The organism is Pseudarthrobacter sp. TE9888 (genome assembly GCF_056279345.1).
The window spans coordinates 956,145-1,012,476 of sequence record NZ_JBWBRD010000002.1 but is presented as its reverse complement, the minus strand read 5'-3'; the positions used below and the strand labels follow the sequence as shown (position 1 = coordinate 1,012,476).

The following is a 56,332-nucleotide window of genomic DNA, read 5'->3' as shown; positions in this document are numbered from 1 at the left end:
GGGATCAGTGCCGGGCCCACCGGGGTGAACCCGTCGCCGCCCTTGGAGCGGAGGTTGGAGCCCTTGTCGGCGTAGCGGAGGTCGTACACGCCAAGATCGTTGCTGGCGGTGACGGCTGCAACGTGGCTCCAGGCGTCCCCGATCGAAACGCGGCGGGCGGCCTTGCCGATCACCAGGGCGATCTCGCCCTCGTAGCCAAGCAGTTCGCAGCCGGCGGGCCGCTCCACGGGGCTTCCGCCCAGGGCCAGCGAGCTGGAAGGCTTGAGGAAGTAGGACGGCTGCGCCGGGGTGCGGCCCCGCTGTGCCGCCCGGCTGGGGTAGTTGATGTGCACCGCGATCACCTTGCGTGCTGCCGCCAGGGTGTCGCCGTTGACCTGCTCCAAAGCCATCTCCTCATCAGGTACGAAATCGTATACGATCACTATCACCCATCCGGCGCGGGTCGTCAACCCCTTATTTTCCGGGCTTTTGGCGGCCGGCCCGACGGCACTTGTCGCCCGGATCACATCGAGCGTACAGTTGATGCCAAGCTTTAATTTTCGATTATCGAACCTTGTGTTCTCATATAGAACACGTTTAGCGATTGCCATCCACAACGAAGTGAGGAAAGCCCGTGCAGTTCCACCACCACGGATACGTATCCGGTGACCCGCGTGTCCAGCCGGCAGCCGGCGTCGGCCTTAACCGCCCCGAGGAACTTCCCGACGAAGTGGACGTCCTCATCGTGGGTACCGGCCCCGCCGGCATGCTCGCTGCGGCCCAGCTGTCCATGTTCCCCAACGTGACCACCCGCATCGTCGAGCGCCGCCCCGGCCGGCTCGCGATCGGGCAGGCAGACGGAATCCAGGCGCGCAGCGTGGAGACCTTCCAGGCCTTCGGCTTCGCGGAGCGGATCATCGCCGAGGCGTACCGCATCACCGAGATGGCCTTCTGGAAGCCGGATCCCGCCAACCATGCGAACATCATCCGGTCTGCCCGGGCCGTGGATGACGAGATGGGCATCAGCGAATTCCCGCACCTGATCGTCAACCAGGCCCGCGTGCTGGACTACTTCGCGGAGTACATGGCCAACGCTCCCACCCGGATGAAGCCTGACTACGGCTACGACTTCCAGGGCCTCACGGTGACCGGTGAGGGCGATTACCCGGTGACGGTGACGCTGCGGCACACCTCGGGCCCGAATGAAGGCCAGGACCGCGTTGTCCGCGCGAAGTACGTCGTGGGCGCGGACGGTGCGCGCAGCAAGGTGCGCCAGGCCATCGGCTGCACCCTCGCCGGCGACCAGGCCAACCATGCCTGGGGCGTCATGGACGTGCTCGCCGTCACCGACTTCCCGGACATCCGGACCAAGTGCGCCATCCAGGGTGCCGAAGGCAGCATCCTGCTGATCCCGCGCGAAGGCGGCCACCTCTTCCGCATGTACGTGGACCTGGGCGAAGTGGACCCGGCCAGCCAGCACTCGGTCCGTGAGACCACCATCGAGCAGATCATCGCCAAGGCCAACGCGATCCTCCACCCCTACACGCTGGACGTCCGGAACGTCGCATGGCACAGCGTGTACGAGGTGGGCCACCGGCTAACGGACCGGTTCGACGACGTCCTGCCGGGTGAGCGCGGCACGCGCACCCCGCGGGTGTTCATCACCGGCGACGCCTGCCACACCCACAGCGCCAAGGCCGGCCAGGGCATGAACGTGTCCATGCAGGACGGCTTCAACATCGCCTGGAAGCTGGGCCACGTGCTGGAGGGCCGCAGCCCCGAGAGCCTGCTCACCACGTACTCCGAGGAACGCCAGGTGGTGGCCAGGAACCTCATCGACTTCGACAAGGAATGGTCCACCATGATGGCCAAGAAGCCGGAGGAGTTCGAGCACCCCTCCGACCTCGAGGACTTCTACGTACAGACCGCGGAATTCCCTGCCGGGTTCATGACCCAGTACACGCCGTCCCTGATTGTGGGCAGCAGCGAGCACCAGGACCTGGCCGCAGGATTCCCCGTGGGCAAACGCTTCAAGTCCGCGCCCGTGGTCCGCGTGGGGGACACCAACCCGCTCCATCTGGGCCACCACGCCACCGCTGACGGCCGCTGGCGGATCTACGTCTTCGCCGACCCCGCGCTTCCCGGTACCAATTCGGCCACCGACAAGCTTGCCGCCTGGTTCACGGACTCCCCGGAGTCCCCGCTGGCCGCCACCCCTTCCGGCGCCGACCCGGATGCGTGGTTCGACCTGAAGGTCATCTACCAGCAGCCACACACCGCCGTCGACATCAAGGCCGTTCCCGCAGCCTTCAAGCCCCTGGTGGGCCCGTTCAAGCTCACCGACTACGAGAAGGTGTACGCCACCGATCCGAAGGCCGACATCTTCGACCTTCGCGGCGTGGACCGGTCCGGGGCGGTGGTGGTGGTCCGTCCGGACCAGTACGTGGCCAACGTGCTGCCGCTGACGGCAACCGCGGAACTCGGTGCGTTCTTCGCACCCCTGCTGACCGCCCGGCAGGCCCAAAAGGTGTAGGTGCCGCCCTCCCGGTCCCGCTCCGCCTGGCCCCGGCCCGGAGGCCGTGTACTACCATTGGCATGCAGCCCGCACGGCGAGTGCCCTTCTGTGCACGGCCTCCCTCCTTTCCCGGACCGGGGTCTCCTGCGGCCACCCGACACGGGTGCCCGGCCGGCCCGCTGCCGATCGGAGGAGGACTTCATTGGCCGAAGAAAACGCACGCCACCCAGGGGACCAGCAGCCGACGGCGATTGTTCAACGCAGCCAGCTGGGCGGGACCGAGCGGCGGCGCCCTGCCCCTGACGGGGAAAACCGCGCACCCGTCTCCAGCAGCGAACTAAGCAAGGCTCCCGGCGAGCTCGTCGAACAACCCAAGCCCAGGGTCAACTGGCGGGTGTTCATCATTTCATCGGCCATCATTTTGGCGTTCTCGGCTTGGGCGATGCTGGTGCCGGCGAACGCCCAATCCACCATGAAATCCGTGGTGGCCTGGATCGCAACCAACCTTGGCTGGTTCTATGTCCTCACCGTCACCGTCGTGATCGGATTCGTCCTGTGGGTGGCGCTGTCCAAGGAAGGGAAGGTCCGGCTGGGACCGGACCACTCCAGGCCCCAATACAAACTCTTCACCTGGGTGGCCATGCTGTTCGCGGCCGGAGTGGGCATCGACATGCTCTTTTACTCCGTCACCGGCCCCATCACCCAATACGTGAAGCCCCCGTCAGGCGAGGGGCAGACCGCGGCAGCAGCCCAGGACGCCGTGGTGTGGACCATGTTCCACTACGGTATCGCCGGCTGGGCAATGTACTCGCTCCTTGGCATGGCCATGGGGTATTTCGCCTACCGGTGGGGCATGCCGCTCTCCATCCGCGCAGCCCTGTACCCGCTCCTGGGAAAACGCGTCCGCGGGGGAGTGGGCGACACCATCGATGTCGTCACCCTGGTAGGCACCGTCTTCGGTGTGGCCACATCCATGGGCATCGGCGTTGTCCTGCTCAATGTCGGATTTTCCATCCTGTTCGGCCTGCCGGAGGGCCTGGCGCTGCAGATCGCCCTGGTGGTTGTCGCCGTCGTCCTCACCGTGGCGGCCTGCACCTCAGGGGTGGATAAAGGCATCCGCTGGATCTCCGAACTGAACATCTGGAGTGCCGCGGCCATGCTGCTGTACATCCTGGTGACGGGCCAGACGTCCTTCCTGCTCAACTCGATGGTGGAAAACATCGGCCGGTTCCTGTTCACCCTGCCCGACCGCACCCTGCAGACGTTCGCCTATGAGGACGGGGGCTCGCAATGGATGGCCAGCTGGACGCTCTTCTTCTGGGCGTTCTGGCTGGCATGGGGGCCGTTTGTGGGGCTGTTCCTGGCGCGCATTTCCCGTGGGCGGACCCTCCGGGAATTCGTGATTGCCGCCATCACCGCACCGGTGCTCTGCGACTTCCTGATCGTGAGCATCTTCGGCAACAGCGCCATGCATGAGGTCCTGGGCGGCAACACAGAGTTCGCCCGGCTCGCCATGGCCAGCCCGGAGGAGGGCTGGTATGCCCTCTTGAACATGTTCCCCGGAGCGGGCTTCCTGATCGGGCTGGGCACGCTGTCCGGCATGCTGTTCTACCTCACCAGCGCCAACTCCGGCGCCATGGTCATGTCCAACTTTTCGTCCACCATTCCCGACCCGGCACAGGACGGCGCCAAGTGGCTGCGCATTTTCTGGGCTGTCCTGACTGCGCTGCTGACCATCGCCATGCTGGTGGCCGGCGGCGTCACCACCATGGAGTATGCAACCCTGATCTTTGCCCTCCCGGTGACCGTCATCGCGTGGCTCGTGATGGCATCGTTCTCCAAGGCGCTGAGGATGGAGCGGGCCGAACGGGAAGGGCAGGTCCTTCGACGGCAGTCCACCGCTGCCCACGGCGGCCAGGTGCCCGACCGCACGTGGCGGCAGCGGCTGGCCGGCATGCGCGCCTACCCCTCCAGGAAGCAGGTGGCCCTCTTCATGGAGGAGACGGTGCAGCCGGCGCTCGCCGATGTAGTGAAGGAGTTCACCAAGCAGGGCTACCACGCCACCCTGGACCTGCTGCCAAATCCGCACACGGGTATTTCCAGCCATGCGTTGGTGGTCAGCATCCCCGGGCACCGGGACTTCCATTACCAGGTGCAGGCCGTTGAAGCGCCGGTGCCGATGTTTGGCGGCCGCATGTCCCGGCAGACGGATGTCTATTACCGGGTCGAGGTATTCGCCCAGACCGGCTCGGAAGGCTACGACCTGATGGGATTGTCCCACCAGCAGGTAATCGACGACGTCCTGGACCGGTATGAAGCGCATCTGGGCTTCCTCACATACTCAACCCAGCACGATTACGCGTCTGTGCTCACCCCGCCGATGTCCACGGCAAGCACGGCAGTGGTGGAACCCGACGGCGGCGCGCGCCGGGAGTAACGCCGCGTCTCCCGCTGTGGCGTCGCGGGATCGCGGGGTCAGGCGGTGGCGGCTGCGGCCCGGTAGTCGGCCGCGGCGTACACGCCGAGGATCCGCACCTCGGTGGTGAAGAAGTCCAGTTCCTCGAGGGCCAGCTTCAGCGGCAGGTCCTCGGGGTGGCCTTCGACGTCGGCCATGAACATGGTGGCGGCAAATTCGTTGCCCACCATGTAGCTTTCCAGCCGGGTCATGTTCACGCCGTTGGTGGCGAAACCACCCAGTGCCTTGTACAGGGCGGAGGGGACGTTGCGCACGCGGAACACAAAGCTGGTGACCGCGGGACCGGGAAGTTCGTCCTTTGCCGGAAGCGCCTTTTCGCGGGCCAGGACCACGAAGCGGGTGGTGTTGGAGGGGTCGTCCTCCACCCGCGAGGCCAGGACCTCCAGGCCGTAAATCTCTGCGGCCAGCGGGGGAGCCAGGGAGAGCTTGCGGGGATCGTTCCACTCCGCCACCTCCCTGGCCGAACCGGCGGTGTCGCCCGCGATAACGGGCTTGAGGCCGTGCTCGCGGATCAACTTCCGGCACTGGCCCAGCGCGTGGATGTGGCTGTGGACCTCCGAGGCGCCTTCAATGGTGCTGCCCGGGATGCCCAGCAGGTCGAAATGGATGGGCAGGAAGTACTCGCCCACGATCTGCAGGTTGGACTGCGGCAGCAGGATGTGGATATCCGCCACCCGCCCGGCGATCGAGTTCTCGATGGGGATCATGGCGAGCTCCGCCTCACCGCTAGCCACCAGCTCAAAGGCATCCTCGAAGCTGGCGCACGGCACGCTTTCCATGTCCGGGAACATTTGCTGACACGCGATGTTGGAGTTGGCGCCGGGCTCACCCTGGTACGCAATCTTGGAGGCCATGATCCGTATGGTTTCACGCCCCGGTGCCAGGTCCCAATCGCAGGCTCCCGATTACCGCGGCGTGACGCGCAGCCAGAGGTATTGCCGGGGGAGGAGGGTGACGCCGTCGTCCAGCTGCATGGCTGCTTCGGAGAGAAGGTCGACGGCGGCAGGGGAGACGCCGCCGAACGTTTCCGCCGGGAGGGTCTGGGCGGAGTCGCTGAAGTTGGCCAGGGCCAGGATGGTGGGACCGTCCTCCGTCGCGCCCGGCCGCTGGTAGCCGAGCACTGCGCGGTTGTTGGTGCCGAAATCGATCAGCCTGGTCCCCGCCAGTTCCGGTGTGCTGGTCCGGACCTCGATCATCCGCCGCAGCCCCGCATACACTGCTCCTTCCGGCGTGGACGGGTCTGTCCTGCGGGCGTACTGGTCCGCGGGGAAGTGCGGCCGGTGCACCCACCGGCTGTCCGCGTCGTGTCCCGGCTCCGATGCGTAGGCGTAGTCGTTGACCTGCCCCACTTCGTCGCCCAGGTACAGCAGCGGGACGCCGCCGGTACTGAAGGGCACCGAGTGGGCCAGAAGGATCCGTTCCACCGCCTCAGCCGGGTCAACCTCCATGCCGCACAGGGACGCCGTCGTGCCTGAAATCCGGCAGTCGCCGGTCTTGGGGTTGTCCTGGAAGGGGACGCCGCGGGCGAAGCTGCCGGGGAAACGGTTGACGTAGAAGGAGTTCAGGAAGCGGCGGTGGTCGAAGCCGTTGATGCCCAGTTCTGCCGCGTCCTCGTCCGCGAAGGTCCAGCCGATATCGTCATGGCTGCGGACGTAGTTCACCCACGCCGTGCCGTCCGGGATGTTGTGCCGCCGGTGCAGGGCCTGGGACAGGAGCGAGACATCCCGCGTGGCCAGGGATTCCCAGATGAGTGCCATTTGCAGCGGGTTGTAGGAGAGCTGGCATTCCTTGCGGTCGATGTAGAGCGCCACCTCGTCCGGGTGCACGATGGCCTCGGACTTGAACAGCAGGGCCGGCGCCGCCAGCCGGCACACCGCGTTGAACGCCCGCAGCAGCGTGTGCGCCTGCGGCAGGTTCTCGCAGGGGGTACCCAGCTGCTTCCAGATGAACGCCACCGCATCCATCCGCAGGATGTCCACGCCCTGGTTGGCAAGGAACAGCATCTCGGCAGCCATGGCCCGGAAGACCTCCGGGTTGGAGTAGTTCAGGTCCCACTGGTAGGTGTGGAACGTAGCCCAGACCCACCGGCCGTCCTCCATCCTGATAAAGGATCCGGGGTGGTTTTCCGGGAAGATCTCGCGGACATCCGCCTCGAAGGCGTCCGGCATGGTCCGGTCCGGGAAGATCCAGTAGTAGCCGCTGTACTCCGGATCGCCTGCGGCAGCCTTGCGGGCCCACTCGTGCTCGTCCGAAGTGTGGTTGAAGATGAAGTCCACCACCAGGCTGATGCCGTTGTCCCTTAGTTCCGCTGCCAGGGAGCGCAGCTGCTCCATGGTGCCCAGCTTTGGGTTGACCTCACGGTAGCTCGAAACCGCATAGCCGCCATCCGAGTGTGGTTCGGGCGCCAGGAACAACGGCATGAGGTGCAGGTAGGTCAGGCCCAGTTCCTTGAAATAGGGGATGCGGGCGCGAATCCCCTCCAGGCTTTCCGCGTACCGGTCCACGTAGCAGACGCCGCCGAGCATCCTGTTGGACTGGAACCAGTCCGGGTCCGCCTCCCGTTCGGCGTCCAGGGCCTTCAGCTCCTGCGGGCGTTCCTGCCAGGAAGCCGCGCTCTGCACCACCAGCGCGGACAGCTGCTCCAGCCAGTCCGTCCGGTCACCGTACAGGGAATGGAAGAGGCTGCGGAGCGTGGGAAAGTGCCCGGTGAAGCGGCGGTCGAAGTCCGGGTCGGGGAGCAGCCCCCGGCCACGCTCAGCCGCCAGCACTGCCAGGACATGCCGCCGGGCCTCTTCGTCCTCGTTGACGAATTCCTGCATGGCCACCTGCCCCTTCAAAACATCCCGCCGGAACATCCGGCGCGCTTGTACGGAAGTATTCCACGTCACACCCGGATACCCGGCCGCTGCCTCTAAGCTTTACGCACCGCACAAACCACGAATGATTGGACAGCCATGGCCCGCACCTACACCATCGATTCGATTCCCGGTGACGGCATCGGCGTGGATGTCACCGAGGTGGCCATGGGGTGCGTGGATGCCGTGGCCGGGCTGCATGGCTTCACCGTCAACTGGCGCGTCCGTGACTGGAACAGCGGCCTCTACGTCAGAACCGGCCGGATGATGCCCGTTGACGGCATCGAGCAGCTCGGGAGCGGGGACGGGATCTACCTGGGCGCGGTGGGCACCCCCGACGTCCCCGACGACGTGACGTTGTGGGGACTGCTGATTCCCATCCGCCGGGAGTTCGACCAGTACGTCAACCTCCGCCCCATGAAGCTGCTGCCCGGGGTCAAGGGAGCGATGCCGGGCCTCGAGGACCTCGACATCGTGGTGGTCCGGGAAAACGTTGAAGGCGAGTACTCGCAGATCGGCGGCCGTTTCGGTGCGGGGACGGACGCTGAATTCGCCGTTCAGGAGAGCGTCTTCACCAAAGCCGGCATCAGCAGGGTGGCCCGCTACGCGGCAGAGGCCGCCACGAACCGGGGCGGCATCCTGGTCTCGGCCACCAAATCCAACGGCATCATCCACACCATGCCGTTCTGGGACGAAGTGGTGGCCCGGACGGTGGAACAGTTCCCCGGCGTCACGGTGGACAAGGTGCTCATCGATGCGCTCGCGGCCCGGCTGGTCATGAAGCCCACCAGCGTACGGACCATCGTCGCATCCAACCTGTTCGGAGATATCCTGTCCGACCTCGTCGCCGGAGTGGCCGGTTCCATCGGCATCGCCCCGAGTGCCAACCTGAACCCCGAGCGCCGGCACCCCTCGATGTTCGAGCCCGTCCATGGCTCCGCCCCGGACATCGCCGGCAAGGGCATCGCCAACCCGGTCGGCGCGCTCTGGGCTGCGGCCATGATGCTGGACCATCTGGGCGAGGCGGAGGCCGCCCGGTCCCTGACCGGCGCTTTCGAATCGGCGCTGGCAGACGGCATCGCCACACCGGACCTGGGCGGCTCGGCCACCACGCTGGAATTCGCGCAGGAGGTGCGGGCCCGGCTGCGCTAGCCGCGCCTGGGCACGACGGCTAGAGCACGTTCCGGATGGCCTGCTCGAAACTGGTGACGTGCTCCAGGGCGAGCTTGCCGGCCCGGTCCGCGTCGCCGTCGGCCACTGCTTCCAGCAGCTCAACGTGCTCGGCAATGTGGGACGCGACGGATGGGACCTTTTCGAGCACCATGCACCAGATTCGCGTGGCCAGGTTGTCGTAGCGGATCAGGACGTCCTCGAGGTGCGCGTTGGCCGCGGCCCGGTAGATCAGCCGGTGGACCTTGATGTCGTACCGCATGAGGTCGTAGGGATCGTCGTCATCGCCCATGGTGGAGATCGCGGCCGCGGTTTCCCGGATTTCCGCCCGCAGCGCCGGCGTTGCCAGCTTCGCGGCGCGGCGTGCGGCCAGGGGTTCCAGAGATTCGCGCAGCTCCGAAACGTCAGCGAGTTCGGTGATGTCGACGATGGTGGCGAACGTTCCGCGGCGGGGGTAGGACACCACGAGGTGGTCACTTTCCAGCCGCTTGAGGGCTTCCCGGACCGGCGTCCGGCCGATCCCGAGTTCGGCGGCCAGCTTGCCGTCGTTGATCGCCTCGCCCGGCCGGATGTCCAGCATGATGAGTCGGTCCCGGAGGTGCCGGTAGGCCTGTTCGGAGAGTGAGAGGTCCCCGTCGCCGGCCAGGTGGTTCTCTAATGTGACGCTCATTTCGAGCCTTCCCAGGAGTGCTATTGACGTCCAAGTGATCTGGAACATACTATTACGACAGTTCTAATATATCAGTTACAGATCAGTTATGGGTCAGTAACTCCGAAGGGCTCAAAAGGAGAACAATGCAGGACGTACTGAACGCCTCGCTCGCCACGGTCGACGCCGACGTCGCCGCCGCTGTGGCACAGGAACTGCACCGCCAGCAGTCCACCCTGGAAATGATTGCGTCGGAGAATTTCGCTCCAACCTCCGTCATGGAGGCCCAGGGCTCGGTGCTCACCAACAAGTACGCCGAAGGCTACCCGGGCAAGCGCTACTACGGCGGCTGCGAGCACGTGGACGTCATCGAGCAGCTCGCGATCGACCGCGTGAAGGCACTCTTCGGCGCCGAGTTCGCCAACGTGCAGCCACACTCCGGCGCCCAGGCCAACGCCGCCGCCATGTTCGCCCTGCTGAACCCGGGCGACACCATCCTGGGGCTCTCCCTGGCGCACGGCGGACACCTTACGCACGGCATGAAGATCAACTTCTCCGGCAAGCTCTACAACGTGGTTCCCTACCACGTCCGCGAGGAAGACCTCCGGATCGATATGGCCGAGGTGGAAGCCCTGGCCCTGGAGCACAAGCCCAAGCTGATCGTGGCCGGCTGGTCCGCCTACTCCCGCCAACTGGACTTCGCCGAATTCCGCCGCATCGCCGACCTCGTGGGCGCCTACCTCATGGTGGACATGGCGCACTTCGCCGGACTCGTCGCCGCCGGACTGCACCCGAACCCCGTCCCGTACGCGGACGTGGTCACCACCACCACCCACAAGACCCTGGGCGGTCCGCGCGGCGGCGTCATCCTGGCCAAGGAGGAATACGCCAAGAAGATCAACAGCGCGGTGTTCCCGGGCCAGCAGGGTGGTCCGCTGGAGCACGTTGTGGCCGCCAAGGCCGTGGCGTTCAAGCTCGCTGCCGCCCCCGAATTCAAGGAACGCCAGGAGCGGGTGCTGCAGGGCGCCAAGCTGCTGGCCGAGCGACTCCTCCAGGGAGACGTCGCAGCCGCAGGCATTTCCGTGGTCAACGGCGGCACCGACGTCCACCTGGTCCTGGTGGACCTCCGCAACTCCGAACTGGACGGCCAGCAGGGTGAGGACGCACTCCACCAGATCGGCATCACGGTCAACCGCAACGCCGTCCCCTTCGACCCCCGCCCGCCGATGGTCTCCTCCGGCCTCCGGATCGGCACCCCCGCCCTGGCCGCCCGCGGCTTCGGCGCCGCCGAGTTCACCGAGGTTGCGGACATCATCGCCACGGCCCTGATTGCCTCCGCCGGCACGGGCACCCTCCCCGGGGACACCGCCGTCGAACTCCGGGAACGCGTGACGGCCCTGGCCGGCAAGTTCCCCCTCTACCCGCACCTCTCCGCCGACGCCAACCTGGCCGGCATCGAGGCAGACCTGATTGGAGCCGCCCAGTGAGCACCCAGCACCTTCCGGAGCACCCGGACTTCCTCTGGCGGAACCCGGAACCCAAGTCCTCCTATGACGCCGTGATCGTCGGCGGCGGCGGGCACGGCCTGGCCACCGCATACTTCCTGGCCAAGAACCACGGGATGACCAACATCGCCGTCCTCGAAAAGGGCTGGCTCGCCGGTGGCAACATGGCCCGCAACACCACCATCATCCGCTCCAACTACCTCTGGGACGAGAGCGCCGCCATCTACGAGCAGGCCCTCAAACTCTGGGAAATCCTGCCCGAGGAACTTGAGTACGACTTCCTCTTCAGCCAGCGCGGCGTCATGAACCTCGCCCACACCCTGGGCGACGTGCGCGAAAGCATGCGCCGCGTCGGTGCCAACAAGCTCAACGGCGTGGACGCCGAATGGCTGGACCCGCAGCAGGTCAAGGAACTCTGCCCCATCCTGAACATCCGCGACAACATCCGCTACCCCGTCATGGGCGCCACCTACCAGCCCCGCGCCGGCATCGCCAAGCACGACCACGTGGCCTGGGCCTTCGCCCGCAAGTGCGACGAAATGGGCGTTGACATCATCCAGAACTGCGAGGTGACCGGCTTCCTGAAGGACGGCGACCGCGTGGTGGGCGTCAAGACCAACCGCGGCACCATCAACACGGAGAAGGTGGGCCTCTGCGCCGCAGGCCACAGCTCCGTCCTGGCCGAAATGGCCGGATTCCAGCTCCCCATCCAGTCCCACCCCCTGCAGGCCCTGGTCTCCGAACTGCACGAGCCCGTCCACCCCACGGTGGTCATGTCCAACCACGTGCACGTCTACGTCTCCCAGGCGCACAAGGGCGAACTGGTCATGGGTGCCGGCGTGGACTCCTACAACGGCTACGGCCAGCGCGGCTCGTTCCACGTGATCGAGCAGCAGATGGCGGCCGCCGTCGAGCTCTTCCCGATCTTCGCCCGGGCCCACGTGCTCCGGACCTGGGGCGGCATCGTGGACACCACCCTGGACGCCTCACCCATCGTGGGCCTGACCCCCGTGGAGAACATGTTCGTGAACTGCGGCTGGGGCACTGGCGGGTTTAAGGGAACCCCTGCCGCGGGCATGACCTTCGCCCACACCATCGCCACCGGCGCCCCGCACCAGCTGAACAAACCGTTCTCGCTGGAACGCTTCGAAACCGGCGCCCTCATCGACGAACACGGCGCCGCCGCCGTGGCCCACTAGCCGCCGCCACCAGAAAAGGACTAACGCACATGCTGCTGATCCCATGCCCCAACTGCGGCCCGCGGGACGAAACCGAATTCCACTACGGGGGACAGGCCCACGTCCCGTACCCCGAGAACCCCAACGAGCTGAGCGACACGGAGTGGTCCCGCTACCTCTTCTACCGCGAGAACCCCAAAGGCATCTTCGCCGAGCGCTGGGTCCACAGCACCGGCTGCCGCCAGTGGTTCAACATGCTCCGCGACACCGTGAGCTACGACATCAAGGCTGTCTACCCGATGGGGTCGAAGCGGCCTGACCGCTCCCCGGACAGCGCACCCGAAACCGGGACTGCCAGCACCGGCCCTGACAGCACCACCACGGGAAGTGCCGCTCCCAGCACCTCCACCACGAGCATCCTCAGCACCACCGCCCCGGAAGGAGCGACCAAGTGACTTCCCAGAACGCCCGCCTGGCTAACGGCGGCCGCATCGACCGCACCATCTCCTGGCGCTTCACCGTGGACGGCGAGGAGTTCACCGGCCACCCCGGTGACACCCTGGCTTCCGCGCTGCTGGCCAACGGCCGCATCGCCGCCGGCAACTCCCTCTACGAGGACCGCCCCCGCGGCATCATGTCCGCCGGCGTGGAGGAGGCCAACGCCCTGGTCCGCGTGGAAGCCCGCTTCCCCGGCCATGTTGCCGAATCCATGCTCCCCGCCACCACCGTCTCCCTGGTGGACGGACTCCAGGCCACCCTGCTCAACGGCCTGGGCAAGCTGGACCCGGAGGACGACCGCGCCGAATACGACAAGAAGTACGTCCACACCGACGTCCTGGTCATCGGTGGCGGCCCCGCCGGGCTGGCCGCAGCCCGCGAGGCTGTCCGCACCGGCGCCAGGGTCATGCTCCTCGATGACCAGCCGGAACTCGGCGGCTCGCTGCTTTCCGGTTCCACCGCCCCCGGCCTCGCCGAGACCATCGAGGGAAAGCCTGCCCTCGAATGGGTGGCCGACGTCGAAGCCGAGCTGGTCTCCGGGGCGGAATCAACGGTCCTGAACCGCACCACCGCGTTCGGCGCCTACGACGCCAACTACGTCATCGCCGTCCAGAACCGCACCGACCACCTCAACAGCCCGGCAGCCGCAGGGGTGTCCCGCCAGCGGATTTGGCACATCCGTGCCAGCCAGGTGGTTGTCGCCCCGGGCGCCCACGAACGCCCCCTGGTGTTCGAGAACAACGACCGCCCCGGCATCATGCTGGCCTCCGCCGCGCGCAGCTACCTGAACCGCTACGGCGTGGCCGCCGGCAAGCACGTGGTCATCAGTACCACCAATGACAGCGCCTACGCTGTCGCCGCCGACCTCGCCGCCGCAGGCGTCAAGGTCGCAGCCGTGGTGGACGCCCGTCCGGCCCTGACCGCAGCGGCGACTGCCGCCGTCGAATCCGGGATCCGGGTGCTGATCGGCAGCGCGGTGGCCAACACCTCCGCCGGTGCCGACGGCCGGCTGGACGGCGTGACCGTCCGCAGCATTAACGACGACGGCGAGCTCACCTCCGGCGTCGAGCAGATCGCGGCAGACCTGCTGGCTGTGTCCGGCGGCTGGAGCCCGCTGGTCCACCTGCACTCCCAGCGCCAGGGCAAGCTGCGCTGGGACGAGGAGCTGGCAGCCTTCGTGCCCAGCACCGAGGTACCCGACCAGCAGACCATTGGCGCCGGCCGCGGCTCGTTCGCCACCGAAGACTGCGTCGCGGAGGGCATCTCCGCTGGCGCCAGGGCGGCCATCGCCACAGGCTTCGAATCCGCCGTCGAACCCTCCGTGTTCGGCGACCCGAAGGCCTCCGCCCCCACCCGCCAGCTGTGGCTGGTGCCGGGCGAGAACGGCACCCCGGATGACTGGCACCACCACTTCGTGGACTTCCAGCGCGACCAGTCCGTGGCGGACGTCCTCCGCTCCACGGGTGCCGGCATGCGCTCGGTGGAACACATCAAGCGGTACACCTCCATCAGCACGGCCAACGACCAGGGCAAGACCTCCGGCGTCAACGCCATCGGCGTCATCGCCGCGGCCCTGCGCACCGCCGGCGAAGCCTCCCGCGGCATCGGAGACATCGGCACCACCACCTACCGCGCCCCCTTCACCCCGGTGGCTTTCGCGGCCCTGGCCGGACGCCAGCGCGGGGAACTGTTCGACCCGGCCCGCGTTACGTCCATCCACCCCTGGCACGTGGCCAAGGGCGCGTTGTTCGAGGACGTTGGACAGTGGAAGCGGCCCTGGTACTACCCGCAGGCCGGGGAGGACATGGACGCTGCCGTGCTGCGCGAATGCGCCGCCGTCCGCGAATCCGTTGGCTTCATGGACGCCACCACCCTGGGCAAGATCGAAATCCGCGGCAAGGACGCGGGGGAGTTCCTGAACCGGATGTACACCAACGCGTTCAAGAAGCTCGCCCCGGGCTCGGCACGCTACGGCGTCATGTGCACCCCGGACGGCATGATCTTCGACGACGGCGTGACCCTCCGCGTCGACGACGACACCTACTTCATGACCACCACCACCGGCGGCGCCGCCAAGGTACTGGACTGGCTGGAGGAATGGCTGCAGACCGAGTGGCCGGAACTGGACGTGCAGTGCACCTCCGTGACGGAACAGTGGAGCACCATTGCCGTCGTCGGGCCCAAGTCCCGTGAGGTCATCGCCAAGGTGGCGCCCGAACTGGCTGCCAACGGCGGCCTGGACACGGAAGCCTTCCCGTTCATGACCTTCCGCGAAACCACCCTCGCCTCCGGCGTACGCGCCCGGATCTGCCGGATCTCGTTCTCCGGTGAACTTGCCTACGAGATCAACGTCCCGGCCTGGTACGGGCTGAACACCTGGGAATCCGTGGCCGCCGCCGGTGCCGAGTTCAACATCACCCCCTACGGCACCGAAACCATGCACGTGCTGCGTGCCGAAAAGGGCTACCCGATCGTCGGGCAGGACACCGACGGCACCGTCACCCCGCAGGACGCCGGCATGGAATGGATCGTTTCCAAGGCCAAGGACTTCATCGGCAAGCGCTCCTACACGCGGTCCGACGCCCAGCGTGAGGACCGCAAGCACTTGGTCAGCGTCCTTCCCGTGGACGGCACGCTGCGGTTGCCCGAAGGCACCCAGCTGGTGGAAAAGGGCCGGTCGACCAACCCCGCCTACGGCCCCGTGCCGATGGAAGGGTTCGTCACCTCCAGCTACCACAGCGCAGCGCTGGGCCGGTCGTTCGGCCTGGCCCTGATCAAGAACGGACGCAACCGCATCGGTGAAACGCTGGTGGCAGCCGCCGGCGACCAGCTGGTGGACGTGGTTGTCGCAGAAACAGTGCTTTTTGACTCTGAAGGGACCCGTAAAGATGGCTGAAACAGCAGCATCCCCGACCTCCGCCAAGACCAACGCCGAGAAGAACCTCGCCGCCCGCGTCAGCCCGGTCCGCCAGCTGGCGGACGACTTCGCGGCCGGCTCACTGGCCGGCACCGTTGAAATCTCCGAGGTGCCCTTCCTGACCATGGTGGGCCTCAGGGCCCTCGCGGGATCCGCCGCGGCGGAGCGCCTGGCCGGTGTCACCGGGGGCCTTCCCGCTGGCTCCGGTGCCGTGGCCGGCAACGGCGACGTATCCGTCCTGTGGCTCGGCCCGGCCGAGTTCCTGGTGGTTGCCCCCACCGAGGCGCACGAATCCCTGGGCGGGGACCTCATCCCCGCACTCCGGGACGCGCTGGGCGGCGACGCGGGCCAGGTGGTGGACCTGTCCGCCAACCGGACCACGTTCGAACTGACGGGCCCCCGGGCCCGCGCCGTCCTGGAAAAGGGCTGCTCGCTGGACCTGCACCCGCGGGTCTTCAAGGCCGGCACCGCCTTCTCCACGGAAATCGCGAACATTCCAGCCATCCTGTGGAAGACCGGTGACGAGTCCTTCCGGATCTTCCCCCGCGCTTCCTTCGCCGAGTTCCTGGGCCGGTGGCTGCTGGACGCCATGCGGGAGTACGCCTCGCCAGAGGTCCCCTAATGGCGCTCAGCGTCCTTGACCTCTTTTCCGTCGGCATCGGGCCCTCGTCGTCACACACGGTGGGCCCGATGCGGGCGGCAAAGCTGTTCGCGGACGGACTGAAGGGTGACGGCCAGCTGGCCGCCACCGCCCGCGTCCAGACCGAACTGTTCGGCTCCCTCGGCGCCACCGGCCGCGGCCACGGGTCGGACAAGGCAGTGGTCCTGGGGCTGAAGGGCCTGGACCCGGAAACCGTGGATACCACCACCGCCGACGACCAGGTGGCAGCCGCCGCGCTGGACGCCGAACTGCACATCGCCGGGGCGCACCGGGTGGACTTCAACTGGGAAGAGGACGTGGTGCTCCACCGGCGCAAGTCCCTTCCCGCGCACCCCAACGGCATGACCTTCCGGGCCCTGGACCACGCGGGCGCGGTGCTGAGCGAGCGGAGTTTCTACTCGATCGGCGGCGGCTTCGTGGTGGACGGCGACGCCGAGGGGGCGGACAAGGTGGTGCCGGATGACACCGTGCTGCCCTACCCGTTCTCCACGGCGGATGAACTCCTGGAGATCTGCAGCCGGGAAGGCATGTCCATCTCCGAGGTCATGCTGGCCAACGAACTCACCTGGCGCAGCGAAGCGGAGCTCCGCGAGCAGCTGCTGGGGCTGTGGGCCGTCATGCGCGAATGCGTGGAGAACGGCTGCAACGCCGAAGGGATCCTGCCCGGAGGCCTGAACGTCACCCGGCGCGCCCCCGCACTGTTCCGCACCCTGACGGCCTCGGCCGCCAGCGCCGAAGCCGCGGCAGCCTCGCCGTCGCCCGTCCAGGCACCGGCGGATCCGCTGCTGGCCATGGAATGGGTGAACCTCTTCGCGCTGGCCGTGAACGAGGAGAACGCCGCCGGCGGGCGGATCGTCACCGCTCCCACCAACGGGGCCGCGGGCATCGTGCCGGCCGTCCTGCACTACTACGTGAAGTTTGTTCCAGGGGCCGACGACGACGGTGTGGTCCGCTTCCTGCTGGCGGCGGCCGCCGTCGGAATCCTGTTCAAACTGAACGCCTCCATCTCCGGCGCCGAAGTGGGTTGCCAGGGGGAGGTGGGCTCCGCCTGCTCGATGGCTGCGGCCGGGCTTTGCGAGGTGCTTGGCGGAACGCCGGCGCAGGTGGAAAACGCCGCCGAGGTGGGCATCGAACACAACCTGGGCCTGACCTGCGACCCCGTGGGCGGCCTGGTGCAGATCCCGTGCATCGAGCGGAATGCGATCGCCAGCGTGAAGGCGATCAACGCGGCCCGGCTGGCCCTGCACGGGGACGGCAGCCACAAGGTCTCGCTGGACAAGGCGATCAAGACCATGCGTGACACCGGAGCCGACATGAAAACCAAGTACAAGGAAACCTCCCGAGGAGGCCTCGCCGTGAATGTGATCGAGTGCTGAACCATGACTGTTACTGAAACCCATATCCCCGCATCGAAAGCGCCCACCACCGTGGAACACGTCCTGACCCTGGACTGCCCGGAAGGGCCCGGGATTGTGCACGCCGTGTCCGGGTTCCTGCTGGAACACGGCTGCGACATCATCGACAACAAGCAGTTTGGTGAGCGCTCCGAAGGCCACTTCTTCATGCGCGTGCACTTTGTCTCCGAAGGTGACGATTCCACGCTGGAGGAGCTGCGGACCTCCTTCGCCCCCGTGGCGGAAAAGTTCGGCATGCGCTGGCAGCTGGAACGCCACAGGTCCAAGCGCAAGGTGCTGATCATGGTGTCCAAGTTCGGGCACTGCCTCAACGACCTGCTGTTCCGGGCCCGGATCGGAGAACTGCCGGTGGAAATCGTTGCGGTGGTATCCAACCACCGGGACCACGAGGCACTGGTGGAGTGGCACGGCATTCCGTTCCACCACATCCCGGTCACTGCCGACGCCAAGCCCGCAGCGGAAGCCGCGCTAATGGCGCTCGTGGACGGGCTCGACGTCGAACTGGTGGTGCTGGCCCGCTACATGCAGGTGCTCAGCGACGACCTGACCCGCAAGCTGGACGGCCGGGCCATCAACATCCACCACTCGTTCCTGCCCAGCTTCAAGGGTGCCAAGCCCTACCACCAGGCCTACGCCCGCGGCGTCAAGACCGTCGGCGCCACGGCCCACTACGTCAACGCAGAACTGGACGAGGGACCCATCATCTCCCAGCAGGTGGTGGACGTTGACCACACGTACGGGCCCGAGGACCTGGTGGCCGCCGGCCGCGACACAGAATGCAAGGCCCTCTCCAACGCGGTGAAGTGGCACTGCGAAGGCCGGGTCATCCTGCAGGGCAACCGCACCGTGGTGCTCCGGTAGCTGTTCTCAACTAAACACTGTCAGCGCGGCTGGCTGCCCTTAGGGCGGCCGGCCGCGCCTTTGTTTGCCTGGCACCTGCCCGGACCCAAGAGCATTGCCGCCTTCGACGCGACGGTCCGCAAAGTTATTTGAACGGTTCCTTGCCGCGGGGCGCCACCTAGTCGCGCCGCAGGAGAACCACCTGGTGCACTTCCTCCAGGGCGGCCGCGATCTCGTCCCGGCCCACACCGGCAAGGTACTGTATGACCAGCCCGTCCAAAGCGGCGAACAGCGTGCGGGCAATGACGCGGACATTATTCTGGACGCCGAAGGCCTCCAGGCCGGCGGACAGGGCGTCCACGTAGCTTTCATACAGCGCGGCCACCGGTCCTGCCAGCTCCGGCCGGCGCCGGGCCTCGAGGATCATCTCGTACTGGAACACCTGCAGCCCCGGATCTTCAAGCAGCAGCTCCAGCAGCGCCTCCGTGAACGTGCCGCCGTTTTCGGCTGCTTCCCGCAGCCGTGACGCGCCGATGGACTGCTCCGAGGACCAGAGGAGCGCTGCCTCGATCAGGGCGTCCCGGGTTCCGAAATGGTGGGCGACCAGGCTGTTGTTGACGCCCGCAGCCTCCGCGACTGCACGGAATGTCAGCCCCCGGAGGCCTTTCTGCGACACCACATCCACCACCCCCCGCAGCAGTGCTTCGCGGCCCTCGCCATATTTCGGCGTGGCGGTGCGGGCGGCGAAAGCGGTCATGGTTCCGATTCTAGCCAGCCGTCACCATGCAGGAAGCAGCTCTTGACTTAAAACTAAGCAATTGCTTAGATTGCTTCCACGCGGTGATGCCCGTCACAGGACCCCCGCCATTCCACACACCTCCCGCGGCGCGACCGTTTCCCCGCCGCCCCTTCCCCTCTGGAGTAGCCTTGGCCACCACCCCTGCTTTCAGCACCTCTTCCTCCCTTGACCCCGCCAAGAATGAGCCCTTCGAACTCGGCGAGGTCCAGTGGGTCCGCCGCTTCGGCGAAGGGGGCAGGCCCGCGCTCGCCTGCGGGTACTGGCACGTGAACCCCGCCGAGGCACCGGAGCCTTTCGACCTGGTGATGGAGGCCGACGAAACGATCCATATCATCGAGGGCCACCTGCGGATCGAGGTGGAGGGCGGCGTCAGCTATGACCTCACCGCCGGCGGTGCCGCCTCCTTTAATAAAGGTGCCCGTACCCGGTGGGCCGTCCTGGCTCCCACCGTCGAGTTCTTCGTCTATTCGTAGGAAGCTGCGCCATGAAACAGGACAACAGCGCCATGGAGCAGGACCTGGACGTCGTCATCGTGGGTGCAGGGTTTGCCGGCCTCACCGCCGCCCGCGAACTCTCCCGGCAGGGGCTGGCAGTCCGCATCGTCGAAGCCCGGGACCGCATCGGCGGCCGGACATGGCTGGACCGCCGGCTGGGGCGCGACCTGGAGATCGGCGGCACGTGGGTCCACTGGACCCAGCCGTACGTCTGGGCGGAGTTGAAGCGTTATGGCATCGGCACCGTCGCCAGCCCCGAGCCGCAGCGCGCATACTGGTGGGCCAACGGCGGCCGCCGGGAAGGTGACCCCGGAGCCTTGCTTGACATGATCGGCCGGCACAACGGCGAATTCACCAAGGAGTCCCGGGCCTACTTCCCGGAACCGTTCAGGCCGTTGGCCACGGATGCCTTCAAGGGCATAGACCACATCTCGGTGCAGGACCGGATCCGGGAACAGTTTCCCGCCGGCGACGCCCGGGACATCCTCGAATCCTTCTGGACCTTGAACTTCAACGGCCCCTTGGAGGACGCGGCACTGACCCAGGCCCTCCGCTGGGTGGCCCTGACCAACGGTGACTGGGCCGTCAACTTCGAAGCCTGCGCCACGTACAAGATCCAGGGCGGAACCGCCGCGCTCGCCGAGGCCATCCTTGGGGACTCCCGTGCCGCCGTCGACCTCGGTTTCGCCGTGGAAGGCATGACGGACGACGGCGGGAGCGTCACCCTGCGGAGCGCGGACGGCCGGGCCATCAGCGCCAGGGCCGCCATTGTCACGGTCCCCCTTCCCGTCCTGGGAACCATCGACTTCCAGCCGCCGCTGCCGCCGGCCAAGACGGAAGCCGCGAAGCGCGGACAGGTTTCCAGGGGCGTCAAGGTGTGGATCCGGCTGCGGGGTGAGCACGCGCCGTTCGTGGCGTTGGGCAAGGCGGACTGGCCGCTGAACTTCTTCCAAGCCGAGTACACGCTCGACGGCGACACGATCGTCGTCGGCTTCGGCCCCGACGCAACAAGAATTGACGCGTCAGACGCAGCGGCAGTCCAGGAGCCGCTGGCCCGGCTGGTCCCCGGCGTTGACGTGCTGGACGTGGCCACCCACGACTGGGTGGCGGACCCGCTGGCGGGGGAGACCTGGCCGATGCACCGGACGGGTTTCCTGCGCGACCACCTGGCCGCCATGCAGTCCGGGCACGGCAACCTGCTTTTTGCCGGCTCCGATATTGCCAACGGCTGGGGCGGCTTCATCGACGGTGCCATTGAGAGCGGCATGGAAGCGGCGCAGGCCGCCGCGTCGCTGCTTGGCCCCCGCTCCGCCGCCCGCCCGGCCGCCCAGGAACCAGTGCCGCAAAATCCTGCACTGCGCTGACAATCAACAACTCGTCGCTGGTGGACAAAGGGCTTCGGCGCCCCGCTGCCAAGCTGGATTCCACAGCAATTTTCCCGAACTCATGACCGTTAAGAAGGATCAAATGAGTATTTCGAATTCTGAGCCCCGGACCACTGACGCTCCGGCCAAGGAGCATTCAACGGCACTGCGCGCCGGCAGCATCGGCGTCCTGGGCATCCTCTTCTTCGTCCTGTCGGCGCAGGCACCCCTCACCGGGATCGTGGGCGCTTCGCCGCTGGCCGCAGCGCTCGGCAACGGTGCCGGCGCACCCGGCGCATACCTGATCGTGGGCATTGTCATCGTCATCTTCGCCGTCGGATTCGTAGCGATGAGCCGCAAAATCCAGGCCAACGGCGCTTTCTACGCCTACGTCACCGCAGCCTTTGGCAGGAAGACCGGCGCCGGCGCCGCCTGGCTGGCCCTCCTGGCCTACAACACCGTCCAGGCTGCGATGTATGGGCTATACGGTGCGGCGTTCTCGGGCCTGCTCGCCTCGATTGGGCTGGAGGTTCCGTGGTGGCTGCTCGCCCTGGCCACCATGGCCGGCGTCCAGGTGCTGGGCTCCCTGAACATCGAACTCGGTGCGCGCGTGCTGGCCCTGCTGGTGGGCCTCGAGGTGGCCATCCTGCTGCTGTTCGGCTTCACCGTCCTGCTCCACGGCGGCGGCCCGGAAGGCATCAGCGTGGCCGCGTCCTTCTCGCCCGAGGCCATCGGGGCCGGCGCGCCGGGCGTGGCCATCATGTTCGCCGTGGCTTCGATGTTCGGTTTCGAATCCACGGCCATCTATTCGGCCGAGGCCAAGGACCCGCACCGCACGGTAGCCCGGGCCACCTACCTGTCCGTGGGCGTCATCTCCGTCTTCTTCTCCTTCATCTCCTGGATGCTGGTCAGCTACTACGGCCCGTCCCAGGTCATGGACGCCGCCGGGGCAGCCCTCGAATCCGGCGACGCCACGTCCTTCGTGCTCGGTCCCATGGTGGAGCTGTTCGGACCATGGGCGGGCGTGGTGGCAGGCATCCTGCTGGTCACCTCGCTGCTCGCCGGCATCATCGCTTTCCACAACGGCATCAACCGCTACCTGCACTCCCTGGCCCTGCGCGGTTCCATGCCCGCCGTGCTGGCCCGGACCAACCGGCACCGCGCCCCTGCCTTTGCCGCCTGGATCCAGACCGCCACCGCCGTCGTGCTGGTGCTTCCCTTCGCCATCCTGGCCCTGGACCCGGTCCTGACCCTCTTCTCCTGGTTCAGCGGCCTGGCCGTGGCGGCACTGCTGGTGCTCTACATGCTGTGCTCGGTGGCGGTGGTCAGCTTCTTCCGCCGCGAACGTGCAGGGGCGCAGCTGTGGCAGACGCGCATCGCTCCCGTCCTGGCAACGGTGCTCCTCGCCTGGGTCCTGTTCCTGGTGGTCAGCAATTTCACGGCCCTGATCGGCGGCAGCGCGGAAACGGCCATCGCCCTTCTCGCCGCGGTCCCCGTGGTCTTCGTGGCAGGGGTGCTGGTGGAAACCGCCATCGAGCGCCGGCACCACGCCGCCACCCTGGGACAGGCGCTTACCTAGCGCTCACGGCTTCCCCTTCACTGGCCCGGCTCGGACTGGCAGGTCCGCGCCGGGCCAGCACGCGTGCCGTGATAAACAGTCCGGCCAGGAAGGCTGCCGCCAGCCACGCCGGCCCGGCCGCCCTGGGCCACAAACCTGCCAGGCCCAGGAACGCCGGAAAGGTTGCCGTGACCTGGCTGGCCAGGACCAGGGCCCAGCCGGTGAACGGCTCCAGCCGCGCCGCGCCCAGGGCCTCGGAGGCGAACAGCAAACCCCACAGCACGGACCAGCACACCCACAGCACCGCGAGCAACGGATCAGTAACCAGCCAGAAACCCGCCAGCAGCAGGCCGACACATGCCACCATGCCGCAGAACCAGCCGAGCCCCCGCGAGCCCAGACCCAACAGGGAATCCAGCCCGGCATAGACGTACGTCAGCCCGAACAGGAACATGCCCGCGGCCGCCGGAAGCACCTCGGACCCGGCGTTGCCGGTGGAAACATGGACGACGCCGAGCACCAGTTGGGTGCCGCCGAGCACCAGGCTGAAGGTGGCGGCGTCGCGGCGGGGGAGCCGCCCCAGCGTCGCCAGCCCGTTGACCAGCAGCGCGGCGCCGGAAAGGAGGAGGCACAGGAAGGGCATCAGGGCGCCTCCGATGTGCAGCAGGGACGCGCAAATTCTCTCGTAATGTGGAATATCTGTGTCACATTACGGAGATTAGTTGATTCGGACTGCCCCGCCTACTGGTCTCCGGTCGTAATCCGATAAGTTGAAGAGTAAACCTATGAGGCGACGTTGCTTTTGCGCTGTCCCTCGTTTCGGCTCAGAGGTAAGGAACAGCCCATGGACGCACGGCTCGAAGCCATCAAAGACACTGTCCTCGCACGGAATCCCGGGGAAGCGGAGTTCCACCAGGCAGTGGTGGAGGTCTTCGAAAGCCTTGGCCCGGTCCACGACAGGCACCCGGAGTTCCTCGAGGCCGCCATCCTGGAACGCCTCTGCGAGCCCGAACGCCAGATCATCTTCCGCGTGCCGTGGACCGATGACTCCGGCCGCGTCCAGATCAACCGCGGCTTCCGCGTGGAGTTCAACTCCGCGCTGGGCCCGTATAAGGGCGGCCTGCGATTCCACCCGTCGGTCTACCTGGGCATCGTGAAGTTCCTCGGCTTCGAGCAGATCTTCAAGAATGCCCTCACCGGCATGCCCATCGGCGGCGGCAAGGGCGGCTCCGACTTCGACCCCCGCGGCCGCAGCGATGCAGAAGTGATGCGGTTCTGCCAGTCCTTCATGACCGAGCTCTACCGCCACATTGGCGAATACACGGACGTTCCGGCCGGCGACATTGGCGTGGGCGGCCGCGAGATCGGCTACCTCTTCGGGCAGTACAAGCGCATCACCAACCGCTACGAGTCAGGGGTGCTCACCGGCAAGGGCATCTCCTGGGGCGGCTCCCTGGTCCGACCCGAAGCCACCGGCTTCGGTACCGTCATCTTCACCCAGGAAATGCTCAAAACCCGCGGAACGTCCTTTGATGGCCAGCGCGTGGTGGTGTCCGGCTCCGGCAACGTTGCCATCAACGCGATCGCCAAGGCCCAGAGCCTTGGAGCCACTGTGGTGGCCTGCTCCGACTCGTCAGGCTACGTGGTGGACGAGGCAGGCATCGACGTCGCGCTTCTCCGCGAAGTGAAGGAAGTGCAGCGCGGCCGCCTGAAGGACTACGCCGAACGCCGGGGTGGCGTGACCTACACGGACGGCGGCTCGGTGTGGGACGTCGACGCCACGGTGGCGCTGCCCTGCGCCACGCAGAACGAGCTCGACGGCGCTGCTGCCGCCCGGCTGGTGCGCAACGGCCTGGTTGCCGTTGGAGAGGGCGCCAACATGCCCTCCACCCGTGACGCTGTTGCGGTGTTCCAGGAGGCGGGCGTCCTGTTCGGGCCGGGCAAGGCCGCCAACGCCGGCGGCGTGGCAACCTCGGCCCTGGAAATGCAGCAGAACGCCAGCCGCGATTCGTGGTCATTCGAGCACACCGAAGAGCGGCTGACCGAGATCATGGTTGGTATCCACGACCGTTGCGCCGCCACCGCGGAGGAGTACGGCGAACCCGGCAACTACGTGCTCGGCGCCAACATCGGCGGGTTCGTCAAGGTGGCCGATGCCATGCTGGCGCAGGGGCTGATCTAGCCGGGGGTGACTTCAGGAGCTCCGCCGCCACTGGCTGGGCGAGACCCCGAAGGCATCCCGGAACGTGCGGCTGAAATGCGCGGCATCCAGGAAGCCCCAGCAGGCGGCCACCGCGCCCACCGACTTGCCCGCGTGCAGCGGGTCCCGGAGGTCGCGGCGGGCACCTTCCAGCCGTTGCGTCCGGATCCAGCTGGCTACCGTGGTCCCCGACTCGTGGAAGACGTTGTGCAGGTGCCGGGTGGAAATGAAATGCGCGGCGGCGATGCTTGCCGGGGACAGCAGGGGATCGGCGAGGTTGGCCTCGATGTACTCGCGGACCGAGACCGCCAGCAGTGCCTGCGGCTTCATGCGGTCAGGCGTGATGTCCATTTCCGCGTGCAGCATGGTGGACACCAGGTCCAGGGCGTTGGTGGCGAGCCGTGATCCGCTGGGGCCGTTCAGGACGTCCAGGTTCGCTGACAGTTCCCGGATGAACTGGCCGACGATTCCGCTCAGGCCGCCGCTGCCCATGCGCACCGCGGCCAGCTGTCCCACGTAGTCGGTCGGCAGGGAGAGCGCGTCGCAGGGGAACATCAAGACCATGATCCTGGTGCTGTCCTCGAAGGCGAGGGTGTACGGGCGGTTGGTGTCGTAGATTGCCAGGTCCCCGGGCTGCAGGACGGCTTCCCGGTTGTCCTGGATCAGCAGGCCGGTACCTTCCAGCTGCAGGTTCAGCTTGAAGTAGCGTTCGTGGGCCTGGGCGATCAGTGCCGGGGTGCGGTGGACCTCGTGGGAGGTGGCGGTGACCTCCACGATGGACATCCGGTCCAGCACCCGGGCGCGCATACGGCCCTGGAATCCGTCCACGTCGGCGGTGCGGGCGGTGAGGGGAACGAAGGATTCCGCCACCAGGTGCTTCCAATGGTCGAACGACGCGGCCACCCTGGAGGTCAAGTCCTGGTGTGGGGTGCTGGCTGTAGTTGCTGATTGCATGGATGTTCCTCGCGACGGATGGCCACTTCACGTTTCCCCCGGACTGTGTCCTGCGACACTGTCCAATCAGGCTAGCGGCCCGAGATTCTTTTTTCAACGGTTGGCGAAAATAAGAAGTTTGTTCTTCCAGCCGCAGCCCAGACTCCCGTGCCATGATCGGGCCATGAGGTCCATGACGGCTGCTGGTGACCATTACCGGAACTTCAACTCCCGCGCGCACCACTCCCGGCTCCGGATGGTGGTGATGCTGGCCGTCGGCCTTGCCGCGGCACTGGCGGTAGGCACATTCGGCAGCTGGACGTATGCCCCGGCGCTCGGCTGGGCCGCCGCCTCGGCCACCTACCTCATCTGGGTCTGGAGCGTGATCGCCCGCCTGGGTCCGGCGGCCACTGCTGCGCACGCCAGGCGGGAGGACCCCGGCCGGGTCTTCTCGGACGCGCTGGTCCTGGGGGCCACGATGGCCAGCTTTGCGGGGGTGGCCCTGATCCTGCTTGACGCCTCCAGCGAGCAGGGCGGCGCCAAGGATGCCACGGTTGCCATGGCGCTGGGCAGCATCGCCCTCTCGTGGTTCCTGGTCCACACCCTGTTCACCCTGCGGTATGCGGCGATCTACTACCGCGAAGGCACCGGAGTCGATTTCAACGAAGGCAGCCAGCCCAGGTACGCGGACTTCGCCTACCTGGCCTTCACCGTGGGGATGACGTTCCAGGTCTCCGACACGGACCTAAAGACCAATGCCATCCGCTCGACGGTCCTTCGGCAGGCGCTGCTGTCCTACCTGCTCGGCGCCATTGTCCTGGCCACCACCATCAACCTGGTGTCGGGGCTGATTCACTAGGCGTCCCGGCCGGGCACGCCATGCCGGGCGCTTAAACGCAATGGGTGCAACTCCGGTTGGAGTTGCACCCATTATGCGAGCGCCGACTAGTCCTTCTTGAAGGCGTCCTTGACGTGTTCGCCGGCCTGCTTGATGTCCGACTTTGCCTGGTCCGTCTGGCCTTCAGCCTTCAGGCTCTCGTCGCCCGTGGCGTTTCCGGCAGCTTCCTTGCCCTTGCCGCCGAGCTTCTCTGCAGCGTTGCCGATCTTGTCATCCAAACCCATGGGAGATGCTCCTTACAGTTCGTGCTCGCTCCGGCATCTGCCAGAACCTGACCCACCAATAGTAAGCATACTTTCGAGTTTGGCGCTCATTTCCCGCCGGGAATTTTCCCAAGGAGCGCGAGATAGCCCTCAAGCTGGGCAGCGTGGCCAAAATCCGTGTCGCCTTCCGGCGCCAGGGCCGCCTCGATCTGGGCTCCCAGCAGCATGTTCAGCAGCTGCCCGGCAAGGATGGAGTCGTCGACGGCGGCGGCCACGTCGCCGCTGTCCCTCGCCTCCGCCAGGAAGCGGCGGATGGCCGCCAGCCACTCGTCCATGGACTGCTGGTGGATCGCCGCCTTCTGGGGATCATTGATCGCCCTCTGCCAGAACGGGACCACAATCCTTGCCTCATTCACGCGCTCTTCGTCAAGGGGGAGTACTTCGAGGCAGAAAGCCCGCAGCGCCGCCAGGCCGGCCTTGCCCGCAGTGACCCCGGCGATGCGCTGGTTGGTCCTGTTGAACACGTGGCTGAAGGCAAATTCCAGCAAGGTGTCCTTGGTGGGAAAGTAGGGTTTCAATGCGCCGTTGGCAAAGCCCGCCTCCGAGGCGATCTCGCGCATGGTGGCGCTCTCAAGGCCCTGCCTGGCGATGATCCGCCACGTGGCATCCACGAGTTCCAGGCGGCGCTCGTCATGGTCAACTATCTTCGGCACCGCGGCCACTCCCCGGAAATATTTCTCTCAGACTCTTGTGGGCCATGTTACGGACATTTATTCTCTACAACTATAGAAAATAAACCAGCGGCCGGCGACGGCCCGGACAAAGGCTCTTCCCATGACTCTTGCACCAACCGAAACTGCATCGGCGCCTTCCGCCTGGCAACCGCGGAGGAAATCCTGGACGTCCGCGCCATCCTGCAGTCGGAAGGCCACCTGGACCCGCAGCACCGCATCGCCTACCTGGGCCTGCTGGATCCGGAGCGGGGAGCTGGACCGCAAGCGGTGGACCGACGTTTCCGGGTCTTCATCCACGATGCCTCCGGGGCCGCGCCGCGTGACGTCGTCGTCTCCACCACGCAGCAGAAGGTGCTCTCCACAGTTGAACTCGATACAGCGGTGACCGGCGAACTGCCGGTCCTGGAGGAGGAGTTCGAAGTGGTGGAGTCCCTCCTGGCCACGGACGAACGCTGGCTGAAGGCACTCGCGGACAGGGGACTCGACGTCGGAAAGGTCCGGGTTGCCCCTTTGTCGGCCGGCGTCTTCGAATACGGCGAAGAAAAGGGCCGCCGCATCCTCCGCGGCCTGGCGTTCGTGCAGGAATTCCCGGAGGACAGCGCCTGGGCGCACCCGGTAGACGGCCTGGTGGCCTACGTGGACGTGGTCAGCCAGGAAGTCACCCAGGTGATCGACCTCGGCGCCATGCCCATCCCCGCCGAGCACGGCAACTACACCGACCCCGAACTGACCGGACCCATCCGCGACACCCAAAAGCCCATCAGCATCACCCAGCCGGAAGGACCCAGCTTCACCGTCACCGGCGGCAACCACGTGGAGTGGGAAAAGTGGAGTGTGGATGTCGGCTTCGATGTCCGCGAAGGCGTGGTCCTGCACAACCTCGCATTCCAGGACGGCGGCCGGACACGGCCCATCATCAACCGCGGCTCCATCGCCGAAATGGTGGTGCCGTACGGCGACCCGTCACCCATCCGGTCCTGGCAGAACTACTTCGACACCGGCGAATACCTGGTGGGCCAGTACGCCAACTCGCTGGAACTGGGCTGCGACTGCCTGGGGGAGATCACCTACCTCAGCCCCGTCATCAGCGACGCGTTTGGCAACCCGCGGGAAATCCGCAACGGCATCTGCATGCACGAGGAGGACTGGAGCATCCTCTCCAAGCACTCGGACCTCTGGAGCGGGGTAACCTACACCCGCCGCAACCGCCGCCTGGTGATCTCCTTCTTCACCACCATTGGCAACTACGACTACGGCTTCTACTGGTACCTCTACCTGGACGGCACCATTGAATTCGAGGCCAAAGCCACCGGCATTGTGTTCACCTCCGCGTTCCCGGAGGGCGGCTCGGACAACATCTCCCAGCTCGCCCCGGGCCTGGGTGCACCCTTCCACCAGCACCTCTTCAGCGCCCGGCTGGACATGGCCATCGACGGATTCACCAACCGCGTGGAGGAGGAGGACGTCGTCCGCCAGGCCATGGGCCCGGGCAACGAACGCGGCAACGCCTTCTCCCGCAGGCGCACCGTCCTGGCCCGCGAATCCGAAGGCGTCCGGGAGGCCGACGCCCGCGCCGGCCGGACCTGGATCATCTCCAACCCTGAGTCAAGGAACCGCCTGGGCGAGCCGGTGGGCTACAAGCTGCACTCCCACAACCAACCCACGCTGCTGGCGGACCCGGGTTCCTCCATCGCCCGCCGCGCCGCCTTTGCCACCAAGGACCTGTGGGTCACCCGGTACGCCGAGAACGAGAAGTACCCCACGGGCGACTTCGTGAACCAGCACGCCGGCGGAGCAGGCCTCCCGGCCTACGTCGCACAGGACCGGGACATCGACGGCCAGGACATCGTCGTCTGGCACACCTTCGGCCTGACCCACTTCCCCCGGGTGGAGGACTGGCCCATCATGCCCGTGGACACCGTCGGTTTCAAGCTGCGGCCGGAGGGCTTCTTCGACCGCAGCCCGGTCCTTGACGTCCCTGCCAACCCCAACATGCAGGAATCGTCCTGCCACAGCGAGGGCAGCAGCGGTGGCTGCCACTAGCCTCACCCCCGCTCGGGCAGGGAGTACGACGGCGGCAGGACGGGTCCGCGCCCAACGGCCCGTCCTGCATGCCCGGCTCGTAGCCGTGGTTACCGCCGTCTCCTGCGCGGCCCACGTGTGGCTGGCCGTATCCGGGCGCCACGGCGCGTGGCTGAGCGTCCTCATGCTGGCGCTCGCCGCCGTCTGCGTCCCCTGCACGGTCCATATCTGGCGGCACGGCCGGGTGGGCGCGCTGCACCAGGTCACTTCCGCTGCCGTGGCGATGGCTGCCCTGCATGCCGCCCTGCTGCTCGGCGCCGGTGGTGCCGGGCACGCGCATGGCGGCCCGCCGCCGTCGTCCGCTGGAAGCGGTTCCGGCAGCACGGACCTGCTGCTGGTTGTTGCCCTGGAACTGGGGACGGCGCTCCTCGCCGCAACACTGGTGGCCCGGCTGCGGCGCTTGCGCCCGTAGGGTTTCGGGGCTCAGCCGGCCGCGACGCCGAGCGGGCGGGCGACATGCAGCTTTTCGTGGTCGACCAGCCACTGGATGGATTCGAAGATGGCCTGCTCCGGTTCGTACCGCGGCGCGTAGCCGAGCACGGAGGCCGCTTTTTCGATGCTGAAGCACTGGCTGCGGTAAAGGTGGTTCCAGCTCGCATCCGCGTGCTCGCGGGAGGTGTTCTCGCGGAAGCGGTCCCACGACACCGCCTCCAGCACTGCAGCGTGGCCGAACCAGGCGGCAGCGATGTCCGCATAACCGCGGACCGTCAGCGCCGTGGGGGCAACGATGTTGAAGTCCTCACCGGTGGCTGCCTCCCGCCGGGCAATCGCCTTCTCGAACGCCTGGGCCACGTCATCGGCGTGCACATGGTGCATCAGCTCCGCCCCGCTGCCGGGAATCCGGAGGGGCTGGCCTGCAGAGATCGTTTGCCAGACGGTGGGATCAAGGTTTCCCAGCGGACCAACGGGCTGCCAGCCTGGCCCGACAATGTGGCCGGGGTGCAGGGACGTGGTGGCCAGCCCGCCGCTGGCGGTTTCCTCCTGCAGCATCAGGGCAATCCTGTTTTTCTGGACGCCGTATTCGCCAAAGGGCGGAGCAGCGGAATCCGATCCCTCCCTGATGGGCAGCTTCAGGCTCTGCCCGTACCGCCAGACGGAGCCGCAATGCAGCAGGTGCCCCACCTCGCCCCGCAGCCGCTGCACAAGCTGCGCCGCCGATTCCAGGGTGAAGCAGACCAGGTCCACCACGACGTCCGGTTTGAGGGCCGCCACCCGGTCCGGGAATGTCCCGTCCCGGTCCTCTGCTTCCCGGTCCGCGGTCACGTGGTGCACCTGCTGCCACTCGGGTGCCTCCGTGTACGGCCTGCTGGTCCCGCGGCTGATGTTGGTGACCTCATGGCCGGCCCGGACCAGCCGCGGGACCAGGAACGACCCGATGTGGCCGCTGCCGCCGATGACGGTAACTTTCATTGCTCTCCGATCGTTGCGTTTCCTCAACGGTAGGGCCGTAGCACCGGGAAAGGGAGGGCCTTGCAGACCTCCCTTTCCCGGTGGTTGGCGGCGGGGCGCCGGGTCATTCCGGCTTGGCGTACTCTGCGGCGCTCATCACTTCATAGCAAACGTAGGTTTCGCCGCCCTCCACCCAGGCGTCGTGGCCTGCCGGGATGGAGTACGCGTCACCGGCATGGATGGTCATCTTGCCTCCGTCGACCAGTTCGATAGTCAGGGTTCCGGCGACGCAGACGCCCAGGTGGCTGACCTGGCAGCTGTCCGTGTGGACCACCGTCTTGACGGTTTCCGACCAGCGCCAGCCGGGTTCGAAAGTGAAGCGGCCCAGGGTGGTGCCGCCGAGGGTGACGACGTCCACCTGTGTCATGGGCGGCCGGCGCTTTTCATCCGGCTCATCGAAGGATTTTGATTCAAGGTCTTTGACCGTTATTGCGGGCATTTCAGGCTCCTGGGAAGGAGGGTTGTTTAGTTCACCCGGGCGTGCGGGCGCTCCGGGAGGGTGGTCCAGCAGGGAGGGGTGTGCCCGTCCGGAACCTGCCGAACCTCGTGCGCGACGATCCCAATCTGCTCCGCCGCGGGGGTGATGTCAATGCTGTTTTGCCCCGTCAAACCACTCCCGGGCCGGGTTGGTCACAGCAGGCGCGGAACGGTCCAAATCCGGCTGCGCAGCCCACCGCACGCCGTTGGCCAGGACCCGCTGGACCTGTGGATGGTGGTACACCGGGTACTCCTGGTCGCCCGGGCTGAAGTAGAAGATGCGGCCCTTTCCGCGCGTGAAGGTGACGCCGGAGCGGAACACCTCTCCACCGGCAAAGGAGCTGATGAAGATCAGGTCGTCCGGGTCCGGGATGTCGAACAGTTCGCCGTACATCTCCTGCTCCGGGATGACGATGGGGCTGTCCACCCCTTCCGCGATGGGGTGGGACGGCTTGACGGTCCACACCAGTTCGCGCCGGCCGTCATTCCGCCAGGCCAGGGAGCAGCTGGTGCCGAGCAGTTTGGTGAAGATCCTGGAGAAGTGTCCAGAGTGCAGCACGATCAGTCCCATCCCGCCCAGCACGTGCCGGTGGACGCGTTCGACGACTGCATCCCGCACCTCGGCGTGCGCGATGTGGCCCCACCACAGCAGGACGTCCGTCTCCGCGAGCATCTCTTCGCTGAGGCCGTGGTCGGCGTCGGTGGCCAGGACCGCCGTCGTGATCTCCGCGTCCGGAAGATGGGAGCGGAGGCCGGCGGCGATGGCGCCGTGGATGCCGTCCGGGTAGATCTCCCCGATGTGTGCTGGTTCGTTGTTTGCTTCGTGGACGCCTTCGTTCCACACACGGATCCGCAGTTTGCCGTCCATCAGAGCCGAACCTCCCTCTGCTCGCGTGCGGACTGGTAGCACGCGTCGATGACCTGCGCGCGGTACAGGGCCAGGGATCCGTCATGGTTGGCCCAGGCCTGAACGCCGCCCCGCACGGCGGTCACGAAATCCTCCACCACAGCATCGTGCGCGCGGCCCGGCAAAACCGGGGGCAGGTAGTCCGCGGCACCCCCGTCCTTGTCCGTGAACACCCGCAGCCGGCCCACCGGCGGGAAGGGCGCCCCGTGCACCCTGAGCTCGGCGCCGCCGTCGGTCCCGTACACGGTGAAGTCCAGCTGGTCATCGGTTTCCCGGTAGGCTGCCCAGCTCGCCTCGACCAGCAGGGTCGCGCCGCCCTCCAGCCGCAGGAACGCCGTGGCGAAGTCCTCCACTTCGAAGGCGTGGCTGGTGGCGTGGGCGGAGAAGCGGCTGCCACCGCCCCGGCCCTGGGGGCCCAGTTCGGCATGGGTGGCCGCGGAGACCGCCACCACCTTGGGCTCGCCGAGGAGGTACAGGGCGAAGTCGAGCACGTGGACGCCGATGTCCGCCAGGGGCCCGCCGCCGGCGAGCTCCGGGTTGGTGAACCAGCTGCCCAGCGTGGGGATGCCGGCGCGCCGGAGCCATGAGGCTTTCGCGTAATACGGCCGGCCCAGCCCGCCGCCGTCGATGACGTCCTTGAGTGCCCTGACGTCGCCGCGCCGGCGGTGGTTGAAGGCGACGTCCAGGACGCGGCCGGCCTTGCGGGCGGCGTCCACCATGGCCCGGCCTTCCACGGCGTTGCGGGCGATCGGCTTCTCGCTCAACACGTGGAGGCCCCGTTCCAGGGCGGCGATGGCGATCGGGGCGTGCAGGAAGGTGGGCACTGCCACGCTGACCGCGTCCAGGCCGCCGTGCTCCAGCATGTCCTCCCAGCCGGCGAAGGCGTCCGGGATGGCGTATTCGGCCTGCAGGGAGTCGCGGAGGTCCTGTTCCATGCCTGCGACCGAGACGATGCTTACTCCGTCCAGTGCCGAGTAGGCCTTGAGGTGCTGCTGGCCGGCCCAGCCGATGCCCACCACCCCCACCCGTAGGTCACTCGGCGGTACAGGAGGGGATTGCTGGCTGTTCAAGGGCTGGCTCCTTCGGCGTGGCTGGCTGCCCGGACGCTTTCCAGCCTAGCCCTGCACTGCCTGGTCCTGGAGGTGCATGCCTGCACTGTTCGACGCGGCGTCACGCACGGCACGCTTGCGGCGCACCCAGGTGCCCCGCACCCTGGAAGCCCGGGGCGCCGCCGTCGTGCCCTCGCCAAAAGCGCGCCCAGCGTGACGCGCTGCGCTCAACGGGACCTGTGAAACTCGCGTGCAAAAGGCTGAAACGATCATTTAACACACCGGAAACCCATCCAAAAATCACCGCCATACATTGGTATCAGACGGCAAAAGCCGCCCTCCGCCGGCCGTGGTTTCTCCACCCACGGCCCACTCGGCGGAACGGCTCTGACGGCAACTGACCGTTCTTTTCGCATCTTGAAAGGGGTTTCCCATGGACTCGGGAAATGTCGCTTGGATTTTGGCCAGCTCGGCGCTGGTATGCATGATGATTCCCGCCCTGGCCCTGTTTTATGGGGGCATGGTGGGGTCCCGCCGCATCCTGAACATGATGATGATGTGCTTCGGCGGCGCCAGCCTGGTGGCCGTGCTGTGGGCACTGTTTGGCTACTCGATGGCCTTCGGAAACTCCGTGGGCGGCCTGGGACTCATCGGTGACGTCACCGAGTTCCCCGGCATGGGGCAGCTGCTGGCCAAGGACGATTCCGCGTCCATCCCGGTCATCCTGTTCGCAGCATTCCAACTGTTCTTCGCCTGCGTCACCACCGCACTGGTTGCCGGTGCCGCCGCGGGCCGCATGAAGTTTGGCGCCTGGATGCTGTTCGCCGGCATCTGGGCCACGGTGGTCTACTTCCCCATCGCGCACTGGGTGTTCGCGTTCGACTCGGCGGACGGCAGCACCGTCGGCGGCTGGATCGCCAACGGCATCAAGGCCATCGACTTCGCCGGGGGCACCGCAGTCCACATGAACGCCGGCGCCGCGGCCCTGGCCCTGGCCCTGGTGCTGGGCAAGAGTTCCGGCTGGCCCAAGGTGGAACACGCCAAGCCGCACAGCCGGCCGCTGGTCCTGGTGGGCGCAGGCCTGCTGTGGGTGGGCTGGTTCGGCTTCAACGCCGGCTCCGCGCTGTCTGCCGGCCAGTCGGCGTCGGTGGTGTTCCTGAACACCGCTGTGGCAGCTTCGGCCGGACTGCTTGCCTGGGCCCTTGTTGAGCGGTTCCGCCACGGCGCAGCCACCAGCATGGGCGCCGCCTCCGGCCTCATCGCCGCGCTGGTGGCCATCACTCCCGCCTGTGGCGCCGTCAGCCCGCTCGGCGCACTGGCCATCGGCGCGATCGCCGGGGCTGTCTGCTCGCTGGCCATCGAATGGAAGTTCCGCCTGGGCTTCGACGATTCCCTCGACGTCGTCGGCGTCCACCTGGTGGGCGGCATCCTGGGCACGTTGCTGATCGGCCTCTTCGCCACGGACAAGGCCCCGAACGGCGTCAGCGGCCTGTTCTACGGCGGCGGCTTCGAACTGCTGGGCGTCCAGGCCCTCGCCACCATCACGGTGCTGGCCTACTCCTTCGGTGTCACCTGGATCCTGGCGAAGATCCTGGACAAGACCATGGGCGGGCTGCGCATCAAGCCCGAGGACGAACTCCGCGGCATCGACCTCGCGGCCCACTCGGAGCTGGCCTACCTGATGGACGAGGACCCGGTGGAGCTGGGCTCCCCGCAGCGGGTCTAGTACCCCGCCAAGAAGCTGCCGGGCGCCCGCCTGCTGGGGGCGGCGCCCGGCATACCTGCCCGCCGGCACCTACTCCTTGAAAAGCCCCGCAAGGTCCTCGGCCGTGATGGCCCCGCCGGCCAGGGCATCGCCCTCCATGACGTCAGCGAACAGCTGCGACTTCCGGGTCTTCAGCGCCATGACCTTCTCCTCAATGGTGTCCTTGGCGACCAGCCGGTACACCATGACGTTCCGGGCCTGCCCGATCCTGTGGGTCCGGTCCACGGCCTGGGCCTCGGAGGCAGGGTTCCACCACGGATCGAGCAGGAAGACGTAGTCGGCCTCGGTGAGGTTCAGGCCGAACCCGCCGGCCTTGAGCGAAATCAGGAACACCGGCGCGCTGCCGTTCTTGAACTCGCTGACAACGTCGGCACGGTTCCGGGTTCCGCCGTCGAGGTAGCAGTATTCGATCTCCTCCTGGTCCAGCCGCTCCCGGAGCTTGCCCAGGAACCCGGTGAACTGGCTGAAGATCAGCGCCCGGTGCCCCTCGGCCACCAGGTCCTCGAGCTGCTCGAACAGCACATCCAGCTTCGAGGACCGAACCGCGGACAGGGCAGGGTCCACCAGGGACACATCCAGGCTGAGCTGCCGCAGCAGGGTCAGCGACTGGAAGATGGTGAACCGGTTCTTGTTGACATCTTCAATGAGCCCCAGGATCTTCTGCCGCTCACGCTGCAGGTGCGTCTGGTAGACCTTCTGGTGGCGCGGATTCAGCACCACCTCCAGGATCTGCTCCTGCTTGGGCGGCAGGTCCTTGATCACCTGGTCCTTGGTGCGGCGCATCATCAGCGGCCGGACGCGGCGCCGGAGCTTCTCCAGTTGCCCCTTGTCGCCGTTCTTTTCGACCGGTTTCTGGTAATACTCGGCGAAGCGTTTGGGGCTGGAGAACAGGCCCGGAGCGACGATGGATGTCAGGGCCCAAAACTCCATCAGGTTGTTTTCCAGCGGGGTGCCGGTGATGGCGAGCTTGAACGCGGCCGGCAGCTTGCGCGCGCACTGGTAGGCCTTGGACTGGTGGTTCTTCACGAACTGCGCCTCGTCCAGGACCAGCCCGTTCCAGGTGCGGGAGGCGTAGGCCTCGTAATCGATCCGGAACAGGGCGTAGGACGTGATCACGATGTCTGCGCCGCCCAGGGCCTCCGCCACATCCTGCCCGCTCTTGGCAAAGGTCTCGCCAACAGTCCGAACGGTCAGGCCCGGGGCGAAGCGGGCGGCTTCGAGGGCCCAGTTGCCCACCACGCTGGTGGGGGCCACCACCAGGAAGGGCGCGACGGCGGCGGCCCGGACTCCGGAGCCGGCGGCAGCACCGTCGTCGGACGTTTCCAGGGACGAAGCAGCCGCGACCGCCAGCTCCTTCGCCGCGCACATCAGCGCCAGCGCCTGGACGGTCTTACCCAGGCCCATATCGTCCGCCAGGATGCCGCCCAGCCCGTGTTTGTAGAGGAAGCTCAGCCAGTTGAACCCCTCCAGCTGGTACGGCCGCAACTCCGCGTCCAGGGTGGCCGGCAGCGGCAGCCCGTCCGTGCCGCCCTCCAGGAGTCCGCCGACGGCGGACCGCCAGGCCGCAGCCTGTTCGTCCACGATCCCCAGCTGCGCCAGCTCGTCCCAGAGCCCGGCCTGGAACCTGCTGATCTGCAGGGGAGCATCCTTGTTGTCCTGCAGCGACCTGGCTTCCTCGATCAAAGCCCGCAACTGGTGCAGTTCCGGCAGGTCCAGCGAGAAGTAGGCTCCGCTGGGCAGCAGCATCTTGGTCTGGCCGGCCGCCAGCGCGGAGAAGACGGCAGCGAAGGAGACTGGCTGGCCTTCCAGCGAAATCTGGATGCCCAGGTCGAACCAGTCACGCTGCTCGGTGGCCTTGGTGGAGATGGATACCACGGGTGCTTCCTCGGCCTCGCGGTAGTCCGCGATGTCACCCACGGTTTCCATATCCACGTCCGGCGCTTCCCGCAGCCGGGGGAGCACCTCCTCGGTGAACGCCAGCGTGTCCAGGCCGGTCAGTTCCGCGGACGCCGCCAGCCGCGGAGTGCCCCAGCCTCCCGTGGCTGATTCACCCAGGGCAGGGACCACGTCCCATGGCTGGCCGATGCCCTCCAGGATTCGGGCCTCGGCGGTGTCGTCACGGTAGCCGTGATCGCCTGGGTGCCGCCACAGGGGCTGGGCGGTGACCAGGGTCCCGGTCTTGTAGTGCCATTCCCAGTGCAGCCGCACCCGGTGGTCGGCACCGTAGTTGGCCAGCAGGGACAGGGTGGGGACGGCCAATTCGGGCAGTTCAACGGACTCGTCGCGGGCCGTCACCCGGGCCGCCTGCTTCAGTTTCGGGTAGAATCCGGTCAGGAAGCGGGATTCGTCCCTGGCCGGGATGTGCAGCATGCTTCCCGCAGTGACGAACGCCAGCAGCTCCTCGCTCAGCCCGTTCTCCAGCGGCGCCAGCGTGATGGTGCCGTTGGGGTCCGGCACGCCCGGCAGCGAGGCTTCCCCGGAGGTAAAGAACAGCCCGTGCGCAGGGCGCCCGATCGTTCCCACCGACGCCGGATCAACCTCCGCGCCCTCAACCGTGATGGTGGGCGAAAGCTCCAGGCCGCCGTCGGACGTGTCCGCTTTTGCCCCGGCGGCTTCCCCGGCGGGCTCCGCCACCGGAGCCCCGTACCGGCTCAGGGAAAGCCCGACGGCGGCGGGGGCCTCAGCGACGTGGACCGGTTCCGTGCCGCGCGAGTGGACCAGCGCGAGCCCGATCTTCCGGGCGTCGGACAGCAGGCTCCACAGGTTCCTGCCCGCGTACGAGTTCAGTCCCAGCCACAGGCCCGCGGCGTTGTGCACCCGGCTGGCGGAGGACGAATGGCCGGCCAGGAACTCCTGCAGCCACTCGACGTGCGCCTGATTCGATTCCCGCCGGAAGTTCAGGTAGCTCAGGGTGTTCCAGGAAACATCGCCCCGGATCCATTTGCCCTTGGCACCCATGATGACCGGCCGGACCTTGAGCTGGCGGACGCCGCGCACGGGGTCCCTGCGGCCGGTGTAGGAGAAATGCGGAGGCGGTTCCTCCACCTCGAACTGCAGGGCGAGCGGAACCCCGTTGGTGGAGGCGGTGGGACCGGGCCGGGAGATCAGGGGGCTGAGGGCCTGCTCCCAGTCGGAAAGGGCCGCCGCCGGCGCACGGGACACCTGGGTGGAGGTGGACGGAGCCAGCAGCTGCACCCGGATGGCGGGGTTGTCCTCGGCCGCGAACAGCAGGGCCGCCACATGCTTGCAATCCTTGCGGACCGGGCAGCTGCACACACCCACGGTGCAGCTCCAGCCGCCGCCCTTCCGGACCAGCTTGGCGGTGGTGGAGTACGGAACGTCCGCCCCGCCCCGGACCTTCCCCAGCATCAGCCCCGTGCCGCCGTCGAACGATATGCCCGAGACCCTGCTTGCCATGGCATACGCCAGCCCGGCCGCCAGCGAGCGGTCGTTGATTGCAGGTGTCTGTATTGCCAGGTCCGCACTCTCGTCCGGTTGGGATGGCATGGTGGGGGCTACTTTCGGCAGGCCACGGCGGAGCCGGGTCCGGTGGGAGGTTATCTGATCCATCTTAGTTCGCCCGGCGGCACCCCCATGCCGCCGGGGTCCCTTCCCTGCCGGTCCCGAAAACTTCGCTTGACGTTCATTTCGTTCGCGATGCTGCCGTGAACCGGCCGTCGTAGCGTGAAAGCGTCCGGAGCAACACCACCCCCCAGCAAGGATCGCCATGACCATCACGCACCAGCCCGTCGTCCTGACCAGCAGCAGCATCGGAGGCAGGGACGAGGAAGTGGTGGAGGCCAATGCTGCCATCATCGACGCTATGCGCAAGGCCATGCTGCGGCTGGAGGACATGTCCCCGGTGGCCGTCCGAAGCTGCCTGGTGGATTTCTACCTGTCTCAGGCGCTGGAGGGAGGCTTCGCGCAGTACGCCGTCATGGCCGGGGGCCGGATCGCCACCGACCCGCTGGTCCGCGAAGGTATGGCAGGGATGGGCGCAACCGCCCACCTGGACCTCTTCAACCGCGCCGCGGAGGCCTACGCCGTGCTCACCGCCGGAACGGCAGCGTCCTACCTGGCCGGTGGCACCGATGGCAGCGGTGCCGTCACGCGCGCCGTCCTCCGCATCGAGGAGCTCGACGGCGAGTTCGAGGAACTGCTGGAACACGAGAACATCACCTCCCTCAACGCCCGCTGGCTGCGCGGCCAGCCGGACCTGCTGGTGCTGGACGACGAGGAAGTGGGACCGTACATCCAGCGCCTTGCCGCCATGGCCCTCGAGGATGCCGGCGCGGCGGCTGTGCGCAGCGGCGGGGCAAATCCGTTGTAGCCGGTTCACCGGCCGGCTGGCCTGCCGCAGGGGGCAGAAAAAAGAAATTCACGGTGCCCGTAACTTTTCCGCAACCGCAGGCGATGTAGTCAGTGATGGGTCCGCCCGGCGGGCCCAGTCCGATGTGTTGTCTAGGTTTTGGAGAAGTAAATGTCTGTATTCACCGTTCTCGCCACCAGCAAAGTCGCCGCCGGAGTCCTGGCCGCCGGGACCCTGGCAGTAGGCGGAACCGGCGCCGCAGCCGTCTCCGGTGTCCTCCCCACCCAGGCCCAGCAGACCGCCCACGAGCTCTTCGGTGCGCCGGCCCCCAAGCTCGCCGCCGAGGCAGCAGCTGACGCCCAGGCCACCCCGGCCCCCACCGCCACCGCTGCAGTCTCGGACGCCCTGAAGAGCGCTGACGCCACCGCGGAAGCCACCGGCAAGGCAACGGCCACGGCCACGGCTTCCGACGACAAGGCCAGCGCCGACGTAACCGGTTCCGCAACGGCCAACACCGCCGTTGACGCCGCCGGCCCTGCAGCCCTGGGTCTCTGCACCGCCTTCACCCACGGTGGCCTGGACGCTTCCTCCAAGGCGTTCTCCTCGCTGTCCATCGCCGCCAAGGGCGACGCCAACATCAAGAGCTACTGCACCGACGTCGTGGCCAAGGCCGACGCCGCAGCCAAGGCCGGTGCCGAGGGCAAGGGTTCCGCGTCCGTTGACGCCACCAAGCCTGAGGTTCCCGCTGTTCCGTCCGCTCCCGCAGTGCCCGCCGTTCCGGCTGTCCCGGGCGTAGACGGCGCCAACACCGTTCCCGCTGTTCCTGCCGTTCCGGCGGTGGGTGGCAACACCGTCCACACGCCGTCGGTTTCGGCCCGCTAAGGCTCATTGGCTAGTCTGGACTGCGGGTGCGGCCGCAGTCCGGGCAGCCGGCCGGGGACGCGTGACGCTGGAAGGCTTGAAGGAGCGCCCCTGGCAGACCTGCCATGAGGCAGCCGGAATACCACGGGGATTGGCAGCACAAACCGGAAACCGGGATAAGGCGAGGGCCTGGTCCCGGGATGGAGGAGCCGCTGGTGCTGGACACTTTGGCCCAAGAAGAGATCGACATATTCGACAACGCAGCCGGAACTGATCCGGCCGTGTTGTTCGCTGCTGCCTATCGAACCTTCGCGGGCCCGGTGCTGGGGTACCTCAAAGCGCGCGGACTGGATGATCCCGAGGCTGTCACCCAGGACGTGTTCATGGCCTTCTACCCCCGGATCGGCACCCTCACCGGTGGACTGCAGGGCGCAAAGTCCCTGATCTTCTCCATCGCCCACGCCCGCATGGTGGACCACTACCGCCGGCTGGAACGCAGGCCTCAGTTGACGCCCTACGATTCCCAGCATGACGCCCGGACCACCCCGTCCGCGGAGGACCACGCCGTGGAACTGACGGCCGGTGCCGAAGCCATGCTGGAAGGCCTCAGCGAAGAACACCAGGAGGTCCTGGCCCTTCGCGTCGTGGCCGACCTGTCCATCGAGCAGGTGGCAGCCATTATGGGCAAGAGCGCCGGAGCCATCAAGCAGCTCCAGCGCCGGGCCCTCCAAAACCTCAAGGCACAAACGCTCAAGAGAAACCAGGCAGATCATGAGTGATACCGCAGGATCATGCAACGACGGTGCCGTTGACCAGCTTCTGCTGGAAGCAGGCATGGACGGCGACGGCCAGCTCCGCGACGCACTGCTCGACCTGCGCGCCCTGGCGGCCGGGGCCCCGGCACCTTCGGCCGACATCGCGGCGCTGATGGCTAGCCCCTCAGCACCCACCACCGCGGTGCTTCCGGTGGGTGCATCCGCCACCACCGCGCTTCCCACCGTCGCTGCTGCCCTTCCCCCCGCCGGGACTGCCGCGGACCCTGCTGCCGGGCAGCCGGCTGACCAACTGGCCGCCCGCCGCAGGGCCAAGCGCCGCATCACGCTCACCACGCTCTCCGTCGCTGCCTCGCTCGCGGCCGGCGGCGCAGTGGCCGCCGCCTCCGACCAGGGATTCCGGGACTCCATCTCCCAGCTGAACCACGCCGTCACCTCGTTCGTGACTGGCTCAACCCCCGTCCCTGCCGGCAATGACACCAAGCAGGTTCCGGTTCCCGCGCCGGCAGCCCCCCGGCCTTCGGCAACCAGCAGCGCGGATGCCGTCCCCCCGGCACCCGCGCCCGCTTCTGCACCTGCCGCCGCCGCGCCGTCGAGCGCTCCAACACGGCAGGGAACCATGCCTGCCCACGGCACGCCCCCGCAGAAACCTGCGGAGGTCCCGGCGGCACCCGCACTGCCCACCGAGGTTCCGGGAGACGTCCGGAAGGGGCTGGAACAGAGCCCTAAACTGCCCGTCCCGCTGCCCACCGACATCCCGCTCCCGGGCAAGACCGCGGACGTTCCGCTGAAGTAGCCCCGCCGGGCGGATCCGGCCGGGCTAGTAGCCCTGTCCGGCCGACTTGATCAGGGCGCCCGACGGATCGGACAGGTACCAGACGCCGCCCACACCCTGGCCCAAGGTGTCGCCCGGCTTGGTGTCCTTTGCGAAGTAGTAGAGGGGCATGCCGTTCAACGTCACCTGCTTCTTGCCGTCAGGCGTGGTGATGATGCCCAGTTTCCCGGTGACTCCTTCTGCCGTGGGTGATCCTGAAGTGCTGGTCAATGGAGGCCACTGGACCAGGCAGGAACCAGTGCAGGCGCTGGTGCCGGAGTCCTTGGTGTCCTTGGTGAAGAAGTAGAGGCTCATTCCCTTCGCATCGACCACAATGCTGCCCGCCGTCGAGGACGCCGCCTTGAGGTCGACGGCGGAACTCGCCTGCGGCGACGACGCCGACGTTCCGGAGGGGCTGGCGGAGGACGTCGCGGACGAGGTTCCGGCTGAACTGCTTGAGCCGCCCGTGGCCGGGCTGGAGGCCGCCGGCGTGGTCCCGGTGCTGCTGCCGCAGCCGGTGAGGGCCGCCGCCAGGGCCAGGATGGCAAGGCCTGCCCCGAGATGGTGTTTCATGGTGTGCTCCTTGGGTGTTCTTCTCTGGCTGTGTGCGTGCTTGGGTGTGCCGCTTCGCGGGCGCCCGGCGCTGGATCACCGCGCTAACCCCTACGACGCCTCCGGGTGAAGAATGGTTCACAGGTGGGCTGCCACGCCGGACGGTTGAACCGTTTCCTGATTTCCGTCGTGGTAACAGCCGGGAGCGCAGCACGCCGTGGCGTTCCCGGCGGCAGTGCCGGGCAGTGGTGTTGGCAGTGACGGGAGGAGCGGGATGCCGCTCGACGACAACGTGGTGGAGGCCATCTACCGTGAACATGGCAGCGCCCTGCGCCGCTTCGTGCTCAGCGCCACCAGGGATCCACAGCTCGCGGAGGACGTGGTCCAGGAGACCGTGCTCCGCGTCTGGCAGCACGCTCCGGAGGTCAACGGCAGCTTCCGCAGTTATTTGTACCGCACAGCCAGGAACATCATGATCGACAATTACCGCCGGAGCCAGCGCCGCCCGCATGAGGCACTGGAAAGCAGCCTCACCGATCCCGCCGAGGTGATGGGCCGCGTTGACGAGGTGCTGAACCGGGTCCTGATGGAGGAGGCGCTGCTGCGGTTGAGCAAGGAACACCGGGACGTCCTGGTGGCCCTCCATTACCGCCGGTTCACGGTCAACGAGGCTGCTGTCCAGCTCAACATCCCCAGCGGCACCGTCAAGTCCCGCGCCTTCTACGCGCTCCGGGCTTTGCGCACCATCCTGGACGAGATGGGGGTGGAACGGTGACTCCCACCCCGCACCACCTGCTGGGTGCCTACGTGCTGGGCGGCCTCGACGCGGCCGACCTCAGCCTTTTCGAAGCACACCTCCAGGGCTGCGCCGCCTGCCGCAAAGAGCTTGCCGTACTGGAGAAAGTCCCGATGCTCCTCGATGCCCTCCCCGTCCCCGACGCCGTGGCGCTCACTGCCGCGCCCGGCGGCACGGAGGGAGCTGACACAGGCGCCCCGGCGCGCCTGTTCAGCGAGCTGGCGCACCGCCGCAGGACACTACGACGGCGGTGGGTGGCGTTGGCAGGCGCTGTGGCCGCTGCCTGCCTGGCGGTGGGCCTGGCCGTGGGGCCGCTGCTCGCCAGGCCGCCGCAGCCGGATGCCACCTACTCCGTGGCTTCCGGCGGAGGGCTCCAGGTGAACATCGACATGGCCCGGAAGACCTGGGGGACCGAGCTGGCCGTCAGCGGCAGCAGCCTGCCGGAGGAAGGGACGCTGTCGCTTTGGGTGCGCGACCGGGCCGGCGCGGAGGACCGGGCGTGTGCCTGGACCGCCACGCCCAGCGGGAAGGTCAAGGTCACCGGTGCCACACCTATCCAGCTTGGCAGCATCTCCAGCGTCGAACTGCGGGATGGCGCCCAGCGGGCCGTGGCGGTCATAACGGTTCCCTAGGACTGCGGATCCGGGCCAGGCTGGTTGTGTCCCCGGCCCGTTCCCAACGCACGGAATTCCGCCACCAGGGCCTCATCCTCGCAGGCGCGGGCGAAGGCGGCGATCCGCCGTTCGATCTCGTAGCCCAGCAGATGGCTGCCGATCCGCTCCATGATGGGCCGGAGCAACGCCGGGCGGCACGAAAACGTGTACTTCCAGACGGCCCGGGTGCCGTCGTCGTCCGCGGTGAACCGCCAGCCGCCGCCGAAGTTCGTGAAGAACCACGGGCCGGACACCATGGTCATCCCGACGTTCCTGGGCGGCGCATACGAGACGTACTGGCTCACCATGGCCAGCCCAAGGCGTGACCTGGTGCGGGTGCGGACGCCCTTTCCCGGTGCCTGCGCCCCGTCAAGGAAGCCCTGGGCGGAAATGAAGGGATCCCACTTGAGCCGGAATTCCCCCGTGGTTTGCGAGAAGGCGAAGGCAGTCCCAGGGTCGATGCGGATCCAGCGTTCGGCGCGTACTTGGGGCATGCCCCAACCTAACCACGCCGATGCCGGCTACTTGGTCATTTTCGCCAACCGCGCTCGCATGATCATGTAGGCGCCGTAGCAGATCAGCCCGGCTCCCACCGCTGCCAGCAGGTAGGGTCCCATCGGCTGGTCACGGAGGGCCCGCAGGCCGCCGTCCAGGCCGGTGGAATCCTCCGGATGCCGCTTGAGCGTGGCGACGGCGATGAGCAGGCCTGCCAGCAGGAGTACTGTCCCCTTCGCCAGGTAACCTGCCACGCCTAGTGCCGTGACGGCCGTCCTGGCCGGCCCCGGAGCCGGCATCCGCAGTTGCTTCTGGAAAGACTTCTTTGGTCCCCGGATGCCGTAGACCACACCCGTCACGGCAACCGCCACACCGATCAGGACCAGCAGGGCAACCCCGCCCGGGGCCTGCATCATGGACACGGTGAAGTCGCTCGCGGCCTTGCGGTTGTCGCCGCCGTTTCCAGTGCCCGTGAGGAAGTGCGAAAGGGTCAGGGCAAGGACGGCGTACACGATCGCCTGCAGGGTGGCCTTGGCCTTGTTCTTCACCTTGGTCTTGGTGGCCTGGTGGTTGAAGTCGAAGATCGCATCGCCTGCCTGCCAGAGCGACAACGCGGCGCAGGCCGCGAAGCTTCCCCACAGCAGGAACGGGCCGACGGGCACCGTGGCAAGTTCCGCTACCGCACCGCTGAAGTCAGCATTTCCGGTTCCGCCCACCGCCAGCCGGATCGAAATGGCCCCCACCAGCAGGTGGAGGATCCCGCTGGCCGCAAACCCGGAACGGGCGAAAATCTCAAGGACGCGCGAATTGGTGACGTCCTCGGCCTTGTCAACGGCCTGTTTCAGTTCTTCTTTGATCGTCTTTCCTTTTGGACGGCGCGGTAGTGCGCTGGTGTGCGTGCCCTTCTTATAAGGGCAATCGTGCCACGCCGTGGGGTCCCGGAACAGCTGGTTCCGGGCCGCCGATGGGGAGGGATCCCCATCGCCGCGATCCCATACCTGTGCAACCATGAGGACCAGCGATCGAAACGCACCGCACTCTTTTCCGGGGGAAACCATGACTTTTTACGGCGCAGACATCAGCCAGCTGCGGGCGCTGGCCAAGGCCGCCGACCAGGCAGCGACATTGCTGAGCAGCCGTGCCGGGTCCCTGCACAGCCAGATCCAATCCGCGCCGTGGAAGGGCCGGGACGGTGAACGCTTCCGCCAGGAGTGGAGTGCCAGCCACCGTCCCAGCCTGGACAAGGTGGTGGCCAGCCTGCGGGAAAACTCCAAAATCCTGATGAAGCATGCCGACGAGCAGGAAAAGGCGTCCACCACGGGAGGTGGCGGCTCCGGCGGCAGCACCTGGGACCGGATCACCTCCATGGCCGAGCAGGCGAGGGAGTGGTTCAAGGAGCGGGCCGAAGAAGCCAGGGCAGCGGCCGAGCACCGCCGCGACCTCGCCGCCGGACTGGACCGCATGGTCAACGCCAGCCCGGAAGAGCAGGCAAAGTGGTGGGCCGGACTGTCCGATGCCGACAGGCAGTACCTGATCCAGGGCGAAGGCAGCGACGGCCCTTTTGCCGAAGACCTGATGCGCATGGACGGCGGCATTCCCGCCGCCGCGCAGGAACTGGCGAAGCACCACCTGCAGGAACTGGCCAAGGCCGACATTCCGGTCTACACGGAAACAGGCAAGGCCTCCATCGAAGCCCGGGTTGCCTGGGTCCACGGCGGCGCCGAAGTGGGCACCGAGGTGGTGGAAAACGCCGACGGGTCCGCCACCATGAAGGTCTACGGAAACATGGGCCTGGGCGTCAACGACGCCTCCGGCACCGCAGGCGCAACACTCACCGGCGAGGTCTCCCGCGAGTACACCTTCGCCAGCGTGGAGGAAGCCATGGCCGCCCGCAAGCAGATGTACCACGACCTTCCGCCGGACAGCATCGGGGCGATCAAGGATGTGGCCGGCAACCCGCCCGGCTACATCCTGGACACCATCAATGATGCCGCGAAGGACAACGGCTCCACCGGCCAGACGGATAAGGCCAAGGGCACCTTCTCGCTGGATGCAACCGGCGAATCCGGCACGGTATCCGGCGGCGCGAAGCTCGACCTCGCCTACGAACGGAACCTGACCGACGGCACCTCCACGGCCAGCGGCGAGGTCTCCGCCAACGGCCAGCTCAAGCTGGACGGCAGGGTCTTCGAGGCCTCCGGCAAGGGCGGCCTGGAAGTCAACATGGACAAGCACAACAACATCGATTCCGTCTCGGTCTCCATGGACGGAACCGTGGCCCAGGGCGTCACGTCCGGCCTGAAGACCGAGGGGGCGAAGTTCGATTCGACCGTGACCGCCGGGACCCAGGGCACCGTCAAGATCGACGTCGACTACACGCCCGAGAACCGCCCCATCATCGACAGCTACCTGCGCAACGTCGCCTTGGGGAATGACACCGGTGCGGCCCATGACGCGGCCCGGCTCTACGAGGCCGGCTCCGCCACCGTCCAGGTGAACTCGGTGCTGACTGCCAAGAACGAGGCGGGCATCGATCTGAAAGTGGGTGAGGTGGACATCAAGACCGAGAACCAGTCCACCACCAACGTGTCCACGTACTATAAAGTCCCCAACGACACCAAGCTCGAGAGGCTCTGAAACCCATGTCAGTGCACATCGAATCCCCGCTGGGCTTCACCGCGGACTTCCCCGAGCACACCCAGGTCCTGGACGATTCCACGGCGGGCCCCAACAGCGAGCAGTTTGGCCTGCTGGGCGGTGTGCTGGTCACCGTCATCAAGGACGACACCTCCGTCCAGGACGCGCCGCAGGCCAACGGCTGGGCGCACCTGATGGCGGGCTACTACCTTGAGGACCGCGGCGGCACCCTCCTGGCGGAGGGCGAGCTGAACCTGCCGGGCAAAGCTGCATACGCCGTGGTGGCGGGATACGACGACGGCGGCCCGGCCAAGGTGGCAGCCACAGTGGGCGTGTGGGAAAGCAGCATGTTCATCGGCGTCGTGGTCGTCTGGCCGTATCTGGACCCGGAAGCCGAACCGCGCCTGGACATGCTCAAGGAGATCGTGGCCGCCATCAACGTCGGCTAGCGGCCTTCCCGGCCCCGCCGCTTAGCGGCGGCGGTAGCAGAGGTCGAAGATCAGCCGGCCGGCCTCGTGGGCCTTCGCCTCGAAGCTGGTCCGGATCCTGCCCTCGAAGCGGGGAGCCCAGCCGCCGGTCTCGTCCACGCCTTCGTTGGGCCCGGTGTGCTCCGTGCTCACCGGTGCGCGTCCTTCCCGCACGGGTGCACCGCCCACCACCGATTCGACACCGGACTGCCACACCTGTGTCAGCGGGCTTTCGGGGCCGCGGCGCTCGCCGTTGTGGAGGTTCTCGAAGTCCTTCGAGCCCGCCATGACATCCCGGACATGGACAGCATAGTTGGACCAGTCGGTGGCGATCCGGAACAGGCCGCCCGGTTTAAGCGCGCGGGCAGCGAGGCCTGCGAACTCCGGCTGGATGAGCCGGCGCTTGTGGTGCCGCGACTTGTGCCACGGGTCCGGGAAGAAGACCCACAGTTCGCTGACCGAGCCTTCGGGCAGCATGGTGGCCAGAACTTCGGGCGCGTTCGCCTCCACCACGCGGACGTTGTCCAGGCCCCGGCTGTTGATCTTGATGATGGTGTTGGCCAGTCCCGGCGTGTAGACCTCCACGGCCAGGAAGTTCGTGCCCGGGTTCTGTTCCGCCGCGTGGCAGACGGCGTCGCCCAGGCCCGAACCGATCTCAACGATGAGCGGGGCTTCGCGGCCGAACTCAGCGGCGGCGTCAAAGGTGTAGTCGGGGTGGACCGAGGTGTTGGCCACGTGCCGGGGCACGTCGACGGCCCACCGCTCGGCGTGCTCGGCCCAGGCTGCCTGCCGGCGGCCTTGGAGGCGGGTGCCGCGGCGCACGAAACTGACCGGGCGGCCGCCGTACGTGCCGAAGGAGGCCTGGGTTCCCGGCGTCACGGGCCTGGGGACATGCGGCTGCTGGGGGTTTTCAGGGGATTCACTCATCCCTTCCAGAATAGCGCCGCAGGCCCAGCGGAGAGTTTGGGCGCAAGCATGGGTGTGCCCGGAACAGGGTTCGTTCAGAAGACGCCTATGAGATCGAGTGCCGGGCCGAGCGCCAAAGCGAAGACCAGGCCGCAGATGCAGAGGGCCACTGCCGCTGCGGACCGGCTTCCTGATCCCCGTGGCAACTGTTTCAGCGCCTGAAGCGCCGGCCGGAGGCCAATCGATGCGAAGAGGAGAGGCAGGCTGAACATTACGACGGGAGTTACCCAGGGCGTGGGGGAGTAGCCGCTGTCCGAATAGGTCATCAGCATGGCAAGCCCAGCGAGCGGTCCGGTCAGGAGCATGCTGGCAGGAGCAAGGATGGCCAGGACCAGGCTGTTTGTGGCCTTCCTGCCGACCCGGGTGTTCTTGGGTTCTCCGGCTGGCACCGGGGTTGCATTGTCCATCGGCGCCGGGCGGGGGTTTGGTTGAGGGGTCGTATCCACGGTGCTCCCGTTGGTCGGTGCGGTCTTATGCCTGGCCGCGGCTGGTTTCAACGTATGGAGCTGGAAACAACGCCGGAAGGTACGCCGGCCCGTATGTGGAAAACTCCGTGGCGGCGGCCGCCTGCAAGAATGGGCCCATGACGGACGGAATGAATGCCGCGGCAAGGAAGCAGCGGCGAACGGCTGCCTCCGGGGACGCCCCGGGCGGGACCCGGACGGGCAGCAGCGTGGTGGACCTCAGCACCCTGGTGGACGCAGAAATCGATGAGCTGCCGGCGGCGCAACCCACCCGCGTGGGCAGCCGGCGCGCCCTCGCCTACCTCGGCGTGTGCCTGGTCCTGATCGGCCTGAACCTGCGCAGCGTCTTTTCCAGCCTCTCCGCCGTCCTGCCGGAAGTGACCTCCCAGGCCGGGCTGCCCGGCTGGTCCGTGGTGGTGCTGACCACGGTTCCGGTCACCCTGCTGGGTGTCTTCGCGCCGCTCGCCCCGGTCCTGGCCCGCCGATTCGGTGCGGAGCGGGTGCTGCTGGGCGCCATGGCATTACTGACCGCGGGGCTCCTGCTGCGGCCCGTGGACACCGGGACAGCAACGGGCGGGGGCGGCCACCTTCCTGCCCTCCTGGTGGGCACGGCAGCCTGCGGCGCCGCCATCGCCCTGTGCAACGTGCTCCTCCCGGGCCTGGTGAAACGCGACTTCCCGCACCGGCTGGGGCTCATGGGCGGGCTCTACACCACGGCCATCTGTGCCTCGGCCGCGCTCGGGGCCGGCTTCACCTACCCGGTGTACACGGCGACGGGTGAGTGGACCAAGGCGCTGTGGGTCTGGGCGCTGCCCGCCGCCGTCGTGCTTCTCCTGTTCCTCCCCGTGGCCCTGCGCCAGGGCACGGTCCGGCACCAGGCGGTCCGGGACGGGATCAACGTCTGGCGCTCACCCGTCGCCTGGCAGGTCACCATCTTCATGGTGCTGCAGGCCATGATGTCCTTCAGCGGCTTCGCCTGGCTGGCGCCCATCCTCCGGGAACGGGGCGTGGACGGGGCCACCGCAGGGCTGATCGTTGCCGTGTGCATCGTGCTGCAAATGCTGGGATCCCTGTTCGCCCCCGCCCTGGCCGCGAGGTTCCGGGACCAGCGCGCCATCAACACGGTTGTAGCGTTGATGACCGGCGGGGGATTCGTACTGAGCATCCTCGGCCCCCTCAACCTCATCTGGGTGTGGGCCGGCCTGCTCGGACTGGGGCAGGGAAGCCTCACCGCCGCGGCCCTGACCCTGATCATGCTCCGCACCCGCGACGGGCACACCGCAGCCCACCTCTCCGGCATGATGCAGGGCGTGGGCTATGGGGTGGGCTCCACGGGCACCCTCATGGTGGGCCAGCTCCACCAGGCAACGGGGTCCTTTGTTCCCGCCGGGATCCTGTTCATGGTGGTGGGCCTGCTCGCGGCGGTCTTCGGCTACCGGGCCGGCCGGAACCGGTTCGTGGAGTAGGGCCGGCCGTGCAGGACTCCACGCTACCGGGAACCCGCGACGCCGCCGGCATCTTCCGGCCCCCATACCTGTGGGTGACCGTGGGAACCTGCGCCCTGGTGTTCCTGGCCGCCTTCGAATCGCTCGCCGTGACCACCATCATGCCTCTGGTCAGCCGGGAGCTGAACGGCGGAAGCCTCTACGCGCTGGCCTTTGCGGGGCCAATGGCCACCGGCGTGATCGGCATGGTGGGGGCGGGTAACTGGTCCGACCGCCGCGGACCCGCCCTGCCGCTGTACGCCTCCGTGGCCCTTTTCGTGGCGGGCCTGCTGATTGCGGGCACCTCGGTGACCATGCCCATGCTCGTCGCCGGCCGCCTGGTGCAGGGTCTCGGCGGCGGCGCCCTCACCGTTGCGCTCTACGTGCTCGTGGCGCGCTTCTTCCCGGGCCAGCTGCATGCCCGGATCTTCGCTGCCTTCTCGGCGGCCTGGGTGGTCCCGTCCCTGGTGGGGCCCTTCGCCGCCGGCGTGGTGGCCCAGGTTTTCAGCTGGCACTGGGTGTTCCTGGGCGTGGTGGGCCTGGTCGTTCCCGCGTTGGCCATGATCGTGCCGGTGCTGCGCGGACTGGACGGCCCCGACGCGGAGGGACAGCCGGCCGGAACAGGCCAACCGGGGGGAACCGCGCCGCCGTGGGCCCTGGGCCGGCTGGGCTGGGCGGCACTGGCCGCGCTCGCGGTGCTGGGGCTCAATCTTTCCGCGGACGCCCGGATGCCGGGCTTCCCGGCAGCCACGGCACTCCTGGCGCCCGCCGCCGTCGTCCTGGCCCTGGTGGCCGTGCGTCCCCTGGTGCCCCCAGGCACCCTCGCCGCCCGCCGCGGGCTGCCGAGCGTGATCCTGGCGCGCGGGCTCGCGTCGGCGTCGTTCTTCGGCGCCGAGGTCTACCTTCCGTATCTCCTGATCGACCAGTATTCGTTCCCGCCCACCCTGGCCGGGCTGACCCTCACCGGCGGCGCGCTCGCTTGGGCGGGGGCCGCCGCCGTCCAGGGCCGGATGGGCACACGGCTGCCGCACCGCCGCGCTGTCCAGGCCGGATCGCTCATGGTCCTGGCCGCGATAACCCTGGCCCTGGCCACCACCGCGCTGCACTGGCCGGCCGCCACCGCCATCGCGGGCTGGGTGCTGGCAGGGGGCGGCATGGGCCTGCTCTACCCACGCCTGAGCGTGATGACCCTGGCGCTGTCCACCAAGGAGAACGAGGGCTTCAACAGCTCCGCCATGTCCATCTCCGACTCCCTGGGCGGGGCGCTGTCGCTGGCCACCACGGGGATTGTCTTCGCCGCATTCGCTACGCCGGTCCAGTCCTTCGCAGGAGTGTTCGCGTTTACCGCGGCCATCGGGGTCGCGGCGGCATTGGTGGCGCCGCGCGTCACCACCCCAGCTCCTCCGGCAGGTTAGGAAAGGCGGGTGGCGCGCAGGACGACGTCGGCGATGGTCGCTTCCTGCCCCTCCGGCCCCGTCGCCGGGCGCTCCCGGCTGGTGAGGACCTCCACCTGCCACCCGGGCTGGTCCAGTCCCAGTTCCTGCACCAGCTGGTCCCCCGTGTAGAACATGTCCAGGTGCTTGTGGTGGTCGTTGCCCCAAGGCGGCAGCCGGTCCGGGTGGTGGCCCACCACCAGCAGCGTTCCGCCGGCTTTGACGGCCGAGGCCGCTGCGCGCAAGGGGACCCGCCAGTCCAGCTCCTGGGAATGCAGGAACTGTGATGTCACAAGGTCGTAGGAGTTCCCGGGGTGCCACTGCGCCAGGTCCGCCTGCTGCCAGGTGATCCGGCTTTCCATGGTGCCGTTCGTGGCATGCACGCTTTCCCGCGCCAGCTCGGCCAGTTCGTGGGAGCGGGCCCGTTCCAGGGCAACGGCGGAGACGTCGACGGCGGTCACGGACCAGCCCTTCTGCGCCAGCCAGATGGCGTCGGCGCCTTCCCCGCATCCCAGTTCCAGCGCCGTCCCGGGCCGCAGGCCACCGGCTTCCCGGACCAGCTGCGGGTTCGGCTTCCCGCTCCACAGCCTGGCTTTGCTGCGGTACCGCTCGTCCCAGGCGGAAGCCGCGTCAATGCCGCCGCCACCCCCGTCCAGGGCCGCCCCGCCGTCGTGCGTGTGCCCTTCATGCTGTTGCGTGTCCTGGTGCTCGCTCATGCCTCAACACTGCCCCGCCAGGTCCCCGAAGGCAACGCCGACGACGGGTTCCCGGCGCGGGGATGCTAGACTGGAGGAACTTGATGTGCAGTGATGCCGCCTGCTCCGGATCTGGAGGTTCCTTTCCAGGGAGCGGGCTTTCTTCATGTGAGAGGCACATCCTGCGTCGATGAACGCGTTCCATTTGGTCCCGGCCGGCTGTCCTGATTTACAGCGCCCGGTTGATCACCTGACTTTTCTTCGGCGAAACCCCTGGTCCAACCGGCATCGGGGGCCGATATCCGCCCGGATACCGCCAGAAAGACCGTAAAAAACTACATGACTACTTTTGCTGCCCTCGGTACTCCCAAGGCCCTTGCAGACACCCTTACCGCCCAGGGAATCGTTGAACCGTTCCCCATCCAGGTGAAGACCCTTCCGGACACGCTGTCCGGCCGTGACGTCCTGGGCCGGGGCCGGACCGGATCCGGTAAGACCATTGCTTTCGCTATCCCGCTTGTAGCAAGACTCGCTGAGCGGGAAGCCAAGTACTTCCGCAAGCCCGGCCGCCCCATGGGCCTGGTCCTGGCACCCACCCGTGAACTGGCAACCCAGATCAACGCCACCATCGAGCCGCTGGCCAAGGCCGCCGGCCTGAACACCACCGTGATCTACGGCGGCATCTCCCAGGCCCGGCAGGAGAAGGCGCTGCGCGCCGGCGTCGACATCGTCATCGCCTGCCCCGGCCGCCTGGAGGACCTGATCCGCCAGCGCATCCTGACCCTCGAGGCTGTGGAGATCACCGTCCTGGACGAGGCCGACCACATGGCCGACCTCGGCTTCCTGCCGGTGGTCAAGAAGCTCATGGACATGACCCCCAGCGAGGGCCAGCGCCTGCTCTTCTCCGCCACCCTGGACAACGGCGTGGACAAGATCGTCCAGCGCTACCTGTCCAACCCGCTCACCCACTCCGTGGACGATCCGCAGGCAGCGGTAACCACCATGGAGCACCACGTGCTGGTGGTCAACGACCAGACCGTCAAGAAGCAGCTGATCGTGGAGCTCGCCTCCGGAGCCGGCCGCCGCGTCCTGTTCATGCGGACCAAGCACCACGCCCGCAAGCTGGCCAAGACCCTGACCGACGCCGGGATCCCCGCCGTCGACCTGCACGGCAACCTCTCCCAGAATGCGCGTGACCGCAACCTGGCCGAGTTCTCCAACGGCGACGTCCGCGTCCTGGTGGCCACCGACGTTGCCGCCCGCGGTGTGCACGTCGACGACGTCGAACTGGTCATCCACGTGGACCCGCCCACCGAGCACAAGGCGTACCTGCACCGTTCAGGCCGCACCGCGCGTGCCGGTTCCGACGGTACCGTGGTCACCCTGACCCTGCCCGAGCAGCAGGCTGACGTGAAGAAGCTCATGAAGGCCGCCGGCGTGGATGTCAGCTTCGAGCGCGTCACCGCGAGCTCACCCATCGTGGCCGAACTCGTTGGCGACATCGCCGAGAAGGTGGACCCGCGGACCCGTGCCGCACTGCTGGCAGCCAAGGCCCCCAAGCAGGGCGGCGGCACCTCCACCGGTGCCAATGCGGAGCGCAAGCGCGCACGCCGCCAGGCTGCTCCCACCACCGGTGGGCGTGGCGGACGTGGTGGACGCGGCAAGGTTTCGGCCGAACCCGCCCGCAGCGACGCCACCCGCGCCGAACGCCGCGCTGTCGCCTTCGAAGGCCGCACGGAAGCCCGTGCAGCGTTCGACCGCAATGCCGAGCAGAACGAGGACCGCGCAGTGGCAGCAGCCGCTGCCCGCCGCAATGCCCGCGGCCGCGCCACGGCTTCCACGCACCGCAACGACGTTCCCGCAGCAGGTGGCCGCTCATCGGCCGGCCGCGGGTCGAACGGACGTGCAGTCGAGGGCCGCAGCGATTCCCGGATTACCCGCAGCGACGCTCCCCGCGGCGGCACCGGCCGCCCGGCTTCCGGCGGACGCCCCGCGTCCGGTGGCCAGCGCAGCGGCCGCCCCGCAACCGGCCAGCGCGCCGCAGCGGGTACCTCCGGCCAGCGCTCGGGTGCAACCGGAGGAAGCAAGGCAGTCTGGTCCTCCAACACCGGCGGAACCTCGGGTGGGTCATACGGCTCCGGCAGCGGCGGCAATGGTGGCTCGGGCCGTCCTGCCCGCAGCGGCCCCCGCCGCGCGTCCGCACCGGCGTCGAACGAGCGCCGCGGCCGCTAGTACCCACCGGCCGTAAAACTGCTGCGGTGGTTGAGCTTGTTTCGACAAGCTCAACCACCGCTTTTTGTTTTTACCAGCCGCGGGCGCGCCACTCATCGAGGTGCGGGCGCTCCGCACCCAGCGTGGTGGGTTTCCCATGCCCGGGATGCACGACGGCGGTATCCGGGTAGGCGTCGAACAGCCGCTCCGTGACGTCGGACAGGAGCTGGTTGAACCGTTCCGGGTCCTGCTGGGTGTTGCCGACGCCGCCGGGAAACAATGAGTCGCCGGAGAAGATGTGCGCAGGTCCTTCCGGGTCCTGGTACACAAAGGCTATGGAGCCCGGGGTGTGGCCGCGCAGGTGGACGGCGGTGAGCTCGAAGCCGTCGAACTTCCCAACGTCGCCATGGCTTAGCCGCACCTCCACGGGGACCGGCAGCGCGTCGGCGTCGTCCGCTCCGGCGGCTGCCGGTGCGCCGGTGGCATCCACCAGTTCCTTCAGGGCACGCACGTGGTCCCAGTGCTGGTGCGTGGTGGCAATCAGGGCAAGCCGCGGGGCTGCGGACGTGTCTCCTGCCCCGTCCGCCAGCAGTTGCTGGATGGCAGGGAGATCGTCAGCGGCGTCGATCAGCACCTGTGCACCGCTCTCCTTCGCCGTCAGCAGGTACACGTTGTTGTCCATCTCGCTGACCGGGATGCTGCGGATGGTGAGGCCGGGCAGGTCGTATCGAAGTGAGTCCATGGGCTTCAGTCTAAGGACGGGCTAGAGGCCGAGAGGCAGGGTGGTGGAGTAGACCTGTTTGGACGGCCGCGCGGCGAGTACCTCGTGCAGCGTGCTCGTGCCTTCCGGCGTGGCCCGCCAGGCGGCGTAGTCGTCGTGGTCCTGGGTGGTGGCCCAGGTTTCCACCACCAGGATCTGGCAGGGGTCCGTGTCGTCCACCAGCGCTTCGATGCCCTGGTTGCCGGGCCAGGCGCGGGTGGCGGCGAGGGTTTCCGCCAGGTATTTGGCGGCGTCGTCAACATGTTCGGGCTTGAACTGGACTTCGAAGTGGACGATGGCAGGCATGGGGCTCCTTGGGTTCGTAGTTCGTAGTTCGTAGTTCGGAATGAGGGGAAGGCTGCTATTCGCGGCCCTCGGACACCCACGTGGGG

51 protein-coding genes and 1 pseudogene (2 of these 52 only partly in view) are annotated in these 56,332 nt (G+C 67.5%); 29 read left to right on the top strand and 23 right to left on the bottom strand.

The window, feature by feature from the left end; translation table 11 throughout:
* Positions 1–389, bottom strand: the beginning of a protein-coding gene (locus ACZ9J7_RS05350) for a fumarylacetoacetate hydrolase family protein (RefSeq protein ID WP_476211802.1). The gene continues 1,084 nt to the left of window position 1, outside the view; the window shows 389 of its 1,473 coding nt (coding positions 1–389); its start codon is at positions 387–389; its stop codon lies beyond the left edge, outside the window.
* A 224-nt stretch (positions 390–613) separates the two neighbouring features.
* On the opposite strand from ACZ9J7_RS05350, the gene ACZ9J7_RS05345 reads away from it, so the two are divergent.
* Positions 614–2,512 (top strand): FAD-binding monooxygenase, encoded by a 1,899-nt coding sequence (locus ACZ9J7_RS05345; protein ID WP_476207656.1) that lies wholly within the window; start codon positions 614–616, stop codon positions 2,510–2,512.
* Between the two features lie 184 nt (positions 2,513–2,696).
* Positions 2,697–4,931, top strand: coding sequence for a choline BCCT transporter BetT (gene betT / locus ACZ9J7_RS05340; RefSeq protein WP_476207654.1), 2,235 nt, complete (start codon positions 2,697–2,699; stop codon positions 4,929–4,931).
* A 38-nt stretch (positions 4,932–4,969) separates the two neighbouring features.
* Here the strand turns inward: betT and ACZ9J7_RS05335 are convergent, their stop codons facing one another.
* Complete coding sequence (locus tag ACZ9J7_RS05335) at positions 4,970–5,824, bottom strand: prephenate dehydratase (RefSeq protein WP_476207652.1); 855 nt, start codon at positions 5,822–5,824, stop codon at positions 4,970–4,972.
* 51 nt (positions 5,825–5,875) lie between these two features.
* Entirely contained in the window at positions 5,876–7,789 is a 1,914-nt protein-coding gene (locus ACZ9J7_RS05330; RefSeq protein WP_476207650.1) for an amylosucrase, read from the bottom strand.
* Between the two features lie 135 nt (positions 7,790–7,924).
* On the opposite strand from ACZ9J7_RS05330, the gene ACZ9J7_RS05325 reads away from it, so the two are divergent.
* Complete coding sequence (locus tag ACZ9J7_RS05325; protein ID WP_476207648.1) at positions 7,925–8,977, top strand: tartrate dehydrogenase; 1,053 nt, start codon at positions 7,925–7,927, stop codon at positions 8,975–8,977.
* A 19-nt stretch (positions 8,978–8,996) separates the two neighbouring features.
* Here ACZ9J7_RS05325 and ACZ9J7_RS05320 read toward each other — a convergent pair whose 3' ends face one another.
* Positions 8,997–9,665 (bottom strand): GntR family transcriptional regulator, encoded by a 669-nt coding sequence (locus ACZ9J7_RS05320; RefSeq protein WP_159630237.1) that lies wholly within the window; start codon positions 9,663–9,665, stop codon positions 8,997–8,999.
* A 125-nt stretch (positions 9,666–9,790) separates the two neighbouring features.
* On the opposite strand from ACZ9J7_RS05320, the gene glyA reads away from it, so the two are divergent.
* The 7 genes from glyA to purU are packed head-to-tail and all read left to right on the top strand — an operon-like array spanning position 9,791 to position 18,679.
* Entirely contained in the window at positions 9,791–11,131 is a 1,341-nt protein-coding gene (gene glyA / locus ACZ9J7_RS05315; RefSeq protein WP_476207646.1) for a serine hydroxymethyltransferase, read from the top strand.
* A complete protein-coding gene (locus ACZ9J7_RS05310; protein ID WP_307491827.1) occupies positions 11,128–12,348 on the top strand; it encodes a sarcosine oxidase subunit beta family protein in 1,221 nt (406 codons plus the stop codon). Before glyA ends, ACZ9J7_RS05310 begins: the two co-directional genes overlap by 4 nt.
* A gap of 29 nt (positions 12,349–12,377) precedes the next feature.
* Positions 12,378–12,782, top strand: coding sequence for a sarcosine oxidase subunit delta (locus ACZ9J7_RS05305; protein WP_476207643.1), 405 nt, complete (start codon positions 12,378–12,380; stop codon positions 12,780–12,782).
* Complete coding sequence (locus ACZ9J7_RS05300; protein WP_476207641.1) at positions 12,779–15,721, top strand: sarcosine oxidase subunit alpha family protein; 2,943 nt, start codon at positions 12,779–12,781, stop codon at positions 15,719–15,721. Before ACZ9J7_RS05305 ends, ACZ9J7_RS05300 begins: the two co-directional genes overlap by 4 nt.
* Positions 15,714–16,364, top strand: a complete 651-nt coding sequence (locus tag ACZ9J7_RS05295) for a sarcosine oxidase subunit gamma (protein WP_476207640.1) — start codon at positions 15,714–15,716, stop codon at positions 16,362–16,364. The genes ACZ9J7_RS05300 and ACZ9J7_RS05295 overlap by 8 nt, the downstream gene beginning before the upstream one ends.
* Positions 16,364–17,779, top strand: coding sequence for an L-serine ammonia-lyase (locus ACZ9J7_RS05290; RefSeq protein WP_476207638.1), 1,416 nt, complete (start codon positions 16,364–16,366; stop codon positions 17,777–17,779). Before ACZ9J7_RS05295 ends, ACZ9J7_RS05290 begins: the two co-directional genes overlap by 1 nt.
* A 3-nt stretch (positions 17,780–17,782) precedes the next feature.
* Entirely contained in the window at positions 17,783–18,679 is an 897-nt protein-coding gene (purU, locus tag ACZ9J7_RS05285) for a formyltetrahydrofolate deformylase (protein WP_476207636.1), read from the top strand.
* Positions 18,680–18,836: 157 nt separating this feature from the next.
* Here the strand turns inward: purU and ACZ9J7_RS05280 are convergent, their stop codons facing one another.
* The gene (locus ACZ9J7_RS05280) at positions 18,837–19,415 is read right to left on the bottom strand and encodes a TetR/AcrR family transcriptional regulator (RefSeq protein WP_476207634.1); all 579 of its coding nucleotides are present in this window, start codon (positions 19,413–19,415) and stop codon (positions 18,837–18,839) included.
* 170 nt (positions 19,416–19,585) lie between these two features.
* Here ACZ9J7_RS05280 and ACZ9J7_RS05275 point away from each other — a divergent pair, with 170 nt between their 5' ends.
* The 3 genes from ACZ9J7_RS05275 to ACZ9J7_RS05265 all read left to right on the top strand — a co-directional run bounded on the left by ACZ9J7_RS05275 (position 19,586) and on the right by ACZ9J7_RS05265 (position 22,894).
* Positions 19,586–19,930, top strand: coding sequence for a cupin domain-containing protein (locus ACZ9J7_RS05275; protein ID WP_476207632.1), 345 nt, complete (start codon positions 19,586–19,588; stop codon positions 19,928–19,930).
* 11 nt (positions 19,931–19,941) lie between these two features.
* Complete coding sequence (locus ACZ9J7_RS05270) at positions 19,942–21,315, top strand: flavin monoamine oxidase family protein (RefSeq protein WP_476207630.1); 1,374 nt, start codon at positions 19,942–19,944, stop codon at positions 21,313–21,315.
* Positions 21,316–21,418: 103 nt separating this feature from the next.
* Positions 21,419–22,894, top strand: a complete 1,476-nt coding sequence (locus ACZ9J7_RS05265; RefSeq protein WP_476207629.1) for an APC family permease — start codon at positions 21,419–21,421, stop codon at positions 22,892–22,894.
* Here the strand turns inward: ACZ9J7_RS05265 and ACZ9J7_RS05260 are convergent.
* Positions 22,887–23,516: an AmiS/UreI family transporter gene (locus ACZ9J7_RS05260; protein ID WP_476207627.1), complete on the bottom strand. Its 630-nt coding sequence runs from the start codon at positions 23,514–23,516 to the stop codon at positions 22,887–22,889. The two genes, ACZ9J7_RS05265 and ACZ9J7_RS05260, sit on opposite strands and share 8 nt — an antisense overlap.
* Positions 23,517–23,717: 201 nt before the next feature.
* Here ACZ9J7_RS05260 and gdhA point away from each other — a divergent pair, with 201 nt between their 5' ends.
* Positions 23,718–25,055 carry an NADP-specific glutamate dehydrogenase gene (gene gdhA / locus ACZ9J7_RS05255; RefSeq protein ID WP_476207625.1) on the top strand — a complete coding sequence of 446 codons (1,338 nt, stop codon included), beginning with the start codon at positions 23,718–23,720 and terminating at the stop codon, positions 25,053–25,055.
* Positions 25,056–25,067: 12 nt separating this feature from the next.
* On the opposite strand, the gene ACZ9J7_RS05250 is transcribed toward gdhA, so the two are convergent.
* Positions 25,068–26,027: an AraC-like ligand-binding domain-containing protein gene (locus ACZ9J7_RS05250; protein WP_476207623.1), complete on the bottom strand. Its 960-nt coding sequence runs from the start codon at positions 26,025–26,027 to the stop codon at positions 25,068–25,070.
* A 163-nt stretch (positions 26,028–26,190) separates the two neighbouring features.
* On the opposite strand from ACZ9J7_RS05250, the gene ACZ9J7_RS05245 reads away from it, so the two are divergent.
* Complete coding sequence (locus tag ACZ9J7_RS05245; RefSeq protein WP_476207621.1) at positions 26,191–26,865, top strand: DUF1345 domain-containing protein; 675 nt, start codon at positions 26,191–26,193, stop codon at positions 26,863–26,865.
* A gap of 86 nt (positions 26,866–26,951) precedes the next feature.
* Here ACZ9J7_RS05245 and ACZ9J7_RS05240 read toward each other — a convergent pair whose 3' ends face one another.
* On the bottom strand, positions 26,952–27,128 hold the full coding sequence (locus ACZ9J7_RS05240; protein ID WP_141182627.1) for a CsbD family protein: 177 nt from the start codon (positions 27,126–27,128) through the stop codon (positions 26,952–26,954).
* An 86-nt stretch (positions 27,129–27,214) separates the two neighbouring features.
* On the bottom strand, positions 27,215–27,820 hold the full coding sequence (locus ACZ9J7_RS05235) for a TetR/AcrR family transcriptional regulator (RefSeq protein WP_476207619.1): 606 nt from the start codon (positions 27,818–27,820) through the stop codon (positions 27,215–27,217).
* 121 nt (positions 27,821–27,941) lie between these two features.
* Between ACZ9J7_RS05235 and ACZ9J7_RS05230 the strand changes: the two are divergent.
* Both ACZ9J7_RS05230 and ACZ9J7_RS05225 read left to right on the top strand, forming a co-directional pair.
* Positions 27,942–29,884: pseudogene (locus ACZ9J7_RS05230) on the top strand (primary-amine oxidase).
* Entirely contained in the window at positions 29,871–30,335 is a 465-nt protein-coding gene (locus ACZ9J7_RS05225) for a hypothetical protein (RefSeq protein ID WP_476207617.1), read from the top strand. The pseudogene ACZ9J7_RS05230 and the gene ACZ9J7_RS05225 overlap by 14 nt, the downstream one beginning before the upstream one ends.
* An 11-nt stretch (positions 30,336–30,346) precedes the next feature.
* On the opposite strand, the gene ACZ9J7_RS05220 is transcribed toward ACZ9J7_RS05225, so the two are convergent.
* From ACZ9J7_RS05220 to ACZ9J7_RS05205, 4 genes are all read right to left on the bottom strand, one after another.
* Positions 30,347–31,333, bottom strand: coding sequence for an NAD-dependent epimerase/dehydratase family protein (locus ACZ9J7_RS05220; protein ID WP_476207615.1), 987 nt, complete (start codon positions 31,331–31,333; stop codon positions 30,347–30,349).
* 103 nt (positions 31,334–31,436) lie between these two features.
* Positions 31,437–31,811 carry a cupin domain-containing protein gene (locus ACZ9J7_RS05215; RefSeq protein WP_476207613.1) on the bottom strand — a complete coding sequence of 125 codons (375 nt, stop codon included), beginning with the start codon at positions 31,809–31,811 and terminating at the stop codon, positions 31,437–31,439.
* A gap of 147 nt (positions 31,812–31,958) precedes the next feature.
* Positions 31,959–32,717 (bottom strand): ThuA domain-containing protein, encoded by a 759-nt coding sequence (locus tag ACZ9J7_RS05210; RefSeq protein WP_476207612.1) that lies wholly within the window; start codon positions 32,715–32,717, stop codon positions 31,959–31,961.
* Positions 32,717–33,826, bottom strand: a complete 1,110-nt coding sequence (locus ACZ9J7_RS05205; protein ID WP_476207610.1) for a Gfo/Idh/MocA family protein — start codon at positions 33,824–33,826, stop codon at positions 32,717–32,719. The genes ACZ9J7_RS05210 and ACZ9J7_RS05205 overlap by 1 nt, the downstream gene beginning before the upstream one ends.
* A gap of 412 nt (positions 33,827–34,238) precedes the next feature.
* On the opposite strand from ACZ9J7_RS05205, the gene ACZ9J7_RS05200 reads away from it, so the two are divergent.
* Positions 34,239–35,531 (top strand): ammonium transporter, encoded by a 1,293-nt coding sequence (locus tag ACZ9J7_RS05200; RefSeq protein WP_476207609.1) that lies wholly within the window; start codon positions 34,239–34,241, stop codon positions 35,529–35,531.
* 69 nt (positions 35,532–35,600) lie between these two features.
* Here the strand turns inward: ACZ9J7_RS05200 and ACZ9J7_RS05195 are convergent, their stop codons facing one another.
* Positions 35,601–39,077 carry a DEAD/DEAH box helicase gene (locus ACZ9J7_RS05195; RefSeq protein ID WP_476207607.1) on the bottom strand — a complete coding sequence of 1,159 codons (3,477 nt, stop codon included), beginning with the start codon at positions 39,075–39,077 and terminating at the stop codon, positions 35,601–35,603.
* 220 nt (positions 39,078–39,297) lie between these two features.
* Between ACZ9J7_RS05195 and ACZ9J7_RS05190 the strand changes: the two genes are divergently transcribed.
* From ACZ9J7_RS05190 to ACZ9J7_RS05175, 4 genes are all read left to right on the top strand, one after another.
* Entirely contained in the window at positions 39,298–39,900 is a 603-nt protein-coding gene (locus ACZ9J7_RS05190) for a DMP19 family protein (protein ID WP_476207605.1), read from the top strand.
* Between the two features lie 150 nt (positions 39,901–40,050).
* Positions 40,051–40,761 carry a protein tyrosine phosphatase gene (locus ACZ9J7_RS05185; RefSeq protein WP_476207603.1) on the top strand — a complete coding sequence of 237 codons (711 nt, stop codon included), beginning with the start codon at positions 40,051–40,053 and terminating at the stop codon, positions 40,759–40,761.
* A gap of 179 nt (positions 40,762–40,940) precedes the next feature.
* Positions 40,941–41,519, top strand: a complete 579-nt coding sequence (locus ACZ9J7_RS05180; protein WP_476207601.1) for an RNA polymerase sigma factor — start codon at positions 40,941–40,943, stop codon at positions 41,517–41,519.
* Positions 41,512–42,309, top strand: coding sequence for a hypothetical protein (locus ACZ9J7_RS05175; protein ID WP_476207599.1), 798 nt, complete (start codon positions 41,512–41,514; stop codon positions 42,307–42,309). Before ACZ9J7_RS05180 ends, ACZ9J7_RS05175 begins: the two co-directional genes overlap by 8 nt.
* Before the next feature lie 24 nt (positions 42,310–42,333).
* Here ACZ9J7_RS05175 and ACZ9J7_RS05170 read toward each other — a convergent pair whose 3' ends face one another.
* Positions 42,334–42,900, bottom strand: coding sequence for a COG4315 family predicted lipoprotein (locus ACZ9J7_RS05170; RefSeq protein WP_476207597.1), 567 nt, complete (start codon positions 42,898–42,900; stop codon positions 42,334–42,336).
* Between the two features lie 253 nt (positions 42,901–43,153).
* Between ACZ9J7_RS05170 and ACZ9J7_RS05165 the strand changes: the two genes are divergently transcribed.
* The gene (locus ACZ9J7_RS05165) at positions 43,154–43,654 is read left to right on the top strand and encodes a sigma-70 family RNA polymerase sigma factor (RefSeq protein WP_476207595.1); all 501 of its coding nucleotides are present in this window, start codon (positions 43,154–43,156) and stop codon (positions 43,652–43,654) included.
* Positions 43,651–44,307 carry an anti-sigma factor family protein gene (locus ACZ9J7_RS05160; RefSeq protein ID WP_476207594.1) on the top strand — a complete coding sequence of 219 codons (657 nt, stop codon included), beginning with the start codon at positions 43,651–43,653 and terminating at the stop codon, positions 44,305–44,307. The genes ACZ9J7_RS05165 and ACZ9J7_RS05160 overlap by 4 nt, the downstream gene beginning before the upstream one ends.
* Here ACZ9J7_RS05160 and ACZ9J7_RS05155 read toward each other — a convergent pair.
* On the bottom strand, positions 44,304–44,822 hold the full coding sequence (locus ACZ9J7_RS05155; RefSeq protein WP_476207592.1) for an SRPBCC family protein: 519 nt from the start codon (positions 44,820–44,822) through the stop codon (positions 44,304–44,306). The two genes, ACZ9J7_RS05160 and ACZ9J7_RS05155, sit on opposite strands and share 4 nt — an antisense overlap.
* 27 nt (positions 44,823–44,849) lie before the next feature.
* Positions 44,850–45,668 carry a DUF1206 domain-containing protein gene (locus ACZ9J7_RS05150; protein ID WP_476211801.1) on the bottom strand — a complete coding sequence of 273 codons (819 nt, stop codon included), beginning with the start codon at positions 45,666–45,668 and terminating at the stop codon, positions 44,850–44,852.
* A 211-nt stretch (positions 45,669–45,879) separates the two neighbouring features.
* On the opposite strand from ACZ9J7_RS05150, the gene ACZ9J7_RS05145 reads away from it, so the two are divergent.
* Both ACZ9J7_RS05145 and ACZ9J7_RS05140 read left to right on the top strand, forming a co-directional pair.
* The gene (locus ACZ9J7_RS05145; RefSeq protein WP_476207591.1) at positions 45,880–47,460 is read left to right on the top strand and encodes a hypothetical protein; all 1,581 of its coding nucleotides are present in this window, start codon (positions 45,880–45,882) and stop codon (positions 47,458–47,460) included.
* Between the two features lie 5 nt (positions 47,461–47,465).
* A complete protein-coding gene (locus tag ACZ9J7_RS05140; protein ID WP_476207590.1) occupies positions 47,466–47,909 on the top strand; it encodes a hypothetical protein in 444 nt (147 codons plus the stop codon).
* A 21-nt stretch (positions 47,910–47,930) separates the two neighbouring features.
* On the opposite strand, the gene trmB is transcribed toward ACZ9J7_RS05140, so the two are convergent.
* A complete protein-coding gene (gene trmB / locus ACZ9J7_RS05135; RefSeq protein WP_476207588.1) occupies positions 47,931–48,854 on the bottom strand; it encodes a tRNA (guanosine(46)-N7)-methyltransferase TrmB in 924 nt (307 codons plus the stop codon).
* 74 nt (positions 48,855–48,928) lie between these two features.
* A complete protein-coding gene (locus tag ACZ9J7_RS05130; protein WP_476207586.1) occupies positions 48,929–49,282 on the bottom strand; it encodes a hypothetical protein in 354 nt (117 codons plus the stop codon).
* A gap of 194 nt (positions 49,283–49,476) precedes the next feature.
* On the opposite strand from ACZ9J7_RS05130, the gene ACZ9J7_RS05125 reads away from it, so the two are divergent.
* The gene (locus ACZ9J7_RS05125) at positions 49,477–50,823 is read left to right on the top strand and encodes an MFS transporter (protein WP_476207584.1); all 1,347 of its coding nucleotides are present in this window, start codon (positions 49,477–49,479) and stop codon (positions 50,821–50,823) included.
* An 8-nt stretch (positions 50,824–50,831) separates the two neighbouring features.
* Positions 50,832–52,256, top strand: coding sequence for an MFS transporter (locus ACZ9J7_RS05120; RefSeq protein ID WP_476207583.1), 1,425 nt, complete (start codon positions 50,832–50,834; stop codon positions 52,254–52,256).
* On the opposite strand, the gene ACZ9J7_RS05115 is transcribed toward ACZ9J7_RS05120, so the two are convergent.
* The gene (locus tag ACZ9J7_RS05115) at positions 52,253–52,990 is read right to left on the bottom strand and encodes a class I SAM-dependent methyltransferase (RefSeq protein WP_476207581.1); all 738 of its coding nucleotides are present in this window, start codon (positions 52,988–52,990) and stop codon (positions 52,253–52,255) included. The genes ACZ9J7_RS05120 and ACZ9J7_RS05115 overlap by 4 nt on opposite strands.
* Before the next feature lie 318 nt (positions 52,991–53,308).
* Between ACZ9J7_RS05115 and ACZ9J7_RS05110 the strand changes: the two genes are divergently transcribed.
* Positions 53,309–55,201 (top strand): DEAD/DEAH box helicase, encoded by a 1,893-nt coding sequence (locus tag ACZ9J7_RS05110; protein ID WP_476207579.1) that lies wholly within the window; start codon positions 53,309–53,311, stop codon positions 55,199–55,201.
* Between the two features lie 70 nt (positions 55,202–55,271).
* On the opposite strand, the gene ACZ9J7_RS05105 is transcribed toward ACZ9J7_RS05110, so the two are convergent.
* The 3 genes in view from ACZ9J7_RS05105 to ACZ9J7_RS05095 are tightly spaced (at most 55 nt apart) and all read right to left on the bottom strand, a layout consistent with a single transcriptional unit that may run on beyond the window.
* Positions 55,272–55,922, bottom strand: a complete 651-nt coding sequence (locus tag ACZ9J7_RS05105; protein WP_476207577.1) for an MBL fold metallo-hydrolase — start codon at positions 55,920–55,922, stop codon at positions 55,272–55,274.
* 21 nt (positions 55,923–55,943) lie between these two features.
* The gene (locus ACZ9J7_RS05100; RefSeq protein WP_476207575.1) at positions 55,944–56,246 is read right to left on the bottom strand and encodes a putative quinol monooxygenase; all 303 of its coding nucleotides are present in this window, start codon (positions 56,244–56,246) and stop codon (positions 55,944–55,946) included.
* 55 nt (positions 56,247–56,301) lie between these two features.
* Positions 56,302–56,332 carry the final stretch of an aldo/keto reductase gene (locus tag ACZ9J7_RS05095; protein WP_476207573.1) on the bottom strand. Its footprint extends 998 nt past the window's final position, so the window shows 31 of its 1,029 coding nt (coding positions 999–1,029); its start codon lies beyond the right edge, outside the window; its stop codon occupies positions 56,302–56,304.

Bases quoted from the DNA above. Each gene is read 5' to 3' on its own strand.
- ACZ9J7_RS05270 (WP_476207630.1), top strand. From the start codon at position 19,942: ATGAAACAGGACAACAGCGCCATGGAGCAGGACCTGGACGTCGTCATC.
- ACZ9J7_RS05195 (WP_476207607.1), bottom strand. From the start codon at position 39,077: ATGCCATCCCAACCGGACGAGAGTGCGGACCTGGCAATACAGACACCT.
- ACZ9J7_RS05125 (WP_476207584.1), top strand. From the start codon at position 49,477: ATGACGGACGGAATGAATGCCGCGGCAAGGAAGCAGCGGCGAACGGCT.
- ACZ9J7_RS05185 (WP_476207603.1), top strand. From the start codon at position 40,051: ATGTCTGTATTCACCGTTCTCGCCACCAGCAAAGTCGCCGCCGGAGTC.
- trmB (WP_476207588.1), bottom strand. From the start codon at position 48,854: ATGAGTGAATCCCCTGAAAACCCCCAGCAGCCGCATGTCCCCAGGCCC.
- ACZ9J7_RS05200 (WP_476207609.1), top strand. From the start codon at position 34,239: ATGGACTCGGGAAATGTCGCTTGGATTTTGGCCAGCTCGGCGCTGGTA.
- purU (WP_476207636.1), top strand. From the start codon at position 17,783: ATGACTGTTACTGAAACCCATATCCCCGCATCGAAAGCGCCCACCACC.
- ACZ9J7_RS05290 (WP_476207638.1), top strand. From the start codon at position 16,364: ATGGCGCTCAGCGTCCTTGACCTCTTTTCCGTCGGCATCGGGCCCTCG.
- ACZ9J7_RS05295 (WP_476207640.1), top strand. From the start codon at position 15,714: ATGGCTGAAACAGCAGCATCCCCGACCTCCGCCAAGACCAACGCCGAG.
- ACZ9J7_RS05250 (WP_476207623.1), bottom strand. From the start codon at position 26,027: ATGCAATCAGCAACTACAGCCAGCACCCCACACCAGGACTTGACCTCC.
- ACZ9J7_RS05100 (WP_476207575.1), bottom strand. From the start codon at position 56,246: ATGCCTGCCATCGTCCACTTCGAAGTCCAGTTCAAGCCCGAACATGTT.
- ACZ9J7_RS05245 (WP_476207621.1), top strand. From the start codon at position 26,191: ATGAGGTCCATGACGGCTGCTGGTGACCATTACCGGAACTTCAACTCC.
- gdhA (WP_476207625.1), top strand. From the start codon at position 23,718: ATGGACGCACGGCTCGAAGCCATCAAAGACACTGTCCTCGCACGGAAT.
- ACZ9J7_RS05260 (WP_476207627.1), bottom strand. From the start codon at position 23,516: ATGCCCTTCCTGTGCCTCCTCCTTTCCGGCGCCGCGCTGCTGGTCAAC.
- ACZ9J7_RS05105 (WP_476207577.1), bottom strand. From the start codon at position 55,922: ATGGACTCACTTCGATACGACCTGCCCGGCCTCACCATCCGCAGCATC.
- ACZ9J7_RS05180 (WP_476207601.1), top strand. From the start codon at position 40,941: ATGGAGGAGCCGCTGGTGCTGGACACTTTGGCCCAAGAAGAGATCGAC.
- ACZ9J7_RS05145 (WP_476207591.1), top strand. From the start codon at position 45,880: ATGACTTTTTACGGCGCAGACATCAGCCAGCTGCGGGCGCTGGCCAAG.
- ACZ9J7_RS05335 (WP_476207652.1), bottom strand. From the start codon at position 5,824: ATGGCCTCCAAGATTGCGTACCAGGGTGAGCCCGGCGCCAACTCCAAC.
- ACZ9J7_RS05110 (WP_476207579.1), top strand. From the start codon at position 53,309: ATGACTACTTTTGCTGCCCTCGGTACTCCCAAGGCCCTTGCAGACACC.
- ACZ9J7_RS05240 (WP_141182627.1), bottom strand. From the start codon at position 27,128: ATGGGTTTGGATGACAAGATCGGCAACGCTGCAGAGAAGCTCGGCGGC.
- ACZ9J7_RS05190 (WP_476207605.1), top strand. From the start codon at position 39,298: ATGACCATCACGCACCAGCCCGTCGTCCTGACCAGCAGCAGCATCGGA.
- ACZ9J7_RS05170 (WP_476207597.1), bottom strand. From the start codon at position 42,900: ATGAAACACCATCTCGGGGCAGGCCTTGCCATCCTGGCCCTGGCGGCG.
- ACZ9J7_RS05265 (WP_476207629.1), top strand. From the start codon at position 21,419: ATGAGTATTTCGAATTCTGAGCCCCGGACCACTGACGCTCCGGCCAAG.
- ACZ9J7_RS05140 (WP_476207590.1), top strand. From the start codon at position 47,466: ATGTCAGTGCACATCGAATCCCCGCTGGGCTTCACCGCGGACTTCCCC.
- ACZ9J7_RS05305 (WP_476207643.1), top strand. From the start codon at position 12,378: ATGCTGCTGATCCCATGCCCCAACTGCGGCCCGCGGGACGAAACCGAA.
- ACZ9J7_RS05115 (WP_476207581.1), bottom strand. From the start codon at position 52,990: ATGAGCGAGCACCAGGACACGCAACAGCATGAAGGGCACACGCACGAC.
- ACZ9J7_RS05330 (WP_476207650.1), bottom strand. From the start codon at position 7,789: ATGCAGGAATTCGTCAACGAGGACGAAGAGGCCCGGCGGCATGTCCTG.
- ACZ9J7_RS05220 (WP_476207615.1), bottom strand. From the start codon at position 31,333: ATGAAAGTTACCGTCATCGGCGGCAGCGGCCACATCGGGTCGTTCCTG.
- ACZ9J7_RS05215 (WP_476207613.1), bottom strand. From the start codon at position 31,811: ATGCCCGCAATAACGGTCAAAGACCTTGAATCAAAATCCTTCGATGAG.
- glyA (WP_476207646.1), top strand. From the start codon at position 9,791: ATGCAGGACGTACTGAACGCCTCGCTCGCCACGGTCGACGCCGACGTC.
- ACZ9J7_RS05155 (WP_476207592.1), bottom strand. From the start codon at position 44,822: ATGCCCCAAGTACGCGCCGAACGCTGGATCCGCATCGACCCTGGGACT.
- ACZ9J7_RS05210 (WP_476207612.1), bottom strand. From the start codon at position 32,717: ATGGACGGCAAACTGCGGATCCGTGTGTGGAACGAAGGCGTCCACGAA.
- ACZ9J7_RS05280 (WP_476207634.1), bottom strand. From the start codon at position 19,415: ATGACCGCTTTCGCCGCCCGCACCGCCACGCCGAAATATGGCGAGGGC.
- ACZ9J7_RS05175 (WP_476207599.1), top strand. From the start codon at position 41,512: ATGAGTGATACCGCAGGATCATGCAACGACGGTGCCGTTGACCAGCTT.
- ACZ9J7_RS05165 (WP_476207595.1), top strand. From the start codon at position 43,154: ATGCCGCTCGACGACAACGTGGTGGAGGCCATCTACCGTGAACATGGC.
- ACZ9J7_RS05320 (WP_159630237.1), bottom strand. From the start codon at position 9,665: ATGAGCGTCACATTAGAGAACCACCTGGCCGGCGACGGGGACCTCTCA.
- ACZ9J7_RS05325 (WP_476207648.1), top strand. From the start codon at position 7,925: ATGGCCCGCACCTACACCATCGATTCGATTCCCGGTGACGGCATCGGC.